This window comes from Polaromonas sp. Polasp52, from assembly GCF_059491565.1.
Map to the genome: position 1 here is coordinate 3,008,562 of NZ_CP168513.1, position 55,447 is coordinate 3,064,008.

Consider the following 55,447-nt stretch of genomic DNA (forward strand, 5'->3'; position numbering starts at 1 on the left):
GGTGACGGCCAGCGAGCCCGGCACGCTGCGAAAGGCCAGCTGCACGCTGTGGAACATCTTGTCCACCAGCGCGCCGCGCTCCATCACATAACCCATCAGCACAAAAAGCGGGATGGACAACAGGGTCTCATTGGTCATGGCCCCGAAGGCGCGCTGCACCATGAGGTCGAATATCTTGTTGTCCAGCCAGTGCGCCGACGGGTCGTAGAAGGCGACGAAGCCGAACATGATGCCCAGGCCCATCAGGGTGAAGGCGGTGGGAAAGCCCAGCATGATCACGACCACGATGAGGCAGAGCATGGTCATGCCGAGTGCTGCATTGCTCATCATTTATCCCTTCATTCCCTTGGATTTTTCGATGGCAAGCCGCTTGGCGTCCTCGTCGACGAATTCGCTGCCGGCCAGTTGCTGGGCCACCACGTCGGCTTCCTCGGCGTCCTTGAGCCGGGGCGTCCATGCGCCGGTCCTGAGGCAGACCACGCAGCGGATCATCTCGGCGATTCCCTGCATCAGCACGATGGCGCCGGCCAGCGGGATCACGAACTTGAAGGGGTAAAGCGGGATCGGGTCGGCGTTGAAGGTCTGCTCGTGGATGGACCACGAGTCGTTGAAATAAGTCCAGCCGGCCCAGGTCAGCGCGGCGATGCCGGGCAGGAAGAACAGGACGTAGAGCACCAGGTCCAGCAGGGCCTGGGTGCGCGGCTTCATGTTGCCGTACAGGAAGTCCCCGCGCACATGGCCGTCATGGGCCAGGGTGTAGGCGCCGCCCATCATGAACAGCGTGCCGTAGAGCATGTTGTTGGCATCGAAGATCCAGGCCGTCGGCGCGTTGAGCGCGTAGCGCTTGAAGACCTCGGCGCAGACCAGCAGCATCAGCACCACGATGAGCCAGGCAAAAGCCTTGCCCACCCAGGTGCTGATGGCGTCGGCGGTGTGCAGGAGACGTTGAACGTTCATGGCAGTTCCGGTGGCGTGCGGTGACAAAGAAAAGCAGCCATCCAGGTGGAACCGGATGGCTGCTGTGCTTCAGGCTCAAACTCGAGCGCCGGCGGTCAGGCTTTCTTGCCGGAGAAATAGTGGTTGTAGGCCATCTTGAAGTCGACGGAATAGTCGTTGTGCCAGGATACGGCCCGCTGGGCGAACGCCTTCTGCGAATCCAGCACCTTCTGGAACAGCGGGTTCTCGCCGGCCTTCTTGGCGATGGTCTTGTCCCAGGCGTCCAGCTGGGCGCGCAGCACGGCGTCCGAGGTCTTGTAGAACTTGATCCCCTGCTTTTTCATCTCGATGTAGTCGCTGGAGTTGCGGTCTATCATCTTCCAGCTCATGTCGGCACTGGCCGCCTGCACCGCATAGTCGATGATGGCCTTGAGTTCGGCCGGCAAGGTGTTGTATTTGGTCTTGTTGAACAGGATCTCGAACTGCTCGCCGCTTTGGTGAAAACTCTGCAGCATGCAGTTTTTCACCACGTCCGGAAAACCCAGGACCCGGTCTGAGGAGGCGTTGTTGAACTCGGCCGCATCGATCAGGCCGCGGTCCAGGGCCGGCACGATTTCGCCGCCGGGCAGGGGGTTGACCGCGGCGCCCATCAGCGTGAACATGTCCACGGCCAGGCCCACGGTGCGGTACTTCAGGCCCTTGAGGTCATCGGCCTTGGCAATGGGTTTTTTGAACCAGCCCAGCGGCTGGGTGGTCATGGGGCCGTAGAGGTAGGACACCACGTCCATGTTGATGGCTTTGTAGATTTCTTCGAGCAGGGCCTTGCCGCCGCCGTAGTTGTGCCAGGCCAGCACCATGTTGGAGTCCATGCCGTAGCCGGGGCCGGAGCCCCACAGGGCCAGCGCCGAATTTTTTCCGTAGTGGTAGGCCACCACGCCATGTCCGCCGTCCAGCGTGCCCTTGTTCACGGCTTCCAGCAGCTGGAAGGCCGGCACGACCGCGCCCGAGGGCAGCACCTCTATCTTGAGGCGGCCGCCGGCCATGTCGTTGACTTTTTTCGCGAAGTCGTTGGCAAACTCGTGGAAGATGTCCTTGGCCGGCCAGGTGCTCTGGAAGCGAAAGGAGGTTGTCTGCGCCATGGCGACCATGGGGGCGGACAGGGCGCCGGCGGCAATCGCGGCGCCTTTCAGCAGGCCGCGCCTGCGGGGGCTTTTGCTCTCGGTCATGACTGTCTCCTGTTGTTGGAAAACATACGAACACTAAGAACACTCATCATTCCGCCTTGCCCAAGGCTTACAAAGAGGGTTTCCACCAACGCAACGGCTGGAGGGTTCTTCGATTACCCCCGATACGGGTGAAACTGTTTTTGCAGTCCGGGCGGGAATCGCGCGGCAGGCTTCAATCTCAGCGGACTTTCACGTCCTTGAGCGCGGGATCGCAGGGCGGAAAGCGCAGGCCCAGCTGCACCAGGGTGGCGCGGACCACGGTGGCGATCATCAGGTTGCGGTGGGTCTTGGAGTCGGCGGGCACCACCGTCCACGGCGCCCAGGGCGTGCTGGTGGCTCGCAGCAGGTCCTCGTAAGCCTGCTGGTACTGCTTCCACTGCTTGCGCGCCTCCAGGTCGTCGAGGTTGAACTTCCACTGCTTGGTCGGGTCGTCCAGCCGCGCCTGCAGGCGCTCACGCTGCTCGTTGCGGCCGATGTGCAGCATGAACTTGAGGACCACGGTGCCGGTCTGCGCAAGCAGGCGCTCGAAGTCGTTGATGTGGCGGTAGCGCTGGGCCGTCTGCGCCGGCGTGATCCAGCCCTTGACGGGCGGCACCAGCACGTCCTCATAGTGGCTGCGGTTGAAGAGGGTGATCTCGCCGGCCGCCGGGACCTGCTGGTGGATGCGCCACAGGTAGTCGTGGGCGCGCTCGGCCTCATTGGGCGCGCGCCAGCTCACGGTATGCACGCCCAGCGGGCTGATGCGGCCGAACACGCCGCGCAGGGTGCCGTCCTTGCCGGCGGTGTCGGTGCCCTGCAGGATGACCAGCAGCTTGAAGCGCTTGTCGGCGTAGAACAGGTTCTGCAACTCGTCGAGTTCCGCCGCCAGGGTCTCGACCAGGGCCTTGTCGCGCTGCTTGTCGCCGCAGGAAAAGGGCTTGGCGGCCGGGTCCAGGTCGGCCAGCGCCCAGGGTTTGCCGGATTTTTTGCCGGAGGGCGGCTGGCCGTCCATGCCGGTTGGCGGTGGCTGCCACCGGGCCAGCAGCCTGGCCAGTGCCTTGAGCTCCGCCTTGCCGGCCGCGGTGTCGGGGAAAAGAGGCGGGTCTGTGCGGGTGGTCGGCATCGATGTCTCCGGTCAGCGGTGGGCGGGCTTGCCGCTGTGATTGTGCCTGCCGTGCTTTTTCCCTGCTGTTGCCGCGGGCCGCGGCCCGGGAATAAACTGCATGGACGCTCTCACTTTTCCGCTTTTTCCTCTTCTTTTATATGACAGGCAATGACATGACCAGCTCCACTGCAGCGAACGCCGGCTCCCCGTTTCAAGTCCGGCCGGCCGCCGGCTATGCCGGAGACATCCCCGCGCGCCTGGCGTTTGAATGGATGCAGTCGGGCCAGGCCGTGCTGGTGGACGTGCGCACCGATGCCGAGCGCGAATGGGTGGGCTATGTGCCCGGCGCCGTGCCGCTGGCCTGGAAGCAATGGCCAGGCATGGCGATGAATGCGGGCTTTGACGAGGGGCTGAAGGCGGCGGTGCCCGCCGGCAAGAAGGCCGTGCTGCTATGCCGCAGCGGTGTGCGTTCGGTGGCGGCCGCCAAGCGCGCGGCGGAGCTGGGCCTGGAGGCCTACAACATCCTGGAGGGCTTTGAGGGCGACGCCGACGAACAGGGACAGCGCGGCCACAAGGGCGGCTGGCGTTTGCAGGGCCTGCCGTGGAAGCAGGGATAAAAAATGCCCGGAATATCCCCGGCAATCCCGGGGTGGCCGTACCTTTTGTAACTTCGCCATGTAAGGCAATAGGTGAGAGTTTGGAAAAAATGAAGTGAATAGTTCACATTACTTTTTCTGAAAATTGGTGTATGGGGGTGACCCCTGTCAGTTCTGACAGGGGATAACACGTATCAATTTGTTTGAGCGCTTTCAATGGGGGTTCCTCTTTCTAACGGAGCTCCCCATGCAAGTACTCGAACGCGAACTTTCACCTGCCGCCAAGGCACCCATCAATCCCGCCCTGGGGGCCCAGCTGAGCCAGCGCATCGCGCGCGACTTCAAGCCGCGCTGGGACCAGCAATGGGGCGGGAAATTCATGCTCCATGGCCGCACGCCCGACTCCAACGCCATACGCCTGGACGGCAACGACTACCTGAGCATCACGGGGCATCCGCAGATCGTGCATGCCCAGGTCGAGTCCTTGCGCAAGGCGCAGGAGTTCGTGGTGCAGTCCGGCGTCTTCCACCTGAACCAGCATCCCACGCATGCCCTGGAGACGGCCCTGGCCGCCTGGGTCGGCAAGGACGACGGTTTCATCTGCCAGTCGGGCTACGCGGCCAACGTCGGCCTGCTGCAGGCGATTGCCGACGCGCAGACACCGGTCTACCTGGACACCCTGGCCCATGCCTCGCTGTGGGAAGGCGCCCACGCGGCGCGCGCGCCGGCCTTCGCCTTCCGCCACAACGACCCGGCCCACCTGGCGCGCATGATCGCGCGCAACGGTCCCGGCATCGTGGTGGTGGATTCGGTCTACAGCACCACCGGCGCCGTCAGCCCGCTGGTGGAAATGGTGGACGTGGCCGAGGCCCACGGCTGCATGATGCTGGTTGACGAGTCGCACTCGCTGGGCACGCACGGCCCCCAGGGCGCGGGCCTGTGCGCCGAACTGGGCCTGACGGACCGGGTGCACTTCATCACCGCCAGCCTGGCCAAGGCCTTCGCGGGCCGCGCCGGCTTTTTCACCGCCCCGGCCCATATGCGCTACTACATCCTGTGCTCGAGTTTCCCCAACATCTTCAGCTCCAGCCTGCTGCCGCACGAGATCGCGGGCCTGGCCGCGACGCTGGAGCTGATCCGGGGCAGCGACGACGCGCGCAAGCGCCTGCACGCGAACACGCGCCGGCTGCGCGCCTCGCTGAGCGAGCTCGGCTACCCCATTCACCAGGGCAGCCAGCAGATCATCGCGCTGGAAGTCGGCTCGGAAAGCGACACCATGGTGCTGCGCGACCGGCTGGAGGAGCGCAATGTGTTTTCCTCGATGTTCTGCGCGCCGGCCACCAGCGCCAAGCGCGCCATGATGCGCATGACGCTGAACGCCGGCCTGACCGAGTCGGAGCTGGAGCATGTGGAGGCCGTGGCCCGCGAGATCGCGCCCATCGTCAAACCCTGGGACTGGCCGATCGCGCGGCGCGCCCGGGCCGGCCAGGCCGAGGCATAGTTAGTCTTGCAGCTGCCGTTCGCCGGAGGTGGCGATAAAGCGCTCGTGGCTGGTCATAAAGCCCGGGCTGAAGGCCTCGCCGACGCTGAACAGCGCGGCGTGCAGCACGGCCGTGCCCGAGGCGATGGCGAAGGCCTGGCGCGGCTGCGGCTTCTGCCCGGCGCCCAGCGCCAGCTGCAGTTCGAGGTCTATGAGTTTTCTGCCCGCGGCCACATCCTGCACGGTGGCCGCGTCCCAGCCCTGGGACTCGGCGATCTCCGCGAGTTCGCGCAGGTTGGCCGCCGGCTCCAGTTGCAGCCAGCTGGCGCTGCCCTTGCGGTCCAGCGCCAGCACGCCGAAAGGCGCACCTATCACCACGTGCTCTATCCAGCCCTGGCGCAGCGCCAGGTTTTCGAGTTCCTGGGCGATGGTGGGCTCGCACAGCAGGGCGTGCTGCTCGCGCGACAGCGTGGAGCGCCAGGTCTGCTGGTGCCGCCCGTCGGGCTGGCGCAGCAGCGCCTGGATGGCGTCGGTCAGGCGCAGCCGGATCTCGGGGGACTGCTTGGGGATGAATTGCTCGATCAGCCCGCGGTTGAAGGCCGAGACGGCGAGCTGCTCGTCGGCGCGCCCGGTCAGCAGCACGCGCGCGCCGGACCAGCCCGTCAGCTCGCTGAGCACCCGCAGCCCGCTCATCGCCGGCATCGAGTAGTCGACCACGCAGACCTGGGTCAGCGCAAAGCGCGCCGTGCCGTCTTCGCGCCAGTACTGCAGGATTTGCGGGATCAGGGCCGCGCCCTCGCGCCAGCGGTTGATGATTTCCTGCTGGCGCCAGGCGTCGGCTTCCCAGCGCGCCGGCTCCTTGAGCAGCAGGTCTATGCAGGCCACGGGCCGCAGGAACAGGCGCACATACCAGTCCAGCGGCATGACCTCGGCCAGCATTTCAAGATAGTCCGGGTCGTCGTCCAGAAAGACCACGCCTCCCGGTCGGCGGTAGAGTGCAAAGGACATGTTTGTCGTTTTAGGGTGGGTTGTCAAAAGCAGTCGTACAAAGTCGCAAACAGGCTTTCAGGGGCATCAGGGCGCCATGGGCAGTTCAATGGTAAAAACGGCGCCCACGGCAAACTCGGATTTCACATGAATGTTGCCGCCTGCACTTTGTACCACTTGCTGGCAAAACGCCAAACCCAGGCCGTGGCCGGTGCCGCGGTTGCTGGAGAAAAAAGGCTTGAAAATCTGCGGCAGCAAGGCGGCGTCTATGCCCATGCCCTCGTCCGCCACGATAATGCGGCCGCGATACTGCGAATGGCCCACCTCGATGCGCAGCGCGCCGGCCGGGTATTTCGAGTCGGCCGCCATCAGGGAGTGCAGGGCGTTCTTGATCAGGTTGTCCAGCACCTGGGAAAACTGGGTGGCGGAAGAGCGGAAACTGAAATCGTCATGAATGATGACCTTGACACAGTCGCGCTGGCGGCTCGACTGGTAGGGATAGGCCACCACAACGTCCTGCACCACCTTGCTGGCCCAGACCCGCTCGGTGTAGCGCGGCAGCTGCAGCAGCTTGGCATTGGCAATCTGGGTGTCGATCTGGTGGTTCATGTTGCGCACCAGGGCGTGCAGGCGCAGCGCCAGCTTGTCCAGCTGCTGCGCGCGCGGGTTGTCGGGCTGGCGCTGCACCTCCAGCTGGATCGCGTCGCCCAGCAGGGCCGCCGTCGACAGCGGTGTGCGAAGTTCATGGGCCATGATGCCTATGGTGGTCAGCGTGCTGGAGAGTTGCTCGCGCCGCAGGTTGGCCGAAGAGAGGTTGAGCACCAGCGCGATCGACCAGGCAAAGGCAAAGACCACGGCATGGACGGCGCGCTGCTCCGGCGGCAGCAAGGGAACCGCGGGCCCGATGGCCATGAAGGCCCCGAAGGCCAGCAGGCCCCCCGTGATGGTGCCCAGCGTGGCCAGGCGCCAGTCGGTCACGTGGTAGTAGATCAGCACCATGGCCGCCATGGTGGCCAGCCACACCGTGCTGCCGCTGTTGCACAGGTACATCCAGCTGAACAGCACCGGCAGTTCCACCCAGAACACCAGGCCGAACACCCTTTGCGCCAGGCGGCTGCTCGGGTCGTGGTTCACGCGCCGCGTCATCAGGCTGTAGCCCAGCAGGCTGGCCATCACGCGCAGGGGCAGGTTTTCATAGGGCTGGGGCAGCCAGGCCGACCAGATCCAGGCGAACAGGGCATTGCCCGAAAAAAAAGAAAGTCCCAGCCACCACAGACGCCGCGGCGATGGATGCAAAATGGGCTCCAGCGGGGCGAGTACCAGCTCCTCGCGCAGCCACTGGAGCAAGGGGCGCTGCGCCAGCCACGCGTGGAAGCGGGCGCTCCTCACTTTAAAGATCTCTCCAGCACAACAGGGAACCTGACTGATGATGCATTTGACATGTGACTGTATTGTCCTGGTTCTTTTTCCGTCAAGCTAATGCTATTACCTGCCAACTTTGACAGCGTGAGCCTCGATGGCGTCATCAGCGACTGGCTGTGCGCCCTGCGCGAATTTTCGGTCGAGGCCCTGATGGTGCTGGGCCCCGACCCTTTTGCGGGCCAGGAGGACCGGCTGGTGCTGGCCATCCACCCGCCGCGCCTGCTCGAGGCGGCCGAGGCTCTGGCCGAAAGCCGCGATTTCGGCGCTCCCTGGCGCGACTCCGATGCGCCCCTGGTGGCCTGGCAGGATATCTCCAAATCGGCTTTCGAGAGCCTGGGCCGCTGGCGCCGGCTCTGGCTGGCCCATGGCTACCAAAGCGTGGTGCGCATCGCCTTTCCGCTCACCGTGGGCCGCGCCTTCGAGTGCTACCTGTTCAGCCCGCGCCAGTGGCACGACCGCAGCGAGGCGGCCCTGCTGGCCTGGTCGGCGCTCAACATCTGGCCGCTGCTCAAGCGCGCGCTGGCCGAGGCGCGCAGCCCGCTGAGCCCGCGCGAACTCGAGTGCCTGAGCCTGGCCTTCCAGGGCATGACGGCGCGTGAAAGCGGCGAGCTGCTGGCCTGCAGCGAGCGCACCGTCAATTTCCACCTCTCCAATGCCATGACCAAGCTCAGGGTCGACAACAAGCTGGCCGCCATCCAGCGCGCCTGCTGGTTTGGCCTCATTTGAGCGGGTATTTCGCCCAGAGCCCTACTGGAAACCCCTAGGCCGCCGGCCGGGGCGCGGCGCCAAACCTGTTCATAATCCGCCAAATGACCTTCCTAGCGCTTGATGTGGGTAACACCCGCCTGAAATGGGCCCAGTACGAGGCGCCCGCGGCCGGCGCCAAACTGCTGGCACAGGGGGCGGTGTTCCTGGAGAACATCGACAGGCTTGCGGAGGAGGAGTGGAACGGCCTGCCCATCCCTTCGCGCACCCTGGGCTGCATCGTCGCCGGCGACGCCATCAAGCGGCGTGTGGCCGAGCAGATGGAACTCTGGGACGTTGCGCCGCGCTGGGTGGTCTCCAGCCCGCAGGAGGCCGGCGTGAGCAACGGCTACGACCACCCGGCCCGCCTGGGCGCCGACCGCTGGGTCGCCATCATTGGGGCGCGCCACCGCCTGCTGGCGCGCGGCGTGCACAAGCCCTGTGTGGTCGTCATGGTGGGCACCGCGGTCACCGTCGAGGCCATAGACGCCTCCGGCAAATTTCTGGGCGGCATCATCCTGCCGGGCCACGGCATCATGCTGCGCGCGCTCGAGTCCGGCACGGCCGGCCTGCATGTGCCCACCGGCGAGGTGCGCGACTTTCCCACCAACACCAGCGACGCGCTGACCAGCGGCGGCACCTTCGCGATTGCCGGCGCCGTCCAGCGCATGGTCGAAAACATCACGCGCCACTGCGGCGAGACGCCCGAGTGCATCATGACCGGCGGCGCGGGCTGGAAGATGGCGCCCAGCATGTCGGTGAAGTTCGAACTCGTGGACAGCCTGATTTTTGACGGCCTGCTGGAGATTGCCTCGCGGCGCTTTGCGGCGTAAAGCGCCCAGACCTCTGCTATTTTTCGTTTTCCATTCGCACCAGCAGGTTCGCCACATCCCTTTTCTGGAATTCGCTCAGCCTGGCGTCGCCCAGTATGTTTTCGAGTTCGGTTTTGGCCGGACGGACGGCGGCGATAGGCATCAGGTTCAATGCAGCCGCCGCCAGGGACACGTTCTCCCGGGTTTTCAGGTATTCGATGAGAGCAGGCGCGCCCGCTTCTGCGCGCGGGCCAAGCAATCTCAGGGAGTTCGCTGCAGCCATGCGATTGACCTTGTCAGTGTCGCTCAGGGCTTTGGCCAAAGTGCCGGTGGCCTTGTCGGGTGAGGAAGTGCCTGCGAAACCCAGGCTGATGATGCCAAGGAGCCGTGAAGGAGGAGAGGCATCCGTTGTGGCGGCCTGCAACTCCGGCACCACCGTGGCCGACCGGATCTTGCCCAGCCTGGCGAGCTGGACGAGCTTGCCGGCACCTGATTCCGACCGATAGCTGGCCAAAACGCCGTTGACAGTGGCTGGGACGTCCTCTTCCTGGACAGTCATCTCGAACAGTATCCACGCCAGGTCGTACTGGTTTTTTTCGGTCTTGAGCAGCAAATCCGCGACGCGGGGTGCCAGGGGATACGCCTTGGGCCCAAGTCTCCTCAGCTGGGTGCGCGTAGTGCTGAAATCCATCGCAGCGAGTGCCGCACTGGACGCCGCCGATATGCCCGGGAAGCCCGAGACCTGGCTGGGGCGTTCACGCTGCTCGATCTGTTTATAAATATGCTCCAGCAGTTGCGGGCTGGCTGGCTCAACCGGGGCCGGTGCCTGTCCCCAGCAGGGCAAGGTAAAAATGGTGATGAAGGCAAAAATGGCCAGATTGAAGCCGCGACCTGACGAACCCATGTACTTCTCCCTCGGTGTTATTGAATTTCAAATGGCAATCCGGCCCTGACCGCATCTCCGGCAATGGCGCGGCGGCCGTGGCGAAGGTTTTGCAGCGGAGAACCGCAGACCCTCGCCGCCTCCCGGAATATTACTCGCCCCAAGGCAGCATCAGCGTCACGATCGAAAGCTTGGCGAACTCGGGCACAAACTCGTCGATGATGCGCTGCGGCTCCGGGCACAGCGTGCTATCGGTGATCACGCCGAACTGCACGCCGCCGCCGTAGCTCAGGATGGAAACGCCCAGGCCCATGTCGCCCGACTGCGGCACCCAGAACATGCTTTGTTCCAGTGTGGAGCCGCAGAACTTGAGCTTCTCGCGCGGGCCCGGCACATTGGTCATGACCGCCGTGGTTTTTTTGGCGAACAGGTTGAGCATCATGTCCTGCGCCGGCTTGATGAGCAGGCCTGCCACCGCCAGCAGGCTGAAGGCCAGCAGCGGCTGGTAGCTCCCCTTGAGCGCGGCCATGCGGCGGCGCACCTCGTAGACGCGCTCGATCGGGTTGTCTATGCCTATGGGCAGCACCAGCGGCACCAGGCCGAAGCGGTTGCCCAGCTTGTGGGCCTGGTCCAGGGGCCGCAGGTTCACCGGCACCATGGCGCGGATTTCCTGGCCCGCCACATCGTCGCCAAAGGTTTTCAGGTACTCGCCCAGGGCGCCGGCCACGCAGCTCAGCAGCACGTCGTTGATGGAGCAGTTGAGCGCCTTGCCCACGGCCTTGACCTCGTCCAGCGGGATCGGCTGGCACCAGGCCACTTTTTTGGCGCCGCCGGGCTTGCCCTTGAGCCGCGTCTTGGAGTCGTCGGGCATCAGGGCCAGCGCGGCCGAGTCGGACAGCAGCTGGAACAGCACCTTGGCCATGTCGAAGGAGCCGCTCACGCCTTGCTCCATGCCTTTTTTCGGGTCCCCCAGCATGCCCAGCGAGCGCGCCGCGCCTTCGCCCACGGCACCCAGCGCCTTGACCGTGATGTCGGTAAAGGGCTTGAGCAGGGTGTCGGTAATCCAGTCTTCCGGGCCGGCGGCCGCCGCCTTCTTGCGCCGCTCGGGCGGCGGCGCGCCGCCGTCGACCAGCGACATGGTCACTGAAATCAGCGCGATGCCGTCGGCGATGCAGTGGTGGATGCGCACGATCATGGCGCTGCCCTTGACGCCGTCGGGTCCGGTGTAGTCCTCAATCAGGTGGATCTGCCACAGCGGGCGTTTCGGGTCCAGGCGCTGGGTGGCCAGCTCGGCCACACGGTCCTGCAGGGCCTGCTCCTGGTTGGCCGATTTCGGCAGTTTCTCGGCCACCACATGGTTGGCCAGGTCGAAATTGCGGTCCATCACCCAGGTGGCGCCGGCCGCGTCTTCCATTACGCGCTGCTTGAAGCGGTCGTACTTGAGCAGGCTGTTTTCAATACGTTCGCAGACCGCCGCGTGCTTGACGCCGGGTGCCAGCTGCCACACGCCCACGATCATCATGAGGTTGGCATCGTTGTCCATGCGCAGCCAGGCCGTGTCGACCTTGCTCATGCGTTCCCCCGAAATGCCCAGGGTTCCCGAGACGGCCCGCTTGACGTTCTTCTGGACGTTTTTTGCCACTTTCCGGCCGGCGGCCTGGGCGGTAACGCGTGTAACCATGAACACTCCCAAATGCAAAACTGCTGCGAATCCACCCCGGATGGGGTAAGTTCCCTATTTTGGCGGGAACGGCCTCGCTAAGATACCGGGCAGTTACCCCAAGCACCTCATTGGTGACCCACTTCTAAAAACGGAGATCCCTCATGTCAGACCTGAAAGCCGCCTTCGACAAAGCCATGGCCGATTCGAAAAACCTCAGCGAGCGCCCTGACAACGCCACGCTGCTGAAGATTTATGCGCTCTACAAGCAAGGCAGCAGCGGCGACAACACCGACAAAAAACCCGGCTTCGGCGACATGGTCGCGCGCGCCAAGTGGGATGCCTGGAATAGTCTTAAGGGCACTTCGCAGGACGATGCCATGCAGCAGTACATTGATCTGATTGCTGATCTGAGCTAAAGCCTTCCGGTTTCGAACGAAAAAAGCGGCACAGCCCCGGCGCAAACTGCGTGGGGGCTGTGCCGCTTTTTTGTTGCCCGTAGGCGGCTTCAGTCTGCCTTGATATTGGCCAGCTTCACAATGCGGCCCCACATCTTGCGTTCGCTGTCACCCAGGGCTGCCAGCTCGGCGCCGCTCATGACCACGGCCTTGGCGCCTTGCTCTTCGGCGCGCTTTTTGAAGTTCTCCGATTCCACCACCTGCTTGATCGCCAGCGAGAGCCGGCCCTGCAGGTCGGCGGACAGGCCCGTGGGCCCATAGACCGCGAACCACGACGAGGCCACCAGCGGCACACCGGCCTCGGTGGCGGTCGGCACATTGGGCTGGGCGGCCAGGCGTGTGCGGCCGGTCACCATCAGCGCCTTGAGCTTGCCCGCGCGTATGTGCGGCAGCAGCGGCGGCGGCGTGGTGATGGTGAAGTCCACTGTGCCGGCCAGCAGGTCGGTCAGCGCCGGGCCGGTGCCTCGGTAGGGGATGTGCACCATAAAGGTCTTGGTCAGGTCCTTGAGCAGCTCGGTGGTCACGTGCTGCAGCGAGCCGTTGCCGCTGGAGGCGTAGTTGACCTTGCCCGGGTTGGCCTTGACGTACTTGAGGAAGTCCGCGAAGTTGTCGGCCGGGAAGTTGCCGCGCACCACCAGCAGCTGCGGCGCGTCGATCAGGTGGCCCAGGGGCTTGAGGCTGGTGGCCGGGTCAAAACCCGGCACCGGCTGGATCAGCGGCGTGATGCACTGGTAGCCCGAATACTGCACCAGCAGGCTGCTGCCGTCGGCCGGGCCGCGCGCCACCAGCTGGCCGGCGATGTTGCCGTTGCCGCCGCCGCGGTTGTCCACCACCACCGAGGTCTGCAAAATCTTGCCCAGCGGTTCGGCCAGCATGCGCGCCGCGATGTCGGTGGTGCCGCCGGCCGCCGTGGGCACCACCAGCGTGATGGGCTTGCCGGCGAGCTGCGCGCGCACCGGATTCAGCCAGGCGGCGGTGCTGAGCCCGGCGACGGTCAGCAGTGTCCTGCGGGAAATGAAAGTCATGGTCTTGTCTCCAGTCGTAGTTGTAGGTTTGCCGTTTTCAGGCGGGTTCGGAAATCTCTATCAAATTGAGGTCGGGATCGCGCACATAGACCGAGCGGATTTTTTGCGTGGCACCCGTGCGTAGCACGGGGCCTTCGATCACGGGCCAGCGCTCGCGCTCAAGGCGGGTGATCACCTCGGCAAGGGGGATACCGGCCAGAAAACACAGGTCCAGCGCACCCGGCACCGGCAAATGGGCCTTGGGTTCGAACTCACGGCCCTTGACGTGCAGGTTGATCTTCTGGCTGCCGAATTTAAAGGCCTTGCGCTCCACGGGCGGCGTGCCGCCGGTGAAGGTTTCCAGCGCCATGCCCAGCACGCGGGTGTAGAAGTCCACGCAGGCCGCTTCGTCCGACGTGGTCAGCACCAGGTGGTCGAGATGGCTGATCATCTGGATGCCTCCCGAAGTTCCGCCACATAGGGCGGCGGCGCATGCAGGTCGCTGATGCGGCCGGCCTTGGCGACCTGGCCGGGGACTTCATGGCCGACGATGGCCGGCATCTGCCGCGCCACTTCCAGCAGCCGTGAGATGTCCATGCCGGTGTCGTAGCCCATGGCGTCCAGCATGTGGATGGCGTCCTCGCTGCTGATATTGCCGCTGGCGCCGGGCGCGTAAGGGCAGCCGCCCAGGCCGCCCAGCGAGCCGTCAAAGCGCGTGATGCCGCCTTGCACCGCGGCCAGCACATTGGCCAGGCCCATGCCGCGCGTGTTGTGAAAGTGCAGCGTCAGCTGCAGGCCGGCAAAACGCTGCAGCAGCACCTCGACCATGCGGCTGACTTGCGCCGGGTGCGCCATGCCCGTGGTGTCGCAAATCGTGAGGCCGCGCACGCGGTCCGCGCCGAAAGCGGCAAAACGCTCGCTCCAGCGCAGCACCTCTTCCTCGGCCACCTCGCCCTCCATGGGGCAGCCGAAACAACATGAGAGCGAGATATTGATGGGCGTGCGGCCGTCCACGTGGCGAATCACGTCGGACAGCGCGGCAAAACTTTTCTCGCGCGGCATGCGCAGATTGGCCAGGTTGTGGGTTTCCGAGACCGACATCACCAGGTTGAGCTCGTCGGCGCGCGACTCCAGCGCGCGTTCTGCCCCGCGCAGGTTGGGCACCAGCACGGTGTATTCCACGCCGGGCGCGCGGCGTATGCGGCCCATCACTTCCTCGGCGTCGCGCAGCATGGGAATGGCCTTGGGCGAGGTGAAAGAGGTCACCTCGATCTTGGCGTAGCCGCAGCCGCTCAGCGCATCGACCAGCGCGACCTTGTCGTCGGTCGCGATGAAGTTGGGCTCGATCTGGAAGCCATCGCGCGTGGCAACCTCGTTAAAAAAGATGCGCTTTTTCATGTTGCGTCCTTCCCGGCCGCGATGCCCTTGTCCTTGAGCGCCTGGATCTGCTCGGCAGAAAGTCCCATCTCCCGCAGCACCGCATCGGTGTCCTGTCCCACCTGCGGCGCATTGCGGCGGTGGCCGCCCGGCGTGCGCGAGAGCTTGGGCACGATGCCGGGTACGGCCAGGACGCTGCCGTCGTCCATGCGCACTTCGTCGAGCATGCCGCGCGCCTGGTAGTGCGGGTCGGCCGCGATGTCGGCCACGGTGTAGATGCGGCCCGCGGGCACCGACACCTTGTCGAGCGCCGCCAGCACCTCGTCCACCGTGAGGCCTGCCGTCCACCGGCCTATGGCAGCGTCGATTTCTTCCACGCGCGCCACACGGCCAGCGTTGTCGGCCAGCGCCGGGTCGCTGCCCAGGTCGCCCCGGCCTATGGTGGCCATGAGGCGCTTGAAAATGCTGTCGCCGTTACCGGCCACCAGCGCGTAGCCCCCGTCCTTGCAGAGGTAGGCATTGCTGGGCGCGATGCCGGGCAGGGCGCTGCCGGCCGCACCGCGCACCGCGCCGAACGCGCTGTATTCGGGCAGCAGGCTTTCCATGCAGTTGAACACCGCTTCGTAGAGGGCCACGTCGATCACCTGGCCCTTGCCGGAGCGCTGGCGCTCCTGCATGGCCAGCAGGATGCCGATCACGCCGTGCAGCGCGGCCAGCGTGTCGCCAATGCTCACGCCGACGCGCACAGGCACGCGGCCCGGTTCGGCCGTCAGGTGGCGCAGGCCGCTCATGGCCTCGGCCACCACGCCGAAGCCCGGCTTGTCGCGGTAGGGGCCGGTCTGGCCGTAGCCGCTGATGCGCAGCATGATGAGGCGCGGGTTCAGCGCCAGCAGTTCTTCAGGGCCCAGGCCCCAGCCTTCCATGGCGCCGGGGCGGAAGTTTTCGATCAGCACGTCGGCGTCAAGCGCCAGCCGGCGCACGATGTCCTGCGCCTCGGGGCTTTTGAGGTCCAGCGCCACCGAGCGCTTGTTGCGCGACTGCACCTGCCACCACACGGAAGTGCCATCCTTGAGCAAACGCCATTTGCGCAGCGGGTCGCCCGCGCCCGGGGTTTCGATCTTGATGATGTCGGCGCCGAAGTCCGCCAGTGTCTTGGCGGCAAAGGGCCCGGCGATCAGCTGGCCCAGCTCCAGTACCTTGAGGCCGGCGAGCGGGCCGGCGGCGGTGGGGGCGGGAGGGGAAGTTTCAGTGGAGGCCATGGCCGGCAGTGTGCCGCCCGGGGCCTGCCGCGTCCATTACCGCTTTGGGCCCCTGGCTTTCGCATTTTGCGAAGGCAGGGCGCCTTTCGACCTCCCAGGCCCAACAGGCGCCACCAGGAAATCCACCAGCGCCGTGATGGCCGCGTCGGGCTGGCCCGCCATGGTGGCCGCGAGCAGGCGGCGCCTGGCCCAGGCATCGGCCAGCGGCCGCCAGCCCAGCTTCATGCTTTTGATGAGGGGCAGCGTGGCACCTTTGGGCAGCACGGCCACGCCCAGGCCCGAGGCCACCATATGGCATACCGCGTCGAAGCTGCGCACCTGCATGCGCAGTTTCAGCGGCCGGTTCGCGGCCAGCGCGGCCTGCTGCTGCTTTTGCAGCATGGCGGCACCAGCCGTCAGGCTGATCCATTCCTCGTCGAGCGCGTCGGCGAAAGCCAGCGGCGCCTTGCTGCGCGCCAGCGCATGGCCGGCCGGCAGTATCAGCACCAGTTCGTCCTCGCGAAACAGGCGCGTGTCCAGCCCCGTGGTGTCCGGCCCCTCGACAAACACCGCCGCGTCGGCCCGGCCTTCGCGCAGGGTGGCCACCACGGCCTCGGACACCTGCTCTTCCAGGTCTATGTGCACCTGCGGCTGCAGCTCGCCGTAGCGCGCCAGCAGCGGGGGCAAAAACTGGCTGATGGCGGCGCTGCTGGCGCACAGGCGTATGTGGCGCGCGATGCCGCGCCTCAGGTCGGCCAGTTCGCCGCCCAGTTGCTCCATGGTCTGCAGCAGGGTCAGGCCGTGCTTGACGAAGACGCGGCCGGCCGCGGTGGGCAGCAGGCCGCGCGCGTGGCGCTCGAACAGGGCCTCGCCCAGGGCGTCCTCGAGCTCGCGTATGCGCCGGCTGGCCGCGGCCAGCGCCAGGTGCGAATCGCGCGCCGCCGCGGTCAGGCTGCCGGTCTGGGCGCAAGCCACGGCCAGCCGCACGGACACCAGGTCGAAGCGGGCGAGGTTGTAGCTCACGGGCCGCGCCCTTCGATTTTCAGGCGACCTTCTTTTTGGCGGCCGCCTTTTTTGCAGCGGGCTTTTTCGCGATCAGCGTGTCCAGGTTTTTCACGATCTCGCCTTCGATCTTGTCCTTGAACGCGCCCAGCAGGAAGCCGAGCTTGGCGTTCAGGTCGAAGCTGTCTTTGGTGACCACCAGCGTGCCGCTGACGCCCGAGCGGGTGAAGCTCACGAGGTCTTCGGTCTTGCCTTCTTCATAGGTGCATTCCATGTCGAATTTTTCTTCGACCTGCTCGGCCCACTTGAAGGCGATTTTGCGTGCCTCGGCAAGGCCCAGGCCGTGTTCGCGCTGGATGTGGATGTCAGCCATTCGATGTCTCCGTGTTGTTGTGGATGTCAAGCGCCTTGCGCCGTTCTTCCTTGGGCAGGCCGGCCAGCCTTTTCACCGCATCATAAAACCGTTGCCAGTCGCGGCCCTCGCGTTCGAACAGCATTTCGAAGCCGGGCACCAGTTCATCATAGGCGGCCTGCGCGCCGAACGCCGCGTTGTTGGCGCGTGCCACCCAGGGGTCGTAGCCCGCGAAGCCGCCCCAGGAGGCCTTGAGTGCGGTGTAGTCCTCGCGAAAGCGCGAGAAGGCCTGGGCTTTCGAGGCCGCCTGCGCGGCTTTGTCGGCGTCCGTGGCCGGCTTCTGGTCGTAGATCGCGGCCAGTTCCAGCCGTGTGGCCAGCGCCAGCGCGCGGAACTGCCGGCGCCGTCCGTCGAACTGGAGGTAATCCTGGCGGGCTTTATCGTTGCCGTGGGCGGCCTCGCTGTCCAGCCAGCGCTGGCTGCCCATGCGCTCCACGGCGGTGGCGAAGGACTCGTTGAACATGGTGTCGTCTTTGGCGTAAACCACCTGGTGCGCGAGTTCATGGAAGATCAGGCGCGCGAGTTCGCCTTCCGGGTAGCCGATGAAGGTGTTGAGCAGCGGGTCGCCGCCGGCCCAGTTCATCCAGCCCAGCGTGGAATAGGCGGGCACGCCGTAGACGCTGGTTTCCAGTCCTTGCGCCTTCAGCCGGTCGGCCTCGGCGCGCGCCTCGGCCTCGCTGAAGTAGCCGCGGTAGCCCACGCAGCCCGTGACCGGGAAACACCAGGTCTTGAGCGTCAGCGAGAACTCGGGCGCGGCCACCACGTTCCAGACCACGGCGCTGCGGCGCAGGTCGGCGTAGCGCCGGTAGCTGGGGTTGTCGGGCAGCTTGAGCTCGCTCACGGCGAAGCTGCGTATGCGCTGCGACAGCGCCAGCCGGTCTTTGAGCTGCCCGGAGGCCTGCGTGTCATTGAGCCACTCGTCCACCGGCCGGGCCGCGTTGAGCATCTGCAGATGGCCGCTGACGGACTGCCAGTAGTAGCCCAGGTCGGCGCAGCCCGCCAGGCCCAGGGCCGCGGCCAGCGCCACGGCCAGGGTCCGCTTCAGCGTGCCGCGTTTCATGGGCAAGCTCAGGCGGCTTGCGCCTCGCGCTGCACCTGCACCAGGCAGTCGTAAAACACCGGGCCGCGGCCCATGTCGGTCAGCTGCTGGCTGGTGAGTTCATTGACGTTGGTGCCGTCCAGGCCCAGCTTGCGCCACCAGATGCCCAGGCCGTTGACCACGCCGGGCCGGGCCCGCGCGGAGACCTCGGCCTTGACCCGGTATTCGCCGCGCTGGTTGAACACCTTGACGATGGCGCCGGTGGTGATGCCGCGCGCAGCGGCATCGTCGGCGTGGATTTCCAGCACCGGCTCGGCCTCGATGTCGCGCAGGCTTTTGACGTTGACGAAACTGGAGTTCAGGAAGTTGCGCGCCGGCGGCGAGATCATGGCCAGCGGGAACTGCGCGGAAGAGCCCGCCGCCTCATGGTTGGGCACATGGCCGGGCAGGCCGTCGGCGCCTTCGGCCGCCAGCCGCGCGCTGAAAAACTCGCAGCGGCCCGAGGCCGTGGGGAAGCGGCCCTCGGCAAAGGGCGCGTCTGGCAGGTCCAGCGTGGCAAAACCCTTGTCCAGCAGCTGCTGGAAGTCGACCTTGTCGCCGAACACCGCGCGGCACAGCTGTTCGTCGCTGTCGGAAAAACACGGATCGGTAAATCCCATGTGGGCCGCCAGCTCGCGAAAGATCTGGGTGTTGGGTTTGGCCTGGCCCAGCGGCGCGATGGCCGGGCGGTTCAGCAGCACGTCGGTGTGGCCGTAGGCGCCGTGCACATCCCAGTGCTCCAGCTGCGTGGTGGCCGGCAGGATGTAGTCGGCGTAATCGGCGGTGTCGGTCTGGAAGTGTTCGAGCACCACGGTGAACAGGTCTTCGCGCGCAAAGCCCTGCACCACCTTGCCGGACTCGGGGGCGACCGCCACCGGGTTGCTGTTGTAGACGATGAGGGCCTCGATCTTCGGGCCGAACAGCGGCGAGGCAGGCGCCAGCAGCGCATTGCCTATGGTGCTCATGTTGATGGTGCGCGGCTGCCGGCCCTTGAGCAGCTCGGGCCGCTGCAGCGCGGCCTTGTCCACCGGGAACAGGCCCGAACTGCTCAGCAGCACGCCGCCGGCGCGGTGCCGCCAGGCACCCGTGAGCGCGGGCAGGCAGGCGATGGCACGGGCCGCGTTGCCGCCGCCGTGCACGCGCTGCATGCCGTAGTTCAGGCGTATGGCGGCCGGTTGCTTGTTCACCATGCATTCACCCCAGGCGCGGGCCAGCGATCGGATCTGCTCGGCCGGCACGCCGCAGACGGCGGCGGCGCGCTCGGGGCTCCACTGCAGCGCACGTTCGCGCAGCCCGCCCTGCGGGCTTTCCCAGCCCAGGGTGTGGCGCGCGATGTAGTCGTGGTCCAGCCAGTCGTGGATGATGAGTTCGTGCATCAGCGCGAGCGCCAGCGCGGCGTCGGTGCCGGGCAGCAGCGCGATGTGCTCATGGCATTTCTCGGCGGTTTCGCTGCGGCGCGGGTCTATGCAGACGAGTTTGGCGCCGTCGCGCTTGGCCTGCTGCGCATAACGCCAGAAATGCAGGTTGCTGCCTATGGAGTTGCTGCCCCAGATGATGATGAGTTTGGATTCGGCGAAAAACTCCACCCGCATGCCGACCTTGCCGCCCAGGGTCTGCACCAGGGCTTCGCCGCCGGCCGAGGAGCAGATGGTGCGGTCCAGGAATGATGCGCCCAGCTGGTTGAAGAAACGCCCGGCCATGCTTTCGCCCTGCACCTGGCCCATGGTGCCGGCATAGCTGTAGGGGACGATGGCCTCGGGGTCGCGCGCCGCGATGGCCTTGAGGCGCGCCGCGATGTCGGCCAGCGCGGCCTCCCAACTCACCGGCTCGAACTGCCCGCTGCCTTTGGGACCGCTGCGCTTGAGCGGGCCCAGCAGGCGCTCGGGGTGGTAGCTGCGCTCGGTGTAGCGCGAAACCTTGTTGCACAGCACACCGCCGGTATGGGGATGCGCGGGGTTGCCCTGCACGCGGGTGGCGATGCCGTTCTCCACCGTGGTCAGCAGCGAACAGGTGTCGGGGCAATCGTGCGGGCAGGCGCCCAGCACCTGCACGGCGCCCGGCTTCAGCCGGTTGTCAGGGTTGGCCTCGGTCCTAGGGGAGATGCTGATGGTATTGCTCATGGTTCAACTTTATATTGGCTTGATCGTCGCATCCCGGGGGAGACACAGCATGACAACAACAATGAACGGAATGCCGGCATTCCGCGCCGCCGCCAGAATCACCATGGTAGCGGCCCTGGCCGGCCTGCTCGCGGCAGGGGTCAATGCCGAGGACGGCGTCAGCAAGACCGCCGTCACCCTGGGCCAGTCCCTGGCCATGACCGGGCCCGGCGCCACGCTGGCCCTGCCCTTCGCGCAGGGCGCGCGGCTTTATTTCGATCGGGTCAACGCGGGCGGCGGCGTCAACGGCCGCAAGATAGAGCTCACCACGCTGGACGACATGGGCAACCCCGACACCACGGTGGCCAACACCAAGAAGCTGCTGGACCAGAAGGTGTTCTCTTTATTCGGCTACTACGGCTCGCCGCAGGTCACCGCCGTCAATCCGCTGCTCAAGGACACGGACATCCTGCTGTTCGCGCCCATGGCCGGCGCCGACGAGCTGCGCGGCTCGCTCTACCCGAATGTCTATTCGGTGCGGCCCGGCTATTCCGAAGAGGCCGCGATGATCACGCGCCACGCCGAGACCCTGGGCATGCGCAAGCTGGCCATCCTGCACGGCAAGGACCCGGAGTCGCTCGCGGCGCTGGATTCGGCCGAGCGCACCATGGGCGGCCTGGGTGCCAACCTGGTGGCCAAGTCAGCGCTTTCGGGCGGCAGCGTGGCCACCAGCGTGGACCAGGTGCTGGCCAAAAAACCGGAATCGGTGCTGGTGATCAGCGACGCCTCGGGCGCGGCCAATGCGATACGCGACCTGCGCGCCAAGGGCTTTCGCGGGCCTATCTACGGTTTTTCGAGCACCGGTGAAAGCCTGCTGGCCGAACAGCTGGGCGCGGCCGGTGCCGGCGTGGTGGTGGTGCGCGTGACGCCCAAGTCGGACAACGCCAAAAGCGTGCTGGTGCGCGAAATGCAGGCCGATGCGCTGGCGGCCAAGCTCGGCAAGTCCAATGTCTACATGCTGGAAGGCTATATCGCCGCCTGGACCTACACCGAAGCCCTGCGCAGGGCCGGCAAGGACCCGACCCGGGCCAAGCTGCGCAAGGCGCTGGACAGCCTGCAGGACCTGAACCTGGGCGGCTTTCGTGTCCACTTCGACGGCGACCGCGTGGGCTCCAAGCTGGTCGAGCTCAGCCTGATCGATGCGATGGGACGGGTCAGGGAATAGCGCTGGGCGGGTCCGGGAATAGGGCTATTCCCTTGGAAAGCTGGCAATTTGCTGACGGCCGGCCTTCCGTGTAAGCCCAAAGTAGTGACCTATCGCACAGGCTTTCCTACTGTTACGAATGGGGGTAACCAGGCTGTAAGTTGTGTTGCGAGAATCGAGGGATGAACCTCACTCGCAGAAAATTTTCCATCCTGGCCGGCGCCTCCACGCTGGCCGGCTTTAATGTCGCCCATGCCCAGGCCGACAAAATCATCCTGGGCCAGTCCGCCGCCTTCACCGGTCCGGCCGCGCAACTGGGCATACAGTTCCACCAGGGTGCCAAGGTCTATTTCGACCAGGTCAACGCCCAGGGCGGCATCGGCAAGCGCCTCATTGAGATCCGCAATCTCGACGACGGCTACGAGCCCGAGCGCTGCGCCGAAAACACCCGCAAGCTGATCGCCGACGACGTGTTCGCGCTGTTCGGCTACATAGGCACGCCCACCAGCATCGCCGCGTTGCCGCTGGCGACCAAGGACAAGGTGCCGTTTTTCGCCCCTTTCACCGGCGCCATGGCGCTGCGCGACCCCTTCAACAAATACGCCTTCCATGTGCGTGCTTCGTACAACGACGAAACCGGCCTCATCGTCAAACAGCTGACCGGCCTGGGCCTGAAAAAAATCGCCGTGTTCTACCAGAACGACGCCTACGGCAAGGCCGGCCTGGACGGCGTCACGCTGGCCCTGGCGGCGCAAAATCTCAAGCCGGTGGCGCTGGCGACGGTGGAGCGCAACACGGTGAATGTGGCCGGCGCGGTCAAGACCCTGGTCGCGGCCGGGCCCGACGCGGTGGTGCAGATTGGCGCCTACAAGGCCTGCGCGGCCTTTATCCGCGAGGCCCGCAAGGCCGGCTACGGCGGCACCTTTTACAACGTGTCCTTTGTCGGCACGCAGGCGCTGGCCGACGAACTCGGCAAGGACGGCGCGGGCGTGGTGGTCTCGCAGGTCATGCCCTCGCCCTACAACACGGCCCGCCTCATCGCGCGCGAGTTCGTCGATGCGGCCAAGGCGGCGGGCAATGCCCAGGTCAATTTCTCCAGCATGGAGGGTTATGTGGCCGCCAAGGTCTTTGTGGACGGGCTCAAGCGCGGCGGGGCCGCCAAGGTCAGCCGCGAGTCGCTGATCGCCGGCCTGGAGGGCATGGGCAGCCAGTCACTGGGCGGTTTCTCCGTGACCTTCTCGGCGACGGATCACGTGGCCTCCAGCTTTGTGGAGCTGTCCATGCTGACGGGTGACGGCCGCGTGAGGACCTGAAGTATTTGACTCCCCGGCCCCGCAGCGGCCCGCATGAAAAACGCCTGACTCAGTCAGGCGTTTTCTTTTTGGGCGCGGGCATTGTGAGTGGCGCTCATCCTGCCAGCTCTTTCAACATCCCATACAGCATGGCCGCAGCCGGCTGCAAAGGCCGGTCTTTGCGCGCAATCAGTCCCAGCAGGCGGTGGATGCCGGGCTCGACCAGCGCAACCCCCTTGAGCGTGGCATGTGTTTGCGGCAATGACAGGCCCGGCAGCGCCGCCAGCCCCAGCCCGGCTTCCACCAGCGCGAGTGCACCCGTCACGTGGTTGACTTCGTAAAAGGCGCTGGGCGGCCGGCGCAGGCTTGAAAGGATGCTGTCCAACAGCAGCCGGTTGCCGCTTTGGCGCGACAAAGCCACCATCTTTTCATCAGCCAGCTCTTCCCAGGCAATCGAGTCACGATGCGCCCAGGGATGGTCGCGCGGCATGACCAGCACGTAGTCTTCCTGCCGCAGGGCCTCGAAACGGATCTCGGGCTCCTGCACGCCCACGAAATTCACACCGAAGTCCGCATCGCCGGACAGCACGCTGGTCAGCACCGCATTGGCGCTCTCATCCACCACCTTGATCCGGACGCTGGGAAACCGGTCGGCAAAGCGCTTGAGCACGCCGGGCAGCAGGTGGTGCGCCACCGACGGCAGGCAGGCAACCGTCACCTGGCCGCGCCGCAAGCTGGCGTTGTCCGCCAGCCTGAGCACGGCATCTTCGAGGCCGTTGAGGGCGGCGCGTGCCTCCTCCAGGAACTGCCGCCCCACGTTGGTCAGGGACACGCGCCGGGTGGTGCGGTCCAGCAGGCGGCTGCCGAGCGTCGCCTCCAGCTTGTCGATGCGGCGGCTGAGGGCCGGCGGAGAAATGGACAGGTCTTCTGCCGCCACCCTGAAACTGGCCTTTTCGGCGACCGCCACAAAAGCCTGGAGCTCGTCCAGCCCGAAATTGATCCGTTTCATGCACTAATCGGTCAGAAAGTTGCAATGTACAAATGATTGTGCCCCATCTAGCATCGCTTTCTCTTCAATCGACGCTGCCGTTGCCCATGAAACACCTACTTCCCCGTCTTGCCGTGGCCCTTGCACTGGCCGCCACCGCACTGTCGGCAATGGCCGATACCTGGCCGTCCCGGCCCATCCGCTTCGTCGTGCCCTTCGGCCCAGGCGGCGCCAACGATCTGGTGGCCCGCGCCGTGGCGGAGGCGGCATCGAAACAACTGGGCCAACCCATCATTGTGGAAAACAAGCCGGGCGCGGGCTCGGTGCTGGGCGCCGACTTGGTGGCCAAGGCCTTGCCCGATGGCTATACCTTCCTGACACCTGCCGGCGGCGTGATCACCAATGCGCGGATCAAGACCAAAATGCCCTACAAGGAAGAAGACATGGTGCCCGTGGCCATGATGGCGGTCAGCCCGTCGGTCATCGTGGTGTCCGCCGACTCGCCGATCAAGGACCTCAAGGGCTTGTTAGCCGCGGCAAAAACGGGCCGCGGATTGAACTTTTCAACCGCCGGCACCGGCAGCACGCCGCACTTCGTCGCCGAGATGCTCAAGCTCAAGTCCGGCGCGAAGCTTGAGGTGATTCCCTACAAGAGCGGCTCGGAGGGCATGGTGGCCGTGATCGGCAAGCAGGTCGACGCCACCTCCGAAGCCAGCGTGGTGGTCCTGCCGCAGGTCAAGGGCGGCAAGCTGCGCGCCATCGCGTCGACCTGGAACCGCCGCATTGCGGCACTGCCGGATCTGCCGACCGCCGAAGAGCAGGGCTACCCCAATGTGTTCATCGGCCACTGGTCCGGTGTGTTTGCCCCACGCGGCACGCCGGAAGACATCCTGGAAAAAATGAATGGCGCGATCAATGCGGCGCTCAAGTCCCCGGAACTGCGCGCCCGCCTGATCCCGCAGGGCATAGACCCGGTCAACGGCAGCCGCGCCGACTTCAGCAAATTCCTGGCGGGTGAGAAGGCCAGGCTCGGCCCGATCGCCAAGGCCGCCAACATGAAGGAAGACTGAATTCCCGGCTTCAGCCACGCATCGAGCCACATCACTGGCGCATGTGCCGACAAACCAACGACAGAAGGAGACCTTTGCCATGACATTCACATTCCAGCGGATACGACGCGTCGTCCTGGCCGCCTTCAGCCTCGTGCTGCTTGCCGGCCATGCCCTGGCCGCCGATATCCGGGTGATCAGTTCGGGCGGCTTCACCGCCGCCTACCAGCAATTGATACCCCTTTATGAGCAGGCCAGCCAGAACAAGGTCATCACCAGCTACGGCGCCTCCATTGGCAATGCGCCGGACTCGATTCCCAGCCGGCTGGCGCGCGGCGAGACCTTTGACATCGTGATCCTGGCCGACGCCGGGCTGGAGACGCTGGTCAAGGAGGGCAAGGTCACTCCAGGCAGCCGCGTCGATCTGGCGCGCTCCGTGATCGGCATGTCGGTGCGCAAAGGCACACCCAAGCCGGACATCAGCACGGTGGATGCCTTGCGCCAGACCTTGCTGAACGCGAAGTCGATTGCCTATTCCGCGAGCGCCAGCGGCACTTATCTGTCGACGGAGCTTTTTCAGCGCCTGGGCGTGGCCGACCAGATCAAGGACAAGGCCCGCAAGATTTTCAGTGAGCGGGTCGGGACGGTGGTGGCGCGGGGCGATGCCGAGATCGGCTTCCAGCAAGTCAGTGAATTGCTGCCCTTCAAGGAGCTGGACTTTGTGGGGCCCCTGCCCGATGAAGTCCAGCAGACCATCTTCTTTTCAGCGGGCCTCATGACGGGTGCCAGGGAACCCGAAGCGGCCCGACACCTGATCCGCTTCCTGGCTTCGCCTGCGGCCGCATTCATTGTGCGCGGCACTGGCATGGAGCCCGTTGCCGCCAAGCCTTGAGCTTGAAAGACAGGCCTAGCGCAGCTCGCGCGTGTTCACCAGGCCTTTCATGAAGTCCTGGCAGCGCGCCAGCTGCTCCAGGCTCACAAATTCGTCGGGCTGGTGCGCCTGGGTGATGCTGCCGGGCCCGCAGACCACGGTGGGAATGCCGGCGCCCTTGAAGATGCCCGCTTCGGTGCCGAAGGCCACCAGCGTGGTTTCCCGCGTGCCGGCCAGGCGCTGCGCAAGCCGGGTCACGTCGTCGCCGGCCGAGCCCAGAAAGGCCGGCACCTCACAAATCGTCTCAAAGCGGAAGCCGGCATCGGGTGCGACTTTTTGCATCGCCGGCTGCGCGCGCTGCGCATAGGCCAGAATCTCTTTTTGCATCGCATGCGCGTCGGCTGTAGGCAGGTTGCGGAATTCATAGCGGAACTCGGCGTCGCGCGGCACCACATTGTCGGCAATGCCGCCGTGGAACTGCCCGACGCTGGCGGTGCTGAAGGGCACGTCAAAACCCTCGTAGCGCGGCTCGCTGGCCTCAAAGCCCTCGGCCATGTCGCGCAGCTTGCCGACCACGCGCGCCGCCATCTCGATGGCGTTGACCGACTGCGGCGTGAGCGAGGAGTGCGCCTCTTTGCCGCGCACGCAGCATTTGTAGCGGTACACGCCCTTGTGCGCGGTGGCCGGCACCATGTTGGTCGGCTCACCGACGATGCAGGCCAGCGGCGCGATGCCGGCGTCCTTCATGTCGGCGATCAGCTCCCTCACGCCCAGGCAGCCGACTTCCTCGTCGTAGCTCAGCGCCAGGTGCAGCGCAAAGGGCGCCTGGCTGTTCAGGAAGTCCCCGGCATGGGCCAGGGCCATGCCGATAAAGCCCTTCATGTCGCAGCTGCCGCGCCCGTAGAGCCGCCCGCCCTCGATGGCGGCCGACAGCGGATCCAGCGTCCAGTCCTGGCCGTCCCAGGGCACGGTGTCGGTATGGCCCGACAGGATGATGCCGGCCGGCTTGCCTTCGCCCAGCGTGGCGAAGAGGTTGGCCTTGGTCTTGCCGGCATTGGTGGTGATGCGGCTGGCCACGCCCAGCCGGGCCAGCTCGTCGCGCACGAAATGGATCAGTTCCAGGTTGCTGTTGTCGCTGACGGTGTTCATGCGCACCAGGGCCTGGATCAGCTCCAGGGCGCGGGGCGAGACGGCGGGCAGGGCGATGGGGGAGGAAGGGGCGAGGGTGGGGGAGGGTGCAAGAGCCATGGCCCCCATTTTGGCCGTATTCGGGAATCGGCGGCGCTCAGTTATGCTTCAAGCTCGTTCTTCCCGGGGGTGTCCCGGGGTGTTACCCCTCTTTTCCGATGCCCTCTTCCCCTTCTTTCCCGCTGGCCCTGGTCCGCCTCATGCGGCCGCACCAGTGGCTGAAAAACGTTTTTGTGTTCGCCGGCCTGGTGTTCAGCCAGAACTGGCAGGACATGGCGCTGGACTGGCGCGTTTTCCATGCTTTTGCGGCTTTTTGCTGCCTCTCCAGCATGGTTTACATCATCAACGACTGGCATGACCGCGCCAGCGACGCCCTGCACCCCACCAAACGCCACCGGCCCCTGGCCAGCGGCGCGGTGGCGGTGCCCGTGGCGCTGGTGCTGGCCGGCCTGCTGCTGGTGGCGGGCCTGCTGCTGGCGGCCGGCAACCGCACTTTGCTGGCTTTGCTGGCGGCCTATGTGCTGCTCAACCTGGCGTACTCATGGCGGCTCAAGCAGGTGCCGGTGGTCGACGTCTCCATCATCGCCTCGGGTTTCATGCTGCGCCTCCTGGCCGGCACCGTGGCCGTCGGCATTCCGCCCTCGCGCTGGCTGCTGCTGACCGGCATTTTTGTGGCCCTGTTCCTCGGTTTTGCCAAGCGCAAGGCCGAAAGCTTCCATGAAGAGGCCAGCCAGCGTGCGGTGATGGCCCACTACCCCTCGGCCCTGCTGGACACCTTCATGGCCGTGACCATGACCGCCACGCTGACCACCTACAGCCTGTTCGCCACCAGCCCCGAGGCGCAGCTGCAGCACGGCGAGCGCCTGCTCTACACCGTGCCGGTGGTGATCTTCGGCATGCTGCGCTACACCTACCAGGTGCACCGCGGCCACGGCGAAGACGTGGCGCGCGATATGCTGCGCGACCCCTGGATACTGGGGGCCGGCGCGCTCTGGCTGGCCATTTTCCTGAGCCGCTGGCTGTGAAGCCCGCGCCCGCTTCCTCCGCGCCGGTTGCGGCGGGCCTTCCCTTCAAGCGCCTGCTGCTGGTGCTGGGCGTGGTGGCCACGGCCTATGCGGCCGCGCTGCTGGTCTGGGGCGACAGCCCCAAAGCCTCGCTGGCGCTGCTCTGGTCCTGGACGGGCGCGCAGGCAGCCGGCCTGTGCCTGCTCAACTACCTGCTGCGCGGCCTGCGCTGGCGGCTCTGGATGGCGCATTACGGCCGCCATTTCGGCTGGCTGCAGGGCCTGCGCCTCTACCTGGCGGGCTATGCCTTCACCCCCACGCCCGGCAATGTCGGCGAGGCGGCGCGCGGCTTGATGCTGGCGCGCCAGCCCCTGGGCGCCGGGCAAAGCCTGGCCATCTTCGGCGCTGAACGGCTGGCCGACCTGCTGTGCCTGCTGCTGCTGTGCCTGCCGGCCGCCGGCTGGGTGCTGCGGCATCCCGCGGTGCAGGCCGCGTCCACGCTGCTCGGTGGCCTGCTGGCGGCCGCGGCGCTGGTGTTGTTGATGGTGCTGGGCCTGCTCTTCAAACACCGCGACCGGCTGTTTGAGCGCCTGTCCTGGCTGCGGGAGGCCTGGCACTGCCTGGCGCTGCGCCCCTGGCTTTGGCTGGGGCTGACCCTGGCGGCCTGGGCGGCGCAGGGTGTCGCGGTCTGGCTGGTCTGCCGCGGCATGGGCGTTCAACTGGAGCTGTTGACGGCCACGGGCTTTTACGCCGTCGCCATGGTGGCAGGCGCCCTGTCCGCGCTGCCCGCCGGCCTGGGCGGCACCGAAGCCGTGCTCACGGGCCTGCTGGTGGCGCATGGCGCGACGCCCGCGGCGGCGCTGGCCGTCACCGTGCTGGCGCGGCTGCTGACGCTGTGGCTGGCCGTGGCCATAGGCGTGCTGGCCTTGCTTTATAGTGCGGCCATCCGCAAGGAAATCAGCTTCCGCTAGCCTGCTCCCGCCTTGCCCGCGGCCGCGTTGCCGCCGGCGCCGCTCCCCTTTTTGAGCTTTCATGTCCCAGAACCACGATTCCGCCACCCCCGCCACCCCCGCCGCCTCAGCCGCCTTTCCCGTCACGCTGAGCCGCTGGCTGCTGGCCGCCGGCCTGCTCTCGTTGCTGCTGCGCTTGTGGATTTCCGTGAGCTTCCCGGTCACCGGCGACGAGGCCTTTTTCTACTGGTGGGGCGTGTACCCCGACTGGGGCTATTCGGACCACCCACCCATGGTGGGCTGGCTGATCGCGCTGATGCGCGCCACCTTGGGCGACAGCCTCTGGTCCATACGCCTGCCCATTGTGCTGCTGCCGCTGGCGCTGGGCGCGGCACTGTGGTGGGCGCTGAAGGGCGCGGACCGGGTGCGCGCCGCCTGGGCCGTGCTGTTTTTCTGGCTGGCGCCGCTGAACTGGCTCAACACCCTGATCACCACCGACACGCCGCTGATCTTCTGGTCGGTGCTGTCGGTCGCCGCGCTGATGCGCGCCGAGCGCCGCGCCCTGATGGACCGCGCCGCCTGGGGTTTGTATGCGCTGTCCGGCGTTTTCCTGGGCTGCGCCTTTTTGTCCAAGTATTTTTCGGTGGTGCTGGGCTTCAGCTACCTCGTGTACTTCGTGCTGTACCGCCGCGAGCGCCTGGCCGGTTTGGCCCTGCTGGTGTTGTGCGCCTTGCCCGGGCCGGCGATCAACATCGCCTACAACATGTCGCACGGCTGGTCCAACATCATGTTCAATGTGTACAACCGCAATGAAGATGCCAATTTTGAGTGGCGCAAGCCGCTGACCTATATCGGCATGATGGCCTACCTGGTCACGCCGGCCGCGCTGTGGATGGCGGTGCGCTACCGCCAGTCCCTGCTGGCCGCGGCGCGCTCGCAGCGCCTGCTGGCCTGCCTGGTGGTGGTGCCGCTGCTGTTCTTCGCACTGCTGTCGGCCAAAAAAATCATCGGCCTGCACTGGGTACTGTCGTTTTACCCCTTTGGGTTTGCCTTCCTGGCCTCTGCCCTGCCGGCCGACAAGCTCAAGGCCTGCGCCAAGGGGCTGGCCGTGTTCGCCGGCCTGCATGTGCTAGTGGTGGCGGGGCTTTACATGACCACGCTGGACACCTGGCGCAGCACCAAGCTTTATCCGCAAATCATCCGCAGCTACAAGACCGCCGAAATGCTCCAGCAGGTCACGGCGCCCGGTGTGGTGCTGATGGGCGAGGCCTACACACCGGCCTCGATATTCGGTTTTGAGCGGCGCCAGTACATGCCGGTCTTCGGTGTCGGCAAGTTCCATGCGCGCCAGGACGACATGCTGGTCGATTTTTCGCTGTACCAGGGCAAGACGATTCGCATCATCCTCGCCGACAAACCGCGCCTGGAGGAGTTTGCGCCTTATTTCGCCTCGGTGCGCGTGCTCAGCTTCGAGCAAAACGGCGTGCCTTTTTACGCCCTCGAAGGCACGGGCTTTAACTACCAGGCTTATCGCGAAGGGGTGCTGGGCACGGTGTTCAAGCGCTACTTCAATATTCCCAAATGGCTGCCCATGACGGGCTGCCCTTTCTGCGAACGCTATTGCGGCCAGGTGCGATGCCCGAGCTAAGCGCCCAGGACACCGGCCCGGTTGTCGCCGCCTTTGACTTCGACGGCACGCTGACCCGGCGCGACACCTTCACGGTTTTCCTCGCGCGCGGCCTGGGCTGGCCGCGTTTTGCGTGGGCCCTGCTGCGCTGCTCGCCCTGGCTGGCCGGCTATGCGCTGCGCATCGTGCCCAACCACGTCGCCAAAGGCAAGCTCATGCAGGCCACGCTGGCGGGCCGCAGCCTTGCCGAGATCGACGGCTGGACCGCGCAATGGCTGGCAAAAGATTTCCCCGGCCAGCTGCGCGAGGATGCGATGGCACACCTGGCCCGGCACCGCGAGGCCGGCCACTGCTGCGTGATGGTCAGCGCCTCGCCCGACATCTACCTCAAGCAGGTGGCGCGGCAGCTGGGCTTTGATGCGTTGCTCTGCACCGAAATGGAAACGGCGGGCGAGGGCGAGGCCCGCCGCCTCACGGGGCGTATGCGGACGCCCAACTGCCATGGGGAGCAGAAGGTTGTCAGGCTACGGGAGTGGGCGGCCGGGCGCTTTGGCTCGGCCGGGCTGGAGGGGGTGACGCTCTATGCCTATGGGGATACGTCCGGCGACAAACCGATGCTGCGGTTGGCGCGGCATGCGTGGTATCGGGGGGAGCCTTGGAGCGGGTGAGCGGCTCCTGCTCTGGTCCTTGTGTTCTCTGCCGAGGGCGGTTGGCCGGGGGTAGCCCGGCGGCTACTCACTTTTATCGAAACCCGCAAAGCGGGTTTTCTTTTGTCCGCCAAACGGCGCGCTACGCGCGCGGGGTTTGCTCACTTCGCGCAGCGAAGTTACGCAAACACCAAAAGTAAGCAAAAGAAAAGGCGACCCTGGTGTTTGCGTTCCCTGCGCTTCGCTCCGGGGCAACCTGCGGTGCTCGGTTCAGGCGGGGTCTCGCTAAACTCGCTTCGCTCAAACAACGCGATCCCTTATCCGCCTGAACCTGCGCTCCTCGGCGCATACACAAGGGGGTGGGAGAAAAATACCAATACCGAAAACCACAAGGACACGCCATGGCGTGTCCTTGTTTGTATTTGTCTTGGGGTTTTTGTCTTCTGTCCCCGTTCCCGATTGCCCCGTCCTGGCTGGGCCGAGGAGCGCAGAGACAAGCGGATCAGGGCTGGCGTTGTCTGAGCTGAGTGAAACGCAGCGAGTTTAGCCAGACCCCGCTTGGCTCGAGCACCGCAGGTTGCCCCGCAGCGCAGCGGAGGGGACCCAGACTGCGGGTCGCCTTTTCTTTGCTTACGTTCTTTTGGCGAAGCAAAAGAAAGTAAGTCGCCCGCCGGGGCGAGACCCGGCCAGCAGGACTAAGTGGAGGAAAGAGGAGGAAGAGCGCGCCCAGCCGGAGCAAGACCCGGCTCAGTCTTCCAACTCCGCCTTAGCCATCTCCACATCAAGCCTCTCCGTCGCATCCAGCGGCTTGCTGGCCGCCGCCTGCTCATACAGCTTGGTGGCTTCCTTCATCTTCTTGTCGCCTTCGAGCATGACCATGCCGTTGGCATATTCGATCATGCCGATGGCCGAGCCGGGGTGCAGCTTCAGGGCGTCCTTGTAGAGCGACAGGCCCACGTCCTTTTTGGCGCCGTAGGTCATGCCGCCTATCAGCGAGCCGACCTTGTCGATGACCTCGGCGTGGAAGGCGGCCAGCGCGATGTGGGCGTCGGCGTGTTTGGGCGAGAGCTTGATGGCCTGCTCCAGCGCGTTTTTCACCTTGGTGCCCAGGCCTTGCGCCAGGGCCTTGGCCACGCTGATGCCCTGGCTGTAGCGGCCCAGCGCATAAGCCTGCCAGTACCAGGCGTTGGCGTTTTTCGGGTCGTCCTTTTGCTGGGCCTCGGCGCGGGCGGCGACTTCCATGAAGAGGTCCAGCTTGGCCTTTTCCTTGGTTTCCAGGTAGGTGGCGTACATGCTGGCGGCCTTGTTGGCCACCGTGATGCCGTCGCCGCCGGCTTTGAGGCCCGCGTCAGACGCCTTCTGGAATTCACCGTTGTGGAACAGCACCCAGGCCTGCAGCACATCGGCGTCCTTGGGCAGGGGTTCGCAGTCGCCCAGGTGCAGGCGGGCCCAGCTCTTTTTCAGGCTGGCGGCATCGAATGCGTAGTCGCCGGCATGGGGAAAGGCAGTCCATTTGGCCATGTGTCTTGTCTCCTTGGTAAAAATTGTTGTGTTATGGATGAGGGCGGTTTGAAGGAACTCAAGCCGGGCTGCTGTAAGCGCCGACCAGGGCCTGCAGGTGCGCGCGCTGGCTTTGCTCCAGGTAGGGAATCAGCAAATTGAGCACGTGGTGCGCGCCGCGCAGCAGCGCGGCCTGGGCGTTGCCGGGCTCCAGCGCGTTGCGCGGGTCGCGCACGTACTCGAAGCTGAGCCAGTAGGTGAGCACCACCACCATGCTGGTGGCCGTGGCCTCGACCTCGCGCGAATCGATGGTCATGGCGCCGGCGCGGCTCATGCCGTCGAGCAGGCCCTTGACGGCGCGCGTCTTGTTCTTGAGCACCCACTGGAAGTGAGTTTCCAGCCGGCGGTTCTTGCTGAGCAGGTCGTTGAGGTCGCGGTACAGGAAGCGGTACTGCCAGATCAGCTCGAACAGCGTGTGCATGAAAAACCAGGCGTCCTCCACGTCGCGCACGCCGTCGCTGGCGTTGAGCAGCTCGCTCAGGGACTTTTCGTAGCGGTCGAACAGCGAGTTGATGAGCTCGTCTTTGGCGGGGTAGTGGTAGTAGAGGTTGCCGGGGCTGATGTTGAGCTCGGCGGAGATCAGCGTGGTCGACACATTGGGCTCGCCAAAGCGGTTGAAGAGGTCCAGGGTGACCTCCAGGATCCGCTCTGCTGTACGGCGCGGCGCTTTTTTCGCCATAGTTGTCTACCTTGTATTGTTCTTTAACTCTAACCCAGCGCCTGCCGGCGCGAAACTAGGGAAGTCCACAAAACCCGGGTCCGCCCATAGAGAACCTTTGGGTTACGCCGCCAGCGCCGCGCGGGAAGGCGATCGCAGCGCGTGGCTTAAATCTTCCATGACTTCCTCCAGCGAGGCGATGGCCCGGCCCACGCGGGTGGCGGCCGGCCTTGGGGCCACCAGGTGGCGCTTGGGGTCTTCCAGGACGTCCAGGTTCAGGCTCACGCCGTGCCGCCCGAGCTTGGCCGACAGCGTGGTTTTGCGCGAGCGCAGCATCTGCCGGGTCTTCTGGTAGGCGTGCTCGGCCAGTTCGCGGCGCTGCCGGTAGCTGAAGGTATTGGCCAGGAACATCTCGGCGTCGCGGTGGTCGGGCTCCAGCAGCACGATGTCGGTGTCGGGGTAAGCGTGCTCATAGTGCTTCATGCCCAGCTCCAGCCGCGAATGGATCATGGAGCGGAAAGTCTGGCTCATGACCGCGGGCAGGCCGCCGCTGACGATGCGCGGTATGGCCTGTTTTTCGGTCGGCAGGCCGCGGCGCATGACGCGCTGGTCCATGGCCAGCCGAGGCGCGCGCGTGGAGTTGAAGGGCACCAGCGGGTTCAGGCAGAACATCAGGTCCACGCCCTCGTCCATGGCCACGCCGGCGTGCATGGTCTTCTTGAGGGCGCCGTCCACGTAGTAATGGTTGTCGATCTCCACCGGCGGGAACAGGCCGGGCAGGGCCGAGCTGGCCTGCACGGCCCTGGAAATGGGTACGTGGTCCCAGCCGGGGCGGCCAAAGGGCGCGGCGTCGCCGCTGTCCAGGTTGGTTGCCACCAGCGTCAGGCGGGTGCGGAGTTCGCGAAAGTCATTGGTGCGGCCGGGCTTGGAAAACAGTTTTTCGAGTTGCGTGTCGACTTCGTCGTTGGCAAAAATGCCGGTGGGCAAGGCCGGCCCCAGCGCTTCCAGCGCATGGACAAAAGACTTGCGCCCAAAGGTGGCGCGCCACGCGGCCGACGCGGCCAGGCCGGGCAGCGTGATGCCGCGTCGCAGGAATTCGCCGTAGGCCGGCACCATCAACCAGGCCGGGTCGAAGACCTCCGAGGCCTTGTCGTCGTTTTCGATAAAGGCCGCGCAGAGTTCGCGCGGTGTCATGCCGTTGGCCAGGCCCGCCGCGATAAAGCCGCCGGCCGAGACGCCGACGTAATGGTGCAGTTCGGTGAAAGAGATGCCCTGCAGGGATTCATCGAGGGCACAGAGCGCGCCTATCTCGTAAATGGCTCCCAGGGGACCGCCGCCTGCCAGTGCCAGTGCAATGCGCGGCTGGCTGCTGGAGGGCTTGCTTTTTGAACGCTTGGCTGAAGTCATGGGAAGAAAGTGTAGACGGCGGCCCCGGGAATATTTGCTGCTTTGCAGCAAAGCGCACAGGCGAAAAAAAAGGGACGGTATGTCCCTTTTTGATGAAGCTTGCCGTGCTTACGCCGACTTGCGCGCGGCCGGGCGCTTGGCGGCCGGGGCTTTTTTCGCGGCAGGTTTTGCGGCGCTCTTGGCGGCGGGGGCCTTGCCGCTGAGTTTTTGCACATTGCGGTTGAGTTCGTCAATGCGCGCGATCAGCGCGTCCACATCCTTGGCCGAAGGCACGCCGAGTTTGTTCAGGGCCTTGGCGACGCGGTCTTCGAAGATGTTTTCGAGTTTGTCCCACTGGTGGCCGGCTTTGGACTGGATGTCGGTGGCCATGGTGGCCATCTTGTTAGTGGCTTCGGAGATCTTCTCTTCGGCGACGGCCTGGGTCTTGCGCTGGATGGACAGGCCTTCCTTGACCAGGGTCTCAAAAACCTTGCCGCCTTCTTCTTGTGCCTTGGAGAATGCACCCAGGCCGGCCAGCCAGATTTGCTGGGCGGACTCTTTGACGGCGCCCGAAAGCTGGGGGCCGGATTTTTTGTCGGCGCTCATTTTTTGCAGTTTCTTGACCATGATGGACTCCAGACGGTGAGGGTTGTGGATTTGCGCGGACAGTATGCCGCATAGACTGGAAAATATAAGCCTTCCCCGCGGCGGTGTTTAGGTGCCCCGCTCTATGGAAAAGCAGGCCCCGCGCCGCTGAGCGCGGGTTTCTGCTGAATAGGGAGTCATGCGGTTTAAGCAAGAATCAGTTTTTTGATCGACAGTTCAGCGGAGAAAACACAACATGCATTATTTCGTCACGGGGGCCACAGGCTTCATCGGCAAACGCCTGGTCAAAAAACTTCTGGAACGAAAAGGCACGACCGTTCATTTCCTGATCCGCCAGGAAAGCGCCGGCAAGGTCGCGGCGCTGCGGGAGTACTGGGGCGTGAGCGCCGCGCGGGCTGTCGCCATCCACGGCGACCTGACAAGCAAGAAGCTGGGCGTCAGCAGCGAGGACATCAAAAAGCTCAAGGGCCAGGTCGGGCATTTTTACCACCTGGCCGCCGTCTATGACCTGGGCGCCGACGAGCAAAGCCAGATCGCCGTCAACATCGAGGGCACGCGCAGCGCGGTGGAGTTCGCCAAGGCCATAGACGCCGGCCACTTCCACCATGTGAGCTCCATCGCCGCGGCCGGCCTCTATGAAGGCGTGTTCCGCGAGGACATGTTCGAGGAGGCCGAAAACTACGACCATCCCTACTTCATGACCAAGCACGAGAGCGAAAAAATCGTGCGCAAGGAATGCAAGGTGCCCTGGACGGTGTTTCGCCCCGCCATGGTGGTCGGCGACAGCACCACCGGCGAGATGGACAAGATCGACGGCCCCTACTACTTTTTCAAGCTGATCCAGCGCATGCGCCAGCTGCTGCCGCCCTGGATGCCGGCCGTGGGCCTGGAAGGCGGGCGCATCAACATCGTGCCCGTCGATTTTGTCGTCGACGCGCTGGACCACATCAGCCACAAGACCGGCATCGCCAAGAAGTGTTTCCACCTGGTGGACCCGGTGGGCTACCGCGTCGGCGACGTGCTGGACATCTTCAGCCGCGCGGCCCACGCACCCAAGATGAACCTGTTCATCAACGCCGCCCTGCTGGGTTTTATCCCGCGCGGCGTCAAGAAGAGCCTGATGGCGCTGGCGCCGGTGCGGCGCGTGCGCAACGCGGTGATGGCCGACCTGGGCCTGCCCGAGGACATGCTGACTTTCGTCAACTACCCGACGCGCTTTGACTGCCGCGACACCATGGCCGCGCTCAAGGGCGCCGGAATTGAATGCCCCAACCTCAAGGACTACGCCTGGCGCCTGTGGGACTACTGGGAGCGCCACCTGGACCCCGACCTGCACATAGACCGCTCGCTGCGCGGCACGGTGGGCGGCAAGGTGGTGCTGGTCACCGGCGGCTCGTCCGGCATAGGTCTGGCCGCGGCGCACAAGTTCGCCGAAGCCGGCGCGACCACCATCATCTGCGGGCGCGACCAGGACAAGCTCGACGAGGCCTGCAAGGAAGCCAAGGCCAAGGGCTACCAGTTCGTGGCCTACCCGGCCGACATCGCCGACATGGCCGACTGCGACCGCTTCCTCAAGCTGCTGGTCGCCAACCACGGCGGCGTCGACTTCCTGATCAACAACGCCGGCCGCTCGATACGCCGCGCGATCGAGGCCAGCTACGACCGCTTCCACGACTACGAGCGCACCATGCAGCTCAATTACTTCGGCTGCCTGCGCGTGACCATGGGGCTGCTGCCCGGCATGGCGGCCAAGCGCAAGGGCCATGTGGTCAACATCAGCTCCATCGGCGTGCTGACCAACGCGCCGCGCTTTTCGGCCTATGTGGCCTCCAAGGCCGCGCTGGACGCCTGGACGCGCTGCGCCTCGAGCGAGTTCGCCGACGTCGGCATCAGCTTCACCACCATCAACATGCCGCTGGTGCGCACACCCATGATTGCGCCGACCAACCTGTACAACAACGTGCCGACGCTATCCCCCGAAGAAGCCGCCGACATGATCGCGCAGGCCTGCATCTTCAAGCCGGTGCGTGTCGCCACGCGCCTGGGCATCACTGGCCAGCTGCTGCACGCGCTGGTGCCGCGCATCGCGCAGATCGCCATGAACACCAGCTTCCGCATGTTCCCCGACTCCTCGGCCGCCAAGGGTGAGAAGGGTGCCAAACCGCAGCTGTCCGCCGAGGCCGTGGCCATGCAGCAGATGATGCGCGGCATCCACTTCTAGCCGGGGCCGCGGCGGCCGCCGGCCGCCTTTTTCGGCCTTTCCGCCCGCAGGCCGGGGGCATAATATGAGCCGATGCCGCATTGCAGCGGCACAAGGAAGGGTGAGCTCATGATTTTGGTTACGGGGGGAGCCGGTTTTATCGGCGCCAATTTTGTTCTTGACTGGTTGGCGGGCAGCGACGAGCCGGTCGTCAACCTGGACAAGCTCACTTACGCCGGCAATATGGAAACCCTGGCGCCCCTGAAGGGCGACCCGCGGCATATTTTTGTCCGGGGCGACATCGGCGACAGCACCCTGGTCGCGGACCTGCTGGCCAGGCACAAGCCGCGCGCCGTCGTGCATTTCGCGGCCGAGTCGCACGTGGACCGATCCATCTCGGACCCGGAAGCCTTCATACAGACCAACATCGTCGGCACTTTTCGCCTGCTGGAGGCCGTGCGCCGCTACTGGTCGGCGCTGCCGGCCGGCGAGAAAGCCGCCTTCCGCTTTCTGCAGGTGTCCACGGACGAGGTGTACGGCTCGCTGCAGCCGGCCGACCCCGCCTTCAGCGAGGCCAACCGCTACGAGCCGAACAGCCCTTATTCAGCCAGCAAGGCGGCGAGTGACCACCTGACCCGGGCCTACCACCACACCTACGGCCTGCCGGTGCTCACCACCAATTGCTCCAACAATTACGGCCCCTACCATTTCCCCGAAAAACTGATCCCGCTGATGATCGTCAACGCCCTGGCCGGCAAGCCCCTGCCGGTTTACGGCGACGGCCAGCAGGTGCGCGACTGGCTGTACGTCAAGGACCACTGCAGCGGCATACGCCGCGTGCTCGAAGCCGGCAAACCCGGTGAGACCTACAACATAGGCGGCAACAACGAGAAGCCGAATATCGACATCGTCCACGCGGTGTGCGCCCTGCTCGACGAGTTGCGCCCGCGCACCGGCGGCAGCTACCGCGAGCAGGTGGCCTTCATCAAGGACAGGCCCGGCCATGACCGCCGCTACGCGATTGATGCCAGCAAGATGATGCGGGAACTGGGATGGAAGCCCGCCGAGACCTTTGAAACCGGCATCCGCAAGACCGTGCAGTGGTACCTGAACAACCCCGAGTGGGTCACGCATGTGCAAAGCGGCGCCTACCGCGATTGGGTCGAGGCCCAGTACGCGGCCGCGGCCTGAGCGCGCGCATGAAGATACTGCTTTTCGGCAAGAACGGCCAGGTCGGCTGGGAATTGCAGCGCAGCCTGGCGCCGCTCGGTGAGCTGGTTGCGCTGGACCGCCACAGCGCCGACTTTTGCGGCGACCTCGCCAGGCTGGACGGCATACGGGAGACGGTGCGCCAGGTCCGGCCTGATGTCATCGTCAATGCCGCCGCCTACACCGCCGTCGACAAGGCCGAAAGCGATGCGGACAACGCACGCATCATCAATGCCGAAGCTCCTGGCGTGCTGGCCGAGGCTGCCAGTGCCGCCGGCGCATGGCTGCTGCACTACTCGACAGACTATGTGTTCGACGGCAGCGGCAGCAAACCCTGGGAAGAGGGCGACCCGACCGGCCCGCTCAGCGTCTACGGCCGCAGCAAGCTCGAAGGCGAGCAGCGCATCGCGGCCCGGTGTGCCCAACACCTGATTCTGCGCACCAGCTGGGTTTATGCGGCGCGGGGCGGCAACTTCGCCAAAACCATGCTGCGCCTGGCTGCGGAGCGCGAGCGCCTGACCGTCGTGAGCGACCAGTTCGGTGCCCCTACGGGGGCCGACCTGCTGGCCGACGTCACGGCCCACATGCTGCGCAGCGCGCTGGCCGGTCCCAGGGCAGGATTTGCCGGCACTTATCACGTGGCGGCCGCGGGCGAGACTTCATGGCATGGTTATGCGCGTTTTGTCCTCGAATGCGCCGCGAAAGGCGGCAAGGCGCTCAGGGCGTCACCCGATGCCGTGGACCCTGTCCCCACATCGGCTTTCCCGACGCCGGCCGTACGCCCGCATAATTCGCGTTTGAACACCAGCAAACTCCGCGGTGCCTTTGGCCTGCGGCTTCCCGCATGGCAGCAAGGCGTGGCCCGCATGCTGGCGGAAATTACCTGATTACACCCACATGACTCAACGCAAAGGCATCATCCTGGCCGGCGGCTCCGGCACCCGCCTGCATCCGGCCACACTGGCCATCAGCAAACAGCTGCTGCCGGTGTATGACAAGCCCATGGTGTATTACCCCCTCAGCACGCTCATGATCGCAGGCATCCGCGAGGTGCTGATCATCAGCACGCCGCAGGACACGCCGCGCTTCCAGCAGCTTCTGGGGGATGGGTCGCAGTGGGGCATGAATCTTCAGTACGCCGTGCAGCCCAGCCCCGACGGGCTGGCCCAGGCCTTCATCATCGGGGAAAAATTCCTGGACGGCGCGCCCAGCGCCCTGGTGCTGGGGGACAACATTTTTTACGGCCATGACCTGCACAGGCTGCTCGGTGAAGCGGATGCCGAGACGTCGGGCGCGACGGTGTTTGCCTATCACGTGAAGGATCCCGAGCGCTACGGCGTGGTGGCGTTTGACGCCACCGGACGGGCTCGCAGCATTGAAGAAAAACCGGCCGCGCCAAAAAGCAATTACGCCGTCACGGGCCTGTATTTTTATGATGCCCAGGTCGTGGAGATCGCCAAGGCGATCAAGCCCAGCGCCCGCGGCGAGCTTGAAATCACCACGGTCAACCAGCATTACCTCGAACAGGGCCAGTTGAAGGTGCAAATCATGCAGCGCGGCTATGCCTGGCTGGACACCGGTACCCACGACAGCCTGCTGGACGCCAGCCAGTTCATCGCGACCCTCGAGCATCGCCAGGGGCTCAAGATCGCCTGCCCCGAGGAGATTTCCTGGCGCAACGGGTTTATTGATGACGCCCAGCTGCAGAAACTCGCGGAGCCGCTCGCAAAAAGCGGCTACGGCCAGTACCTGCAGCACCTCCTGAAAGAGAACGGCCGTTCATGAAAGTCACATCCACGCCCATTGCCGATGTGCTGATCATCGAGCCCAAGGTTTTCGGTGACTCGCGGGGCTTTTTCCTGGAAAGTTTCAACCAGCGCGCGTTCAATGCCGCGACCGGTACCGATTTCAATTTTGTCCAGGACAACCACAGCCGGTCGGCCAAAAACGTGCTGCGCGGCTTGCATTACCAGCTCGGACAGCCGCAAGGCAAGCTGGTCCGTGTGGTGAGGGGGGCGGTCTTTGATGTGGCTGTCGATATCCGCCCGGCATCGCCGACATTCGGCCAATGGTTCGGCCTGGAGCTCAGCGAGGAGAACCACCGTCAGCTCTGGGTGCCGCCCGGCCTGGCGCACGGCTTCCTGGTGTTGAGCGACAGCGCGGAATTTTTATACAAGACAACCGACTACTACGCACCCGAGCAGGAGCGCTGCATCGTGTGGAATGACCCCACGCTGGGGATCGCCTGGCCTTTGGAGGGCGGCTCCCCTTTGCTTTCGGGCAAGGACGCCGCGGGGCTGGCTTTCAAGGCGGCGGTGTCCGCGCCCTGACGCGCGGACAGAAGCTTCTTAAACGCTGGCCAGGCTGACGAGGTCGCTGTCCTGGGCGTCGGGCGTGAACCCGCTCACGTGTTTGAGCAGCAGCGTCCGCAAGGTGGCGGTATCGTTGGCTTTCACGGCCTGCTTGAGCAGCTCCAGGTCTCCCCGGAAATCCGCCCAGGGCACGAACTCCTCATGCGCCTTCAGGATGCGGGGATGGAGCGTTGCGACGGGGTTGTCGCCGATCAGCAGCTCTTCATACAGTTTTTCACCGGGACGCAAACCGGTGACCTCGATGGCGATGTCGCCGTCAGGGCGGTTTTCGTCGCGCACCGTGAAGCCCGAGAGCTTCACCATGCGGCGGGCCAGGTCGATGATGCGCACCGGCTGGCCCATGTCCAGCACATAGACCTCGCCGCCCTCGGCCATGGCGCCCGCCTGCAGCACCAACTGGGCGGCCTCCGGGATGGTCATGAAATAGCGCGTCACCTCGGCGTGCGTCAGGGTGATCGGGCCGCCGGCTTCAATCTGCCGCCGAAACAGCGGCACGACGCTGCCGCTGCTGCCCAGCACGTTGCCGAAGCGGACCATGGCAAAACGCGTGCGATTGCTGATGGCGGGGGCCCCGGGGCCGAAACCCGGAGCCGGCGTTGCCGAGAGTGCTTGCAGCACCATTTCGGCGAGGCGTTTGCTGGCGCCCATGACGTTGGTGGGCCGCACGGCCTTGTCGGTGGATACGAGGACGAAGTGGCTGACGCCGGTCTCTATCGCGGCGCGCGCCGCATTGAGCGTGCCCAGCACGTTGTTGGCGACGCCTTCGGCGGGATTGTGTTCGACGAGCGGCACATGCTTGTAGGCGGCCGCGTGGTAGACGGTATGCGGCTGGTAGGCCCGGCAGATTTCGAGCATGCGGCCGTAGTCGCGGACGTTGGCCAGCAAGGGCGCCAGCTCTATGGTGGCGCCCTCGCGGTCCGCGATGCGTTGGCACAGGTGCTGGAGCTCCTGGTGGATGCTGTAGAGCCCGAACTCGCTGTGTTCGACAAGAATCAGCCGGGCGGGCTTTTCCTGCAGGATCTGGCGGCACAGCTCGCTGCCGATGCTGCCTGCCGCGCCCGTGACAAGCACCACCTTGCCGAGCAGGTTGCGGGCCAGCAAGGCGCGATCCGGCGGCACCGCATCCCGTCCCAGCAAATCTTCAACGTCCAGATCCTTGATGTCCGCCAGCGCCACGCGGCCGTGGGCCAGATCGGTCAGGCCTGGAAGGGAGCGAACGTGCACCGGCAGGGGCTGCAGCTCATTGAGTATCTCGTTGCGGCGTGTGCGGGTGATGGATGGCAGGGCCAGCAATATGTCGGTGATGCCGTGGGCACTCACTATGGCGCTCAGGTTTGCCGGCGCATAAACCGGAACGCGGTTGATGGTCAGTCCCTGCAAGGAAGGGCTGTCATCCACAAACCCGAGCAGCTTGAATTCGTGCGAAGTGGCGATGGCATTGGCGATTTGAACGCCGGCGGATCCCGCGCCATAGATCAGCAGATGGCTCACCGGCATGCTGCGGCGCTGGCCGGCGGAAAGGCTGCTCAGCCACTGCCGGGCGACGGCGCGGCTTGCGCCCACCATGAGAACCAGGATCAGCGGCTGCAGGAGTCCGATGGAGCGCGGGACATCCGGCCACCCCGCAACGATCAGCACGCCGAAGAACAGGATGGCATACAGCAGCACGGCGACGGCCAGGGCACGCATGGCGGCCATACCGCTGTGGCGAAACACGGCCCGATACAGGCCGTTGCGCCAAAAAATCGGCGCCGCCAGAACCGGTGCCAGCGCATACGGCCACCACTGGTGAACGCTGTAGGGCCAGTGCCAGGTGTCCAGTCGCAGGGAGTAGGCGCACCATACGGCCACGACACCCATCACCGCGTCGGCCAATAGCACAACGAGCTGCTTGACGCGCCGCGGCTGGCTCAGAAGTTTATTTCTTATCATAGGATCTGACTCAAAACATGGATGGCACCGTCAGTGCGAAACACCTTCGCGGCGAAGCACTTTCACGGCGGTTAACCAGAGGATGCGGACATCGAGCCACAGCGACCGGCGACGCAGGTATTCGGCATCCAGCGCGACTTTTTCAGGTATCGGCAGCTCGTCACGGCCGTTGATCTGCGCCCAGCCCGTGAGCCCCGGCACCAGCGCGTCTATGCCTTGCGCCGTGCGCAGGGCGATCAGGTCGGCCTGGTTGAACAGCGCCGGCCTCGGCCCCACGAAACTCATGTCGCCGGTAAGAATGCTCCACAGCTGGGGCAACTCATCGAGGCTGCTTTTGCGTAAAAAAGGCCCGATCGGCGTTAAATGCGCTTGTGGATCGGCCAGCAAATGCGTGGCGACGGCCGGCGTGCCCACGCGCATGCTGCGGAACTTGGGCATCCGAAAGATCTTGTTATGACGACCGACACGGTCGGACCAGTAAAGGGCCGGGCCGGGCGATGTCAGGCGAACCAGGGCCGCCACCGCCAGAATCGGCAAGGCCAGAATACAAGCCAGAAATATGGCAAACGCCAGGTCAAACACTCGCTTCAAGAAAAACATCCAAAAAAAAGTTCTGCACGAAGCCGTTTTTCGATGAGTGCTCATCCCCCCGTCAGCGGGCCTTCGGGCGTTAAATACTCCTCGCGCCTCGGATACCGGGCGTGGTGCCGTGCACCAGCCCGCGAAGCAGCCTAGGGATTATCGGTGAAAAGTCCCTGCCGCCATGCTTGTTTCACCGGGTGCGTTTCGAGGGCAAGCCCCCCTCTTGCTCAGCGCAGGATTTTTCGGACCGTCTCGACGATGCGCGCAATCTGCGATTCACTCATGTTCGATCCTGAAGGCAGGCATATGCCGTGCTCGAACAGGCGGTCCGAAACCGATTTTTCCGGCTCCGGGAAGTAGCGGCAATGGGCGAAAACCGGCTGCAGGTGCATGGGTTTCCACAGGGGGCGCGCTTCAATCAGTTCCCCGGCCAGGCGTTTGGTGAGTTCCTGGCTGTTGATGCCGACGGAGGGATCGATGACACAGGCGGTCAACCAGTGGGTCGAGTAGCTCCACTCCGGCTCCGGCATCCACTGGATTTCGGAGACGCCTGAAAAAGCGCTCTTGTAGGCCTCGAAGACCGCCCGGCGCGCCGCAACGCGCTCACCCAGCACCTTGAGCTGCCCGCGCCCGACGCCCGCAAGAATATTGCTCATGCGGTAGTTGTAGCCGATCTGGCTGTGCTGGTAGTGCGGCGCGGGGTCGCGGGCCTGCGTGGCCAGGAAGCGGGCCTTCGCGATGAGCTCCTTGTCGTCGGAGACCAGCATGCCGCCACCCGAGGTGGTGATGATCTTGTTCCCGTTGAATGAATAGACGCCGAGCTTGCCGAAACTGCCGCTGGCCCTGCCTTTGTAGCGCGCGCCCAGCGATTCGGCCGCGTCCTCGAGCACGGGCACGTTGTGCGCGTTGCAGATGTCGATCAGGCGGTCCATGTCGGCGCTTTGGCCGTACAGGTTCACCACGATGACCGCCTTGGGCATCCAGCCTTCGCGCTTGGCCGTGTGGAAGGCGCTTTCAAGCGCCGCCGGGGACATGTTCCAGCTCTCCTCATCGGAGTCGATGAAGACCGGTTCGGCGCCCTGGTAAACAATGGGATTGGCGCTTGCCGAAAAAGTCAGCGTGGAGCAAAAGACCTTGTCGCCCTTTTGCACCCCCAGCAGGATAAGGCCGAGATGAATCGCCGCAGTTCCCGAGGACAGCGCGGCCGCGTACCTGACGCCGACCAGCTCGGCCAGTTCCTGCTCGAACCCGTCCACATTGGGCCCCAGCGGTGCAATCCAGTTGGTGCGGAAGGCTTCTTCGACAAACTCCCTTTCCGCGCTTCCCATGTGGGGCGTTGAAAGCAGGATCTGCTCGTCGATCACCTTGCGATCCAGTATTTCGACGACCCTGCCGGAATCGTCCACCACGGGGAGGTGGTTGATGGCATGGCGGTTCATCAGGTCGAGCGCCTCCCGCCTCGAGGCCCGCGTATTGATGACTTGCGACTTGATGGACGGCAGCGAGGCGATGGTGTCCTCCAGTTGCGCGCCGGCAAGCACCAGGCGGCGCAAGTCGCCGTCGGTGACGGTTCGCTCAAACAGGCCGTTCCCGTCGGTCAGCAGCAGTATGCCCAGGCCGGCCTGATCGAGGATTGACAAGGCTTGACGCAGCTTGGCATCACGCGTGATCGACACATTCTGGATATTCGTCACCTCAGCTCCTAGCCGTATTCCGGGCCGGAACTCCGACCCATGTTTCACCCGCATTGATGTTCGCGGTGACCACCGCGCCCGCGCCGACCACCGCGCCGTCGCCGATGGACAGGCCCGGCAGTACTTTGGCGCCCGCGCCGACCAACACGCCCGCGCCGACCACGACGCCGCCGCTGAGCGCCGCGTTGGGCGCGATATGCGAGAAGTCGCCCACCACGCAGTCGTGGTCCACGACCGCGCCGTGGTTGATGATAACGCTGTGCCCGAGTGAGGCGGCCGCCGCGACCACGGAGTGCGCGGCCAGGAAGGAGCCGTCCCCGATACGGGCGAAGCGCGAAACGCTGGATGCCGGATGAACGATGGACAGCGGGAGCGCCTTGATGTCGAGCAGGGCGGCGAAGAGCCGCCGGCGCGCCTGGCCGCTTCCGATGGCGAGGTGAAAGGGCCGGCCTTGCATTTCCTCGGCGACCGCCGGCACCTCGATCGGGTATCCCAGAAGCCGCTGCCCCTGCAGCTGTTGTGCGCCATCCCGCACGCGGACGTCGTACGCCAGGGCATCGGACGACAGCAGCGCGTCCAGCACGACCTTTGCGTGCCCGCCGGCGCCTATCAGGTAGAGCAATTTAGTAGGCATTCGATTTCATCATCACCGATGGGTCGAGTGGAAGGGTCTCAATCAGCCGGGCGATGCGTTCAACGCTGCGGCCGTCACCGTAAATGTTGCGGCGCTCATAGCGGCCGTGCGCCAGGGCCCGCTCCACGGCTTTGCCTATGGCCGCCGGGTCAACGGCAACATCCGTGACATTGGCGTTGCGTTCACGCAGGTTCTGCCGTGAGCCGATGTTGACGACGGGCGTGCCGAACGAGGCCGCCTCGATAATGCCCGCGCTCGAGTTGCCTACCATGAGGTCCGCCGCGGCCATCCATGAAACAAACAGTTCCCGGGGGAAATGCGTCACGACCCGGACGTCGCCGTGGGCCGCGTGCGCGTCGAGGGCGGCGCGAATCTGGTCGCTGCCGGCGTCCGAGTTCGGCTTCAGGGCCACCAGCTGGAGCCCGCGCGCCAGCAAGGTGTCGAGGATCCCCGTGGTGCCGGCGCCGGCATTTTCCGTTTCCTGCACGACGGGGTGGTACACCATCAAGGCAACCGGCCGGGCCGGGTCCAGCCCCGCATCCCGGAGCAGCTTTTCCCGGCTGTGCAGTGCCAGTGCCTCTATGCCGTCCAATCCCGGTGCGCCGGTCAGGTACACATGGGCGGCCTGCTCCCCCATCCGCACCAGCCGGTCGCGCGATTCGCTGGTCGACACGAAGTGAAAGTGCGAGAGCTTGGAAATCGCGTGGCGTATGGATTCGTCGATGGTGCCGGACCGCTCGCCTCCGTGAATATGCACCACGGGAATGTTCAGGTGCACGGCCGAGATGGCGCCTGCAAGCATCTCACCCCGGTCGCCCAGAACCAGGACCAGGTCCGGTTTGATGTCCAGGAACGCATCGACGAAGCCGGCCACCATTTTCCCGAGGTTTCGAGCCATGGTGGCGCCGGTCGCGCTCGCCAAGTCGACATCCACTACGGCATTGACCGGCAGGCCCGCGGCTTTGATATCGTCGGCCGTGCTGCCGTATTTGTCCGACAGATGCATGCCGGTGACGACGATGGACAGTTCCAGGGCCTGCGAGTCGCGCAGCGCCGCCAGGGTGCCGCGCATCAGGCCAAAGTCGGCCCTGGTGCCCGTGATGTAGCAAACCTTGCGTTTCATCGCAGGTCCGGCCAGCCCAGCGTGGCCCCCGCGTCGATGTCATGCGCGGCCTGCTTGCCGAGCACCTTTGGAAGGTCGCCCGGTGGGATGCCTGTGCCGGGCCGCAGCAAGACAAGGTCCTCCGCGGTAATGGCCTGGCCGGCCCGTATGGGCCTGGCCGCGGTGACGCTGCGCCGCACCAGCGCGCGAACCGGCAACTCCGAGGCAGTAGGCTGTTTGACCGGGGAACCCAGGGCGGCCTCGACATCACGGATTTGCCTGACCAGTTGCCCGAGCTCTTCGGGCGAGAGCGATGCCTTGTGGTCGGGCCCGGGCATGGAACGGTCCAGCGTGAAGTGTTTTTCAATGACCGTCGCACCCATGGCCACCGCCGCCGTGGACACCGCCAGGCCGAGGGTGTGGTCGGAATAGCCGACCGGCACCGCCACATCGCGGGCGATGCTTTGCATGGCGCGCAGGTTCACATCGCTGCATTCGGCCGGGTAGTTGGACGTGCAGTGCAGAATCGTCAGCACCTGCGCCAGGGGTTGCCTGAAGCCCTTGCTCTTGCGCGTGGCTTCAATCACCTCGACCGCGCGCCGGATTTCGTCCATGGACGCCATGCCGGTGGAGACAATCAGCGGCACGTCCTTGGCCGCCAGAAAAGCCAGGAAGGGCTCGTTGGTGATTTCCCCGGAGGGAACCTTGATGCGCTTCATGCCCAAGGCCAGCAGGAAATCGGCCGCCGCCTCGTCAAAAGGCGTGGACATGAATTCGATGCCCATCTCGGCACAGCGCGAGAAAAGCCCGCGGTGCAATTCCTCCGACATCTCCAGCGCCTTCAGCATGGCATGCTGGTCGCCGTCCCCGGTCTCCCGTTTCTGGTACTCGGCCTTTTCGGCGCCGGGCGCGACGAGCTTGTCCGCCGAGAAGCTCTGGAACTTGACGGCGTCCGCACCGCAGCGCGCCGCCGTGTCCACCAGCTCCATCGCCAGTTTTGGGTCGCCGTTGTGGTTGACGCCCGCTTCCGCAATGATGAAGGTTTTCTGGGGGGCGATGTTCACCATGCTGTCCACCCGCCGTCGACCATCAGGTTTTGCCCGGTCACCCACGCCGAAAGGTCGCTCGCGAAATAGGCGGCCGCTCCCTTGAAGTCTTCTTCGCGGCCCATGCGGCGCATCGGCGTTCGCTCGATATAACGCTGCTGGAATGCTTCGGGCTGGTTTCGCGCGACTCCACCGGGGCTGATGCAGTTCACCCGGATGTCCGGGGCCAGCACCGTGGAAAGCCAGCGCGTGATCTGGACAAGTCCGCCTTTGCTGGCGGCATAGGCCGCGGGGTTGCCCATGGCGGTTCCCTCGTACAGGGCCAGGTCCGGCCCCACAACCCCGTAGATGGAGCTCACATTGATGATGGAGCCCTTGCCGCTGGTTTTCAGCAAGGGGGAGAGCACTTGCGAAAGATGGAATGCGGCGGTGAGGTTGACCTCCACCGCGCGGCGCCATGTGCCGATCTCCTGCTCTTCGAAGGGCACGACCCAGCCGGTCAATGTGCTGTCGCCCACAAAACCGGCGTTGTTGACCAGTATGTCGGCGCGTCCGAATTTCCGGGCCACCCATGCCGAAACGTCTTTGCGCTCGTCTTCTGATTCAAGGTCGATCAGCAGCTGTTCGACGGGCCTGTTCCATTTGGCGCGCAGCCGGCCCGCGGCTTTTTCCAGCGCCTCGGCATTGCGGTCCAGCAGGCATACCGAGCAGCCCAGCTCGGACAAGGCGGACGCCACGGCTTCGCCGAGGTGCCCCGCGCCGCCGGTGATGACGGCCACGCGGCCCGACAGGTCCATCAGGGTCGATATCGAGCGAGATTCTTCTGCTGCCATGGTCTAAACATTCCCGGTTTGCGAGGCCCTGATTTTTGCAATGGCCTCTGCCAGCATGAAATCGTAGGGTGTGTCGATGTCCAATGCCCGCTCAGGCGGCACTTTCACGGTTTTGATGCGGCCTTCAAAAATCCCGTTTGCCTTCAGGATGAATGAGGGCCTCGCGGCGTAGGCGACGGTCGTGATGTCGTAAACCACCGGCGCATCCTGCCTGCGGGTAATGCTTGCCTGGGGTTTGATCACCAGGCCGGCATATCCTTCGGGGTCGAGCGCGACCATATTGAAATAAGGGCTGCGGTCGGCATCCTTGACCGTGATCACGATATCGGCCGCGGGATCTTCCGCCAGCGCGTGGATGCACGATTCAACGTCCTGCCGGTTGCGAAAGGGCGAAGTGGGCGGCAGGCTGACGAACAGGTCGAAAGCGCCCCTTTCCTTTTGCACCCATTCGATCGCATGGCGCCAGGCCAGCCATTCCGGGCTTGAATCGGCCGCCAGTTCAGCCGGCCTGATGAACGGCACTTCGGCGCCGTGCTCGCGGGCAACGGCGGCAATCGCCGCGTCGTCGGTGGACACGATCACGGTCTCTATGCCGGGGCATGATCGCGCGACCGCGATCGAATGGGCGAGCAGCGGTTTGCCGTCGAGCATCTTGATGTTCTTGCCGGGGACACCCTTGGAGCCGCCGCGTGCGAAGATGAAGGCTATTGTGCGCAATTCAGGTTCCCGTGTATCCATGGACAGGTACAGCCGCGCCATGTTGCATGGACGCCCTGGCTGCTTCCACAATCGCCAGCACATCATATCCCTGCGCGCCGTCGCACAGGGCCGGCTCCCGGCGGTGTGCGCAGTCCAGGAAGTGGCGCAGTTCGGCGAGGTACATGCCGTTGCGGTCCGCTTGCGCGTGGCCGTCGATGTGTTGCCAGGCGCCCGCCTCGGCGGAAAATACATCGATCCGGTCGGTGATGCCGTTCCAGACCAGGGTCCCCTGGTCGCCGATGAACTTGCAGCTGCGGGAGGGCGAGCGCTGCAGGAAATCCAGGTGGATATTGATCAGGCGGGCGGGGTCCTCGTATTCCAGGCAAAGCTCGACCATGTCCTCCACGTCGATTTCCAGTTCGCTGTAGCGGCCGCCGCGGGCGCTGACGCGAGACGGCATGCCGAACATCCAGTACAAGTAATCGATTTCGTGGCTGAGCTCCAGCAGCGCGCCGCCGCCAAGCGCCCGCCGGGCGGAAACATTTTCCTGGTAACGCGTTCCCGGCCGCCAGTCCGGAAGGTATTGCCCGACCTCCGCGCGCACGCCGCGGACGCGGCCGATGGCCCCGCTATCCAGCAGCCTTTTGCATTCCACCAGGGAGGGCAGGAAGCGCAGGTTGTAGCCGACCATCAGTGGTATGCCCGCCTGGGCGCAAGTGGCCAGCAGGGAGGCCAGGCCCGCGCTGGTGTGCGCAATCGGTTTTTCCACCAGCAGGGCGATGCCGGCGGCCGCCAGCGCCGCCGCGACCTCCAGGTGGGTCGACGCGGGCCCCGCGACAATGGCCGCCGAGGGAGCGAATGCCAGGGCCTGCGGGAGGGAGAAAAACTGGTGATCGGCGCCTGCCGGCACGGCGCTGCCGCTGTCCGTGGCATGCAGCCGCAGCACGCCGATCTGGGCGTGCGGGCAAAGCTGCCGCAGGTTGGCCAGGTGCCGCCGGCCTATGCTGCCAAGGCTGACAATCAGGTATTTTTCGCAAGCATCGGCGAGGGCTGGGCGCGCCGCGGGCATATCAAAGGGCAAGAAAGCTGCGCACCATCGCCAGTCCGATTTCACCGCTTCGCTCAGGATGAAATTGGGTGGCGACGATGTTGTCGCGTTTGACCGCCGCGCAAATGCGGTGCCCGCCGTACAGGCAGTCGGCGAGCCGGTCGCTGCCCTGCTCGGGGTAGGCCGCAAATGAGTGGACAAAATACACGGCGGGACGGGCGGCCTCGAACGGCTCGAGAAACGTGCCTTGCCAGCTGCGGCCGGTTTCGGGATGGACCAGGTGGCCCCAGCCGATATGGGGCACGCGTTGCATCTGGCCGGACGTTGTGGTGTTGGGCACGGCCTTGACCCTGCCGGGCAGTATGCCCAGCCCCTTGTGCTCGCCGAACTCCTCGCTCACGTCAAACAGCATCTGCATGCCGACACAGATCCCGAACAGGGGGCGGCCGGATCCGGCGTAGCGCTTGATTTCATCGGCGAAACCGCGCCGCGTCAGTTCGTTGATGCTGTCCTCGAACGCGCCGACTCCCGGCACCACCAGGCGCTGCGCGCCGGCGATTTCACTGGGGTCTTCGGTGATATGCACGTCGGCGCCGCAGTGCTGGAATGCCCGGGCCACATTGAGCAGATTGCCCACGCCATAGTCCGCGATGGTGATCTTTGGGGTCATGCTTGGACGTCCCTTACGTTCAGGCCCGCCTTCAGCGCCGCAGCGCGTATGTCCGGCAGCGACAGCCGCTTGTAGTGCAGCACGTCGGCCATGGCCACCGCATCCGCTCCTCCCGATTTGGCCGCATCAATCAGGTGCTCGACCGTTCCCATCCCGCCGCTGGCGATCACGGGAATGGGAACAGCCTGGCTGATCTGGCGTATCAGGTCGACTTCGAAGCCTTTGCGCGTTCCTTCGCGGTCCACGGAGGTCAGCAGAATCTCGCCGGCGCCGAGTTCCACGCCCTTGCGCGCCCATTCGATGACGTCGAGGCCGGTTCGTTCACGGCCGTTGTCGGTGTAGGCTTCCCATTTGCCGGGGGCGGTCAGCTTGGCCTCGATCGACAGCACCATGGCCTGCGAGCCGAAGCGGCGCGAGACCTTGGTGATCAGGCTGGGATCGGCCACGGCGGCGGTATTGATGGCGACCTTGTCGGCGCCCGAACGCAGGATGTGGCGGGCGTCGTCCACGGAGCGGATGCCGCCGCCGACCGTGATCGGAATGTAGACCTGGTCCGCGGCGCGGCGGATGATGTCGCTGAGATTGTTGCGCCCATACAGGCTGGCCACGATGTCCATGTAGACGAGCTCGTCGGCGCCGGCTTCGTAGTAACGCAAGGCGAATTCCTGCGGGTCGCCCATCACCCGCAGGCCTTCCAGCCGGATCCCTTTGATCAGGTTGGGGCCCTTGATATCCAGGCGGGGAATCAGGCGTACATTACCCATGCCACACCGCGTGCCGTAGTTTCCACTGCCCGTCTTCCCATTTCCACAGGTGGGGCGAGCGGAAGGTGTCCGCCAGTTTCATGAAGTACTCCCTGTCCAGCACGGGCTGCTCGAACATCGCGCTGGCAGCTTCCCCAAATTCCTTGGACGGGATGCTGAGGTAGCGGAATATTTCATCGGCAAAGCGCTCCGGGAATTCGTGGTCGAAGCGCTTGACCAGCGCCACCCCTTCCTCGCGCGTGATGTCGCCCGAGCGAATCTCCTGGGCGGCGTCATAGGTGGCGCGGCCCAGGCCGAACTTCACGCCGGTCGTGTAGTAGTGGAAGTCGTCGATGCGATCGTCGATGCTGTTGTATTTGCTGTAGGTACCGGGCGTGCGCTCGGGGGAGGCCTCGAAGCCGCCGTGCTCGACCGCATAGTAGTAGCAGCTCTGGGGATGCCATTTAAGGTAGTAACCCAGGTAGTGCACTTCCACCTTCTGCTCTTCGATCTGGTTCGGGTCGGCCGGCAGGTAAGGCAGCAGGTCCTGGTGCTCCACCCCGAAATGTTGCTTCAAGTCCGGCACGCTGACGCCGCCCAGGCTGACTTTCGACTGGTCCGCCGCGGTGAAGTAAGACCAGTCGCGCTTGGCCGTTTCGGTATCGCCGATCGGGTTGCCGTACTCGGCTTCGTTTTCGCCATAGAACACCAGCGGAATCTTGTGCAGCAATGCCATTTTCGGCGCAAGCGCCTTCTGGCCGAACATGAAGGCCTGAAAAGGGTGGAACAGGTTGTCCACCGCCAGGCGCGTGAGCAGGCGGTGCACGCGGCCATTGGGCGTCATCAGCAGGTTGTCATGGCCCGCGTGGATCCAGCTTTGAAAGTTCTTCCATCCCCAGTCGGTGTAAACGTGCGGCGCCCAGGTGACCGTCAGGGGGTGCATGCCGTATTTGGTGCGCAGGATGTGCGAGGCGTAAAAACTGTCCTTGCCCCCCGAGCCCGGCACGATGCAGTCGTAGCTGCCGTCGGTGCTGCGATGGCGATTGCACAGCTCAATCAGGTTGCGTTCCCGCTCTTCCCAGTCGATGGTGGCCTTCTTTTTCTCGGCGAAGTTGCATGCATCGCAAACACCATGCTCGTCGAAGTTAATGGTTTTTTTCTTCGAATCCTTGGTGTGGCTGTATTCGACCGCCGAATTGGGCCGCTGGTTGGAGATCACGCATTTCACGCAAAACTCGACCTCCTCGGGCAGCCCGTATTTCGCCTTGAGGTGACCATTTTCGCCGGTAAAGTCCGCTTTGACGATGTCTTTGGGGTAAGGAATTTTTTCCATGGTTCTCTCAATTTGAAAATTTGATTCTTGCTTGCGTTGCGTTACTGGCGCAGACGGAGGGGCTGTTCCAAGGGCTTGCGTTCACCGGGACCACACCGTCCGGTTCACATAGTCGGTATAGCTGAGCACAATCCTGACAACCTGCTTGGACACCGCTCCACCCTGATAGTCGGGAACCACCGCCATCACGCGGCTCTCGCGGTCGTGCTGGTTCGTCACGACACGAATCGCGTCCAGCACGCGGTCCTTCTTCAGGCCGCTCATGACCAGGGTGCCTTCGTCCATGCCTTCGGGGCGCTCGTGGGCGTTCCGGATTGTAATTGCCGGCAGATTCAGCAAGGAAGCTTCCTCGGTGATGGTTCCGCTGTCCGAGAGGACGCAGAAAGCCGCCATCTGCAGGTGGATGTAATCGAGCAGGCCGAAAGGCTTGGAAAACCGGATCAGGGGATGATCCAGGGATTTGCCCAGGGCTTCAAGCCGCTTGCGCGTACGCGGATGGGTGGAGACGATGATCGGGTACTGGTAGGCATCCGCGAGTGCATGCAGGGTGTCCAGAAAGTCGACGAGGTTTTCCGCCGTGTCGACGTTCTCCTCGCGGTGCGCGCTCACGATGAAAAACCGGTTCTTCGTGAGGTTTTCGCGCGCCAGCACGGTGGACGCCAGAATCCCGGGCATGTAGTGCGCCAGCACCTCTTCCATGTGGGAGCCGGTCTTGATGATGGTTTCCGGGCGGATGCCCTCCGCCAGCAGGTACCTGCGGGCGTGCTCGGTCAGCACCAGGTTGATGTCGCTCAGGTGGTCGAGCACCTTGCGATTGAGCTCTTCCGGCACCCGCTGGTCGAAACAGCGGTTGCCCGCCTCCATGTGGAACACGGGGATCTTGCGGCGCTTGGCGGCGATCACGGCAAGGCAGGTGTTGGTGTCGCCGTACAAAAGCAGCGCGTCGGGTTTCTCCGCGGCAAAGACGGCGTCCGCCTTGGCGATGATTTCCGAGATCATCTGCGCGGGCGTCTCGCCGCTTGCCTCGAGAAAGTGATCGGGCTTGCGGATGCCCAGCTCATCGAAAAAAACCTGGTTCAGCTCGTAGTCGTAGTTCTGCCCCGAATGCACCAGGACATGCGCGACCTGCTTGTCGAGCTCCGCGATGACCCGGCTCATCTTGATCAGTTCAGGCCGGGTGCCGACCAGCGTCATGACTTTAAGCACCAAGCATCTCCTGGATGTAGCTGAGCTTGAGCAGCACCGATTTGATTTGCGGCACGTCAAGCCGCTCGGTGTTATGCGAGGTGTAGTCGTCCAGGTCGGAGATGTTTTGCTCTCCCTCGACAAAGTATTTCTTGTAGTTGAGGTCGCGGTTGTCCGCCGGAATGCGGTAATAGCGGCCCATGTCTTCGGCCTTCGCCATTTCCTCCCTGGAAATCAGCGATTCGTAGAGCTTTTCGCCGTGGCGCGTGCCGATGATGTTCACCGGCGCTTCGCGGCCGAAAAGCTCTTGCAGCGCCTGGGCCAGGTCGGCGACCGTGGAGGCCGGGGACTTCTGAATGAAGATGTCGCCCTGCTGGGCGTGTTCAAACGCATGCAGGACGAGATCGACGGAGTCCTCGAGCGACATCAGGAAGCGGGTCATCTTCGGGTCGGTCAAGGTCAGCGGCTGGCCGGCGCGGAGCTGGTTCACGAACAGCGGGATGACCGAACCCCTCGAAGCCATCACATTGCCGTAGCGGGTGGCGCAAATGACCGGGCCCGATTCGGGAATCATGCGGGAGCGCGCCACCATGAGTTTTTCCGCCATGGCCTTGGAGATACCCATCGCGTTGATGGG

54 protein-coding genes (2 of these 54 only partly in view) are annotated in these 55,447 nt (G+C 64.9%); 18 read left to right on the top strand and 36 right to left on the bottom strand.

Translation table 11 applies throughout. The features are described from left to right. From ACEN9P_RS14070 to ACEN9P_RS14085, 4 genes are all read right to left on the bottom strand, one after another. Positions 1–327: the 5' end (the start) of a TRAP transporter large permease gene (locus tag ACEN9P_RS14070; RefSeq protein ID WP_477700902.1), read on the bottom strand. 1,617 nt of this gene lie to the left of the window's left edge; the window shows 327 of its 1,944 coding nt (coding positions 1–327); its start codon is at positions 325–327; its stop codon lies beyond the left edge, outside the window. A gap of 3 nt (positions 328–330) precedes the next feature. After that, complete coding sequence (locus tag ACEN9P_RS14075; RefSeq protein ID WP_477664449.1) at positions 331–957, bottom strand: TRAP transporter small permease subunit; 627 nt, start codon at positions 955–957, stop codon at positions 331–333. A 95-nt stretch (positions 958–1,052) separates the two neighbouring features. Next, positions 1,053–2,162: a TRAP transporter substrate-binding protein gene (locus ACEN9P_RS14080; RefSeq protein ID WP_477664450.1), complete on the bottom strand. Its 1,110-nt coding sequence runs from the start codon at positions 2,160–2,162 to the stop codon at positions 1,053–1,055. A 178-nt stretch (positions 2,163–2,340) separates the two neighbouring features. Next, complete coding sequence (locus ACEN9P_RS14085) at positions 2,341–3,264, bottom strand: PPK2 family polyphosphate kinase (protein WP_495619604.1); 924 nt, start codon at positions 3,262–3,264, stop codon at positions 2,341–2,343. A gap of 155 nt (positions 3,265–3,419) precedes the next feature. On the opposite strand from ACEN9P_RS14085, the gene ACEN9P_RS14090 reads away from it, so the two are divergent. Both ACEN9P_RS14090 and cqsA read left to right on the top strand, forming a co-directional pair. Further along, entirely contained in the window at positions 3,420–3,863 is a 444-nt protein-coding gene (locus ACEN9P_RS14090; protein WP_495619605.1) for a rhodanese-like domain-containing protein, read from the top strand. Between the two features lie 226 nt (positions 3,864–4,089). After that, positions 4,090–5,343: an alpha-hydroxyketone-type quorum-sensing autoinducer synthase gene (cqsA, locus tag ACEN9P_RS14095; protein WP_477664453.1), complete on the top strand. Its 1,254-nt coding sequence runs from the start codon at positions 4,090–4,092 to the stop codon at positions 5,341–5,343. Here the strand turns inward: cqsA and ACEN9P_RS14100 are convergent, their stop codons facing one another. After that, positions 5,344–6,330 carry a response regulator gene (locus ACEN9P_RS14100; RefSeq protein WP_477664454.1) on the bottom strand — a complete coding sequence of 329 codons (987 nt, stop codon included), beginning with the start codon at positions 6,328–6,330 and terminating at the stop codon, positions 5,344–5,346. A gap of 66 nt (positions 6,331–6,396) precedes the next feature. Then, on the bottom strand, positions 6,397–7,698 hold the full coding sequence (locus ACEN9P_RS14105; RefSeq protein WP_477664455.1) for a sensor histidine kinase: 1,302 nt from the start codon (positions 7,696–7,698) through the stop codon (positions 6,397–6,399). A gap of 90 nt (positions 7,699–7,788) precedes the next feature. Here ACEN9P_RS14105 and ACEN9P_RS14110 point away from each other — a divergent pair, with 90 nt between their 5' ends. Beyond that, entirely contained in the window at positions 7,789–8,457 is a 669-nt protein-coding gene (locus ACEN9P_RS14110) for a helix-turn-helix transcriptional regulator (protein WP_074575918.1), read from the top strand. An 83-nt stretch (positions 8,458–8,540) separates the two neighbouring features. Beyond that, on the top strand, positions 8,541–9,308 hold the full coding sequence (locus tag ACEN9P_RS14115) for a type III pantothenate kinase (RefSeq protein ID WP_477664456.1): 768 nt from the start codon (positions 8,541–8,543) through the stop codon (positions 9,306–9,308). Between the two features lie 16 nt (positions 9,309–9,324). Here the strand turns inward: ACEN9P_RS14115 and ACEN9P_RS14120 are convergent, their stop codons facing one another. Together ACEN9P_RS14120 and ACEN9P_RS14125 are read right to left on the bottom strand one after the other, a co-directional pair. Continuing rightward, positions 9,325–10,191 carry a HEAT repeat domain-containing protein gene (locus ACEN9P_RS14120; RefSeq protein WP_477664457.1) on the bottom strand — a complete coding sequence of 289 codons (867 nt, stop codon included), beginning with the start codon at positions 10,189–10,191 and terminating at the stop codon, positions 9,325–9,327. Positions 10,192–10,321: 130 nt separating this feature from the next. Further along, positions 10,322–11,851: a wax ester/triacylglycerol synthase family O-acyltransferase gene (locus tag ACEN9P_RS14125; protein WP_477664458.1), complete on the bottom strand. Its 1,530-nt coding sequence runs from the start codon at positions 11,849–11,851 to the stop codon at positions 10,322–10,324. 143 nt (positions 11,852–11,994) lie between these two features. Here ACEN9P_RS14125 and ACEN9P_RS14130 point away from each other — a divergent pair, with 143 nt between their 5' ends. Then, the gene (locus tag ACEN9P_RS14130; protein ID WP_477664459.1) at positions 11,995–12,249 is read left to right on the top strand and encodes an acyl-CoA-binding protein; all 255 of its coding nucleotides are present in this window, start codon (positions 11,995–11,997) and stop codon (positions 12,247–12,249) included. Positions 12,250–12,338: 89 nt separating this feature from the next. Here the strand turns inward: ACEN9P_RS14130 and ACEN9P_RS14135 are convergent, their stop codons facing one another. From ACEN9P_RS14135 to ACEN9P_RS14170, 8 genes are read right to left on the bottom strand one after another with little or no spacing between them, the layout of a single operon-like run. Then, positions 12,339–13,313 (bottom strand): Bug family tripartite tricarboxylate transporter substrate binding protein, encoded by a 975-nt coding sequence (locus tag ACEN9P_RS14135; protein ID WP_477664460.1) that lies wholly within the window; start codon positions 13,311–13,313, stop codon positions 12,339–12,341. Between the two features lie 37 nt (positions 13,314–13,350). Continuing rightward, positions 13,351–13,743, bottom strand: coding sequence for a VOC family protein (locus ACEN9P_RS14140; protein ID WP_495619606.1), 393 nt, complete (start codon positions 13,741–13,743; stop codon positions 13,351–13,353). Beyond that, entirely contained in the window at positions 13,740–14,690 is a 951-nt protein-coding gene (locus tag ACEN9P_RS14145) for a hydroxymethylglutaryl-CoA lyase (protein WP_477664462.1), read from the bottom strand. The genes ACEN9P_RS14140 and ACEN9P_RS14145 overlap by 4 nt, the downstream gene beginning before the upstream one ends. Beyond that, entirely contained in the window at positions 14,687–15,928 is a 1,242-nt protein-coding gene (locus ACEN9P_RS14150) for a CaiB/BaiF CoA transferase family protein (protein ID WP_495619607.1), read from the bottom strand. Before ACEN9P_RS14150 ends, ACEN9P_RS14145 begins: the two co-directional genes overlap by 4 nt. 36 nt (positions 15,929–15,964) lie before the next feature. Continuing rightward, positions 15,965–16,930: a LysR family transcriptional regulator gene (locus ACEN9P_RS14155; protein ID WP_495619608.1), complete on the bottom strand. Its 966-nt coding sequence runs from the start codon at positions 16,928–16,930 to the stop codon at positions 15,965–15,967. Positions 16,931–16,949: 19 nt separating this feature from the next. Then, a complete protein-coding gene (locus ACEN9P_RS14160; protein WP_074575927.1) occupies positions 16,950–17,282 on the bottom strand; it encodes a polyhydroxyalkanoic acid system family protein in 333 nt (110 codons plus the stop codon). After that, on the bottom strand, positions 17,275–18,381 hold the full coding sequence (locus ACEN9P_RS14165; protein WP_495619609.1) for an aminopeptidase: 1,107 nt from the start codon (positions 18,379–18,381) through the stop codon (positions 17,275–17,277). The genes ACEN9P_RS14160 and ACEN9P_RS14165 overlap by 8 nt, the downstream gene beginning before the upstream one ends. Positions 18,382–18,389: 8 nt before the next feature. Beyond that, entirely contained in the window at positions 18,390–20,519 is a 2,130-nt protein-coding gene (locus ACEN9P_RS14170; protein WP_495619610.1) for a molybdopterin-containing oxidoreductase family protein, read from the bottom strand. Between the two features lie 49 nt (positions 20,520–20,568). Here ACEN9P_RS14170 and ACEN9P_RS14175 point away from each other — a divergent pair, with 49 nt between their 5' ends. Together ACEN9P_RS14175 and ACEN9P_RS14180 are read left to right on the top strand one after the other, a co-directional pair. Next, a complete protein-coding gene (locus ACEN9P_RS14175; RefSeq protein ID WP_495619611.1) occupies positions 20,569–21,723 on the top strand; it encodes an ABC transporter substrate-binding protein in 1,155 nt (384 codons plus the stop codon). Positions 21,724–21,884: 161 nt separating this feature from the next. Beyond that, positions 21,885–23,015, top strand: a complete 1,131-nt coding sequence (locus ACEN9P_RS14180) for an ABC transporter substrate-binding protein (RefSeq protein ID WP_495619612.1) — start codon at positions 21,885–21,887, stop codon at positions 23,013–23,015. Between the two features lie 94 nt (positions 23,016–23,109). Here the strand turns inward: ACEN9P_RS14180 and ACEN9P_RS14185 are convergent, their stop codons facing one another. Next, on the bottom strand, positions 23,110–24,003 hold the full coding sequence (locus tag ACEN9P_RS14185; RefSeq protein ID WP_495619613.1) for a LysR family transcriptional regulator: 894 nt from the start codon (positions 24,001–24,003) through the stop codon (positions 23,110–23,112). Between the two features lie 86 nt (positions 24,004–24,089). Here ACEN9P_RS14185 and ACEN9P_RS14190 point away from each other — a divergent pair, with 86 nt between their 5' ends. Further along, positions 24,090–25,052, top strand: coding sequence for a tripartite tricarboxylate transporter substrate binding protein (locus ACEN9P_RS14190; RefSeq protein WP_495619614.1), 963 nt, complete (start codon positions 24,090–24,092; stop codon positions 25,050–25,052). Between the two features lie 79 nt (positions 25,053–25,131). Further along, positions 25,132–25,923, top strand: a complete 792-nt coding sequence (locus ACEN9P_RS14195; protein ID WP_477664472.1) for a substrate-binding domain-containing protein — start codon at positions 25,132–25,134, stop codon at positions 25,921–25,923. 15 nt (positions 25,924–25,938) lie between these two features. Here ACEN9P_RS14195 and argE read toward each other — a convergent pair whose 3' ends face one another. Further along, a complete protein-coding gene (gene argE / locus ACEN9P_RS14200; protein WP_495619615.1) occupies positions 25,939–27,150 on the bottom strand; it encodes an acetylornithine deacetylase in 1,212 nt (403 codons plus the stop codon). Between the two features lie 98 nt (positions 27,151–27,248). Here argE and ACEN9P_RS14205 point away from each other — a divergent pair, with 98 nt between their 5' ends. The 4 genes from ACEN9P_RS14205 to ACEN9P_RS14220 all read left to right on the top strand — a co-directional run bounded on the left by ACEN9P_RS14205 (position 27,249) and on the right by ACEN9P_RS14220 (position 31,339). Next, on the top strand, positions 27,249–28,115 hold the full coding sequence (locus tag ACEN9P_RS14205) for a decaprenyl-phosphate phosphoribosyltransferase (RefSeq protein ID WP_477664474.1): 867 nt from the start codon (positions 27,249–27,251) through the stop codon (positions 28,113–28,115). Continuing rightward, the gene (locus tag ACEN9P_RS14210; RefSeq protein WP_495619616.1) at positions 28,112–29,065 is read left to right on the top strand and encodes a lysylphosphatidylglycerol synthase transmembrane domain-containing protein; all 954 of its coding nucleotides are present in this window, start codon (positions 28,112–28,114) and stop codon (positions 29,063–29,065) included. Before ACEN9P_RS14205 ends, ACEN9P_RS14210 begins: the two co-directional genes overlap by 4 nt. Before the next feature lie 61 nt (positions 29,066–29,126). After that, a complete protein-coding gene (locus ACEN9P_RS14215) occupies positions 29,127–30,692 on the top strand; it encodes an ArnT family glycosyltransferase (RefSeq protein ID WP_495619617.1) in 1,566 nt (521 codons plus the stop codon). Further along, positions 30,680–31,339 carry an HAD family hydrolase gene (locus tag ACEN9P_RS14220; protein ID WP_477664477.1) on the top strand — a complete coding sequence of 220 codons (660 nt, stop codon included), beginning with the start codon at positions 30,680–30,682 and terminating at the stop codon, positions 31,337–31,339. Before ACEN9P_RS14215 ends, ACEN9P_RS14220 begins: the two co-directional genes overlap by 13 nt. A gap of 726 nt (positions 31,340–32,065) precedes the next feature. Here the strand turns inward: ACEN9P_RS14220 and ACEN9P_RS14225 are convergent. From ACEN9P_RS14225 to ACEN9P_RS14240, 4 genes are all read right to left on the bottom strand, one after another. Then, on the bottom strand, positions 32,066–32,839 hold the full coding sequence (locus ACEN9P_RS14225) for a tetratricopeptide repeat protein (RefSeq protein ID WP_495619618.1): 774 nt from the start codon (positions 32,837–32,839) through the stop codon (positions 32,066–32,068). A 58-nt stretch (positions 32,840–32,897) separates the two neighbouring features. Then, entirely contained in the window at positions 32,898–33,557 is a 660-nt protein-coding gene (locus ACEN9P_RS14230; RefSeq protein ID WP_477663642.1) for a TetR/AcrR family transcriptional regulator, read from the bottom strand. Positions 33,558–33,659: 102 nt separating this feature from the next. Continuing rightward, positions 33,660–34,943, bottom strand: a complete 1,284-nt coding sequence (locus ACEN9P_RS14235) for a patatin-like phospholipase family protein (RefSeq protein WP_495619619.1) — start codon at positions 34,941–34,943, stop codon at positions 33,660–33,662. 108 nt (positions 34,944–35,051) lie between these two features. Then, positions 35,052–35,549 carry a phasin family protein gene (locus ACEN9P_RS14240; protein ID WP_074575938.1) on the bottom strand — a complete coding sequence of 166 codons (498 nt, stop codon included), beginning with the start codon at positions 35,547–35,549 and terminating at the stop codon, positions 35,052–35,054. 214 nt (positions 35,550–35,763) lie between these two features. On the opposite strand from ACEN9P_RS14240, the gene ACEN9P_RS14245 reads away from it, so the two are divergent. The 5 genes from ACEN9P_RS14245 (at position 35,764) to rfbC (ending at position 41,267) form a co-directional block, all read left to right on the top strand. Beyond that, complete coding sequence (locus ACEN9P_RS14245; protein ID WP_495619620.1) at positions 35,764–37,749, top strand: SDR family oxidoreductase; 1,986 nt, start codon at positions 35,764–35,766, stop codon at positions 37,747–37,749. A gap of 108 nt (positions 37,750–37,857) precedes the next feature. Continuing rightward, positions 37,858–38,919 (top strand): dTDP-glucose 4,6-dehydratase, encoded by a 1,062-nt coding sequence (gene rfbB, locus ACEN9P_RS14250; protein WP_495619621.1) that lies wholly within the window; start codon positions 37,858–37,860, stop codon positions 38,917–38,919. Between the two features lie 8 nt (positions 38,920–38,927). Continuing rightward, positions 38,928–39,824 (top strand): dTDP-4-dehydrorhamnose reductase, encoded by an 897-nt coding sequence (rfbD, locus tag ACEN9P_RS14255; RefSeq protein WP_495619622.1) that lies wholly within the window; start codon positions 38,928–38,930, stop codon positions 39,822–39,824. A 10-nt stretch (positions 39,825–39,834) separates the two neighbouring features. Then, entirely contained in the window at positions 39,835–40,722 is an 888-nt protein-coding gene (gene rfbA, locus ACEN9P_RS14260) for a glucose-1-phosphate thymidylyltransferase RfbA (RefSeq protein WP_477663637.1), read from the top strand. Beyond that, positions 40,719–41,267 (top strand): dTDP-4-dehydrorhamnose 3,5-epimerase, encoded by a 549-nt coding sequence (gene rfbC, locus ACEN9P_RS14265; protein WP_477663636.1) that lies wholly within the window; start codon positions 40,719–40,721, stop codon positions 41,265–41,267. Before rfbA ends, rfbC begins: the two co-directional genes overlap by 4 nt. Before the next feature lie 18 nt (positions 41,268–41,285). Here rfbC and ACEN9P_RS14270 read toward each other — a convergent pair whose 3' ends face one another. The 14 genes from ACEN9P_RS14270 to ACEN9P_RS14335 form a co-directional block, all read right to left on the bottom strand. Beyond that, a complete protein-coding gene (locus tag ACEN9P_RS14270; protein WP_477663635.1) occupies positions 41,286–43,241 on the bottom strand; it encodes a polysaccharide biosynthesis protein in 1,956 nt (651 codons plus the stop codon). Between the two features lie 30 nt (positions 43,242–43,271). Then, positions 43,272–43,832 (bottom strand): sugar transferase, encoded by a 561-nt coding sequence (locus ACEN9P_RS14275; protein ID WP_477663634.1) that lies wholly within the window; start codon positions 43,830–43,832, stop codon positions 43,272–43,274. Positions 43,833–44,050: 218 nt separating this feature from the next. After that, the gene (locus ACEN9P_RS14280) at positions 44,051–45,517 is read right to left on the bottom strand and encodes an aminotransferase class I/II-fold pyridoxal phosphate-dependent enzyme (protein ID WP_495619623.1); all 1,467 of its coding nucleotides are present in this window, start codon (positions 45,515–45,517) and stop codon (positions 44,051–44,053) included. A 1-nt stretch (position 45,518) separates the two neighbouring features. Next, positions 45,519–46,151: a NeuD/PglB/VioB family sugar acetyltransferase gene (locus ACEN9P_RS14285; RefSeq protein WP_477663632.1), complete on the bottom strand. Its 633-nt coding sequence runs from the start codon at positions 46,149–46,151 to the stop codon at positions 45,519–45,521. After that, positions 46,141–47,274 carry a UDP-N-acetylglucosamine 2-epimerase gene (neuC, locus tag ACEN9P_RS14290; protein WP_495619624.1) on the bottom strand — a complete coding sequence of 378 codons (1,134 nt, stop codon included), beginning with the start codon at positions 47,272–47,274 and terminating at the stop codon, positions 46,141–46,143. Before neuC ends, ACEN9P_RS14285 begins: the two co-directional genes overlap by 11 nt. Further along, entirely contained in the window at positions 47,271–48,320 is a 1,050-nt protein-coding gene (gene neuB / locus ACEN9P_RS14295) for an N-acetylneuraminate synthase (protein WP_495619625.1), read from the bottom strand. The genes neuC and neuB overlap by 4 nt, the downstream gene beginning before the upstream one ends. Beyond that, a complete protein-coding gene (locus tag ACEN9P_RS14300; RefSeq protein ID WP_477663629.1) occupies positions 48,314–49,132 on the bottom strand; it encodes an SDR family oxidoreductase in 819 nt (272 codons plus the stop codon). Before ACEN9P_RS14300 ends, neuB begins: the two co-directional genes overlap by 7 nt. Positions 49,133–49,135: 3 nt before the next feature. Continuing rightward, positions 49,136–49,891 (bottom strand): acylneuraminate cytidylyltransferase family protein, encoded by a 756-nt coding sequence (locus ACEN9P_RS14305; RefSeq protein WP_477663628.1) that lies wholly within the window; start codon positions 49,889–49,891, stop codon positions 49,136–49,138. Beyond that, positions 49,851–50,900 (bottom strand): Gfo/Idh/MocA family protein, encoded by a 1,050-nt coding sequence (locus ACEN9P_RS14310; RefSeq protein ID WP_495619626.1) that lies wholly within the window; start codon positions 50,898–50,900, stop codon positions 49,851–49,853. Before ACEN9P_RS14310 ends, ACEN9P_RS14305 begins: the two co-directional genes overlap by 41 nt. Position 50,901: 1 nt before the next feature. Further along, entirely contained in the window at positions 50,902–51,549 is a 648-nt protein-coding gene (gene hisH / locus ACEN9P_RS14315) for an imidazole glycerol phosphate synthase subunit HisH (RefSeq protein ID WP_495619627.1), read from the bottom strand. After that, positions 51,546–52,313 (bottom strand): imidazole glycerol phosphate synthase subunit HisF, encoded by a 768-nt coding sequence (gene hisF, locus ACEN9P_RS14320; RefSeq protein WP_477663625.1) that lies wholly within the window; start codon positions 52,311–52,313, stop codon positions 51,546–51,548. The genes hisH and hisF overlap by 4 nt, the downstream gene beginning before the upstream one ends. Further along, complete coding sequence (locus tag ACEN9P_RS14325; protein ID WP_495619628.1) at positions 52,306–53,625, bottom strand: N-acetyl sugar amidotransferase; 1,320 nt, start codon at positions 53,623–53,625, stop codon at positions 52,306–52,308. The genes hisF and ACEN9P_RS14325 overlap by 8 nt, the downstream gene beginning before the upstream one ends. A gap of 81 nt (positions 53,626–53,706) precedes the next feature. Continuing rightward, positions 53,707–54,831, bottom strand: a complete 1,125-nt coding sequence (gene wecB, locus ACEN9P_RS14330; protein WP_477663623.1) for a non-hydrolyzing UDP-N-acetylglucosamine 2-epimerase — start codon at positions 54,829–54,831, stop codon at positions 53,707–53,709. After that, positions 54,824–55,447: the 3' portion of a polysaccharide biosynthesis protein gene (locus ACEN9P_RS14335; RefSeq protein ID WP_477663622.1), read on the bottom strand. 387 nt of this gene lie beyond the right edge of the window; the window shows 624 of its 1,011 coding nt (coding positions 388–1,011); its start codon lies off the right edge, out of view; the stop codon is at positions 54,824–54,826. Before ACEN9P_RS14335 ends, wecB begins: the two co-directional genes overlap by 8 nt.

Coding starts and splice junctions, on each gene's coding strand:
- rfbB (WP_495619621.1), top strand. CDS start 37,858: ATGATTTTGGTTACGGGGGGAGCCGGTTTTATCGGCGCCAATTTTGTT.
- hisH (WP_495619627.1), bottom strand. CDS start 51,549: ATGACCCCAAAGATCACCATCGCGGACTATGGCGTGGGCAATCTGCTC.
- ACEN9P_RS14215 (WP_495619617.1), top strand. CDS start 29,127: ATGTCCCAGAACCACGATTCCGCCACCCCCGCCACCCCCGCCGCCTCA.
- ACEN9P_RS14190 (WP_495619614.1), top strand. CDS start 24,090: ATGAAACACCTACTTCCCCGTCTTGCCGTGGCCCTTGCACTGGCCGCC.
- ACEN9P_RS14310 (WP_495619626.1), bottom strand. CDS start 50,900: ATGCCCGCGGCGCGCCCAGCCCTCGCCGATGCTTGCGAAAAATACCTG.
- ACEN9P_RS14120 (WP_477664457.1), bottom strand. CDS start 10,191: ATGGGTTCGTCAGGTCGCGGCTTCAATCTGGCCATTTTTGCCTTCATC.
- ACEN9P_RS14170 (WP_495619610.1), bottom strand. CDS start 20,519: ATGAGCAATACCATCAGCATCTCCCCTAGGACCGAGGCCAACCCTGAC.
- ACEN9P_RS14205 (WP_477664474.1), top strand. CDS start 27,249: ATGCCCTCTTCCCCTTCTTTCCCGCTGGCCCTGGTCCGCCTCATGCGG.
- ACEN9P_RS14150 (WP_495619607.1), bottom strand. CDS start 15,928: ATGGCCTCCACTGAAACTTCCCCTCCCGCCCCCACCGCCGCCGGCCCG.
- ACEN9P_RS14115 (WP_477664456.1), top strand. CDS start 8,541: ATGACCTTCCTAGCGCTTGATGTGGGTAACACCCGCCTGAAATGGGCC.
- ACEN9P_RS14245 (WP_495619620.1), top strand. CDS start 35,764: ATGCATTATTTCGTCACGGGGGCCACAGGCTTCATCGGCAAACGCCTG.
- ACEN9P_RS14180 (WP_495619612.1), top strand. CDS start 21,885: ATGAACCTCACTCGCAGAAAATTTTCCATCCTGGCCGGCGCCTCCACG.
- hisF (WP_477663625.1), bottom strand. CDS start 52,313: ATGGGTAATGTACGCCTGATTCCCCGCCTGGATATCAAGGGCCCCAAC.
- ACEN9P_RS14220 (WP_477664477.1), top strand. CDS start 30,680: ATGCCCGAGCTAAGCGCCCAGGACACCGGCCCGGTTGTCGCCGCCTTT.
- ACEN9P_RS14160 (WP_074575927.1), bottom strand. CDS start 17,282: ATGGCTGACATCCACATCCAGCGCGAACACGGCCTGGGCCTTGCCGAG.
- ACEN9P_RS14080 (WP_477664450.1), bottom strand. CDS start 2,162: ATGACCGAGAGCAAAAGCCCCCGCAGGCGCGGCCTGCTGAAAGGCGCC.
- ACEN9P_RS14075 (WP_477664449.1), bottom strand. CDS start 957: ATGAACGTTCAACGTCTCCTGCACACCGCCGACGCCATCAGCACCTGG.
- ACEN9P_RS14090 (WP_495619605.1), top strand. CDS start 3,420: ATGACCAGCTCCACTGCAGCGAACGCCGGCTCCCCGTTTCAAGTCCGG.
- ACEN9P_RS14270 (WP_477663635.1), bottom strand. CDS start 43,241: ATGATAAGAAATAAACTTCTGAGCCAGCCGCGGCGCGTCAAGCAGCTC.
- ACEN9P_RS14085 (WP_495619604.1), bottom strand. CDS start 3,264: ATGCCGACCACCCGCACAGACCCGCCTCTTTTCCCCGACACCGCGGCC.
- ACEN9P_RS14185 (WP_495619613.1), bottom strand. CDS start 24,003: ATGAAACGGATCAATTTCGGGCTGGACGAGCTCCAGGCTTTTGTGGCG.
- ACEN9P_RS14300 (WP_477663629.1), bottom strand. CDS start 49,132: ATGGCAGCAGAAGAATCTCGCTCGATATCGACCCTGATGGACCTGTCG.
- ACEN9P_RS14240 (WP_074575938.1), bottom strand. CDS start 35,549: ATGGTCAAGAAACTGCAAAAAATGAGCGCCGACAAAAAATCCGGCCCC.
- ACEN9P_RS14135 (WP_477664460.1), bottom strand. CDS start 13,313: ATGACTTTCATTTCCCGCAGGACACTGCTGACCGTCGCCGGGCTCAGC.
- ACEN9P_RS14165 (WP_495619609.1), bottom strand. CDS start 18,381: ATGAAACGCGGCACGCTGAAGCGGACCCTGGCCGTGGCGCTGGCCGCG.
- ACEN9P_RS14305 (WP_477663628.1), bottom strand. CDS start 49,891: ATGGCGCGGCTGTACCTGTCCATGGATACACGGGAACCTGAATTGCGC.
- argE (WP_495619615.1), bottom strand. CDS start 27,150: ATGGCTCTTGCACCCTCCCCCACCCTCGCCCCTTCCTCCCCCATCGCC.
- cqsA (WP_477664453.1), top strand. CDS start 4,090: ATGCAAGTACTCGAACGCGAACTTTCACCTGCCGCCAAGGCACCCATC.
- ACEN9P_RS14125 (WP_477664458.1), bottom strand. CDS start 11,851: ATGGTTACACGCGTTACCGCCCAGGCCGCCGGCCGGAAAGTGGCAAAA.
- ACEN9P_RS14225 (WP_495619618.1), bottom strand. CDS start 32,839: ATGGCCAAATGGACTGCCTTTCCCCATGCCGGCGACTACGCATTCGAT.
- ACEN9P_RS14235 (WP_495619619.1), bottom strand. CDS start 34,943: ATGACTTCAGCCAAGCGTTCAAAAAGCAAGCCCTCCAGCAGCCAGCCG.
- rfbD (WP_495619622.1), top strand. CDS start 38,928: ATGAAGATACTGCTTTTCGGCAAGAACGGCCAGGTCGGCTGGGAATTG.
- neuB (WP_495619625.1), bottom strand. CDS start 48,320: ATGGTGAACATCGCCCCCCAGAAAACCTTCATCATTGCGGAAGCGGGC.
- rfbC (WP_477663636.1), top strand. CDS start 40,719: ATGAAAGTCACATCCACGCCCATTGCCGATGTGCTGATCATCGAGCCC.
- ACEN9P_RS14230 (WP_477663642.1), bottom strand. CDS start 33,557: ATGGCGAAAAAAGCGCCGCGCCGTACAGCAGAGCGGATCCTGGAGGTC.
- ACEN9P_RS14195 (WP_477664472.1), top strand. CDS start 25,132: ATGACATTCACATTCCAGCGGATACGACGCGTCGTCCTGGCCGCCTTC.
- ACEN9P_RS14145 (WP_477664462.1), bottom strand. CDS start 14,690: ATGAAAAAGCGCATCTTTTTTAACGAGGTTGCCACGCGCGATGGCTTC.
- neuC (WP_495619624.1), bottom strand. CDS start 47,274: ATGAAACGCAAGGTTTGCTACATCACGGGCACCAGGGCCGACTTTGGC.
- ACEN9P_RS14130 (WP_477664459.1), top strand. CDS start 11,995: ATGTCAGACCTGAAAGCCGCCTTCGACAAAGCCATGGCCGATTCGAAA.
- ACEN9P_RS14100 (WP_477664454.1), bottom strand. CDS start 6,330: ATGTCCTTTGCACTCTACCGCCGACCGGGAGGCGTGGTCTTTCTGGAC.
- ACEN9P_RS14285 (WP_477663632.1), bottom strand. CDS start 46,151: ATGCCTACTAAATTGCTCTACCTGATAGGCGCCGGCGGGCACGCAAAG.
- ACEN9P_RS14110 (WP_074575918.1), top strand. CDS start 7,789: ATGCTATTACCTGCCAACTTTGACAGCGTGAGCCTCGATGGCGTCATC.
- ACEN9P_RS14175 (WP_495619611.1), top strand. CDS start 20,569: ATGACAACAACAATGAACGGAATGCCGGCATTCCGCGCCGCCGCCAGA.
- ACEN9P_RS14325 (WP_495619628.1), bottom strand. CDS start 53,625: ATGGAAAAAATTCCTTACCCCAAAGACATCGTCAAAGCGGACTTTACC.
- rfbA (WP_477663637.1), top strand. CDS start 39,835: ATGACTCAACGCAAAGGCATCATCCTGGCCGGCGGCTCCGGCACCCGC.
- ACEN9P_RS14140 (WP_495619606.1), bottom strand. CDS start 13,743: ATGATCAGCCATCTCGACCACCTGGTGCTGACCACGTCGGACGAAGCG.